Origin of the sequence: Emticicia fluvialis (assembly GCF_024793945.1) — a bacterium.
GTDB lineage: Bacteria > Bacteroidota > Bacteroidia > Cytophagales > Spirosomataceae > Emticicia > Emticicia fluvialis.
Genome location: NZ_JANUSD010000018.1, coordinates 1 through 57,671, shown reverse-complemented (window position 1 = coordinate 57,671; position 57,671 = coordinate 1). Strand labels below are relative to the sequence as shown.

The 57,671-nt window shown below is 39.6% G+C and carries 47 protein-coding genes, 2 tRNA genes and 3 pseudogenes (1 of these 52 running past the window's edge); 22 read left to right on the top strand and 30 right to left on the bottom strand.

What is annotated here, in order from left to right; genetic code table 11:
* From NZ848_RS18750 to NZ848_RS18695, 12 genes are all read right to left on the bottom strand, one after another.
* Nucleotides 1–307, bottom strand: partial view of a LytR/AlgR family response regulator transcription factor gene (locus NZ848_RS18750; RefSeq protein ID WP_253528258.1) — the 5' portion only. The gene continues 74 nt to the left of window position 1, outside the view; only the first 307 of its 381 coding nucleotides appear in the window; it begins with the start codon at nucleotides 305–307; the stop codon falls past the left edge of the window.
* 126 nt (nucleotides 308–433) lie between these two features.
* Nucleotides 434–1,084, bottom strand: coding sequence for a hypothetical protein (locus tag NZ848_RS18745; protein WP_259016820.1), 651 nt, complete (start codon nucleotides 1,082–1,084; stop codon nucleotides 434–436).
* A gap of 7 nt (nucleotides 1,085–1,091) precedes the next feature.
* Entirely contained in the window at nucleotides 1,092–1,571 is a 480-nt protein-coding gene (locus tag NZ848_RS18740) for a hypothetical protein (protein ID WP_101725902.1), read from the bottom strand.
* A gap of 100 nt (nucleotides 1,572–1,671) precedes the next feature.
* Nucleotides 1,672–2,625: a papain-like cysteine protease family protein gene (locus tag NZ848_RS18735; protein WP_253528278.1), complete on the bottom strand. Its 954-nt coding sequence runs from the start codon at nucleotides 2,623–2,625 to the stop codon at nucleotides 1,672–1,674.
* Nucleotides 2,626–2,704: 79 nt separating this feature from the next.
* A complete protein-coding gene (locus NZ848_RS18730) occupies nucleotides 2,705–3,340 on the bottom strand; it encodes a response regulator transcription factor (protein WP_101725904.1) in 636 nt (211 codons plus the stop codon).
* A 119-nt stretch (nucleotides 3,341–3,459) separates the two neighbouring features.
* A complete protein-coding gene (locus tag NZ848_RS18725) occupies nucleotides 3,460–4,536 on the bottom strand; it encodes a sensor histidine kinase (protein WP_253528281.1) in 1,077 nt (358 codons plus the stop codon).
* Nucleotides 4,537–4,678: 142 nt separating this feature from the next.
* Nucleotides 4,679–6,262: a 2-oxoglutarate dehydrogenase complex dihydrolipoyllysine-residue succinyltransferase gene (odhB, locus tag NZ848_RS18720; RefSeq protein WP_259016818.1), complete on the bottom strand. Its 1,584-nt coding sequence runs from the start codon at nucleotides 6,260–6,262 to the stop codon at nucleotides 4,679–4,681.
* A 55-nt stretch (nucleotides 6,263–6,317) separates the two neighbouring features.
* Entirely contained in the window at nucleotides 6,318–9,113 is a 2,796-nt protein-coding gene (locus NZ848_RS18715) for a 2-oxoglutarate dehydrogenase E1 component (protein ID WP_259016817.1), read from the bottom strand.
* Between the two features lie 323 nt (nucleotides 9,114–9,436).
* The gene (locus tag NZ848_RS18710) at nucleotides 9,437–10,330 is read right to left on the bottom strand and encodes a PorP/SprF family type IX secretion system membrane protein (RefSeq protein ID WP_259016816.1); all 894 of its coding nucleotides are present in this window, start codon (nucleotides 10,328–10,330) and stop codon (nucleotides 9,437–9,439) included.
* 50 nt (nucleotides 10,331–10,380) lie between these two features.
* Nucleotides 10,381–11,301 carry a ribokinase gene (gene rbsK, locus NZ848_RS18705; protein ID WP_259016815.1) on the bottom strand — a complete coding sequence of 307 codons (921 nt, stop codon included), beginning with the start codon at nucleotides 11,299–11,301 and terminating at the stop codon, nucleotides 10,381–10,383.
* A 20-nt stretch (nucleotides 11,302–11,321) separates the two neighbouring features.
* Entirely contained in the window at nucleotides 11,322–12,317 is a 996-nt protein-coding gene (locus NZ848_RS18700; protein ID WP_259016814.1) for a GRP family sugar transporter, read from the bottom strand.
* Between the two features lie 31 nt (nucleotides 12,318–12,348).
* Nucleotides 12,349–13,332 carry a nucleoside hydrolase gene (locus NZ848_RS18695; RefSeq protein WP_259016813.1) on the bottom strand — a complete coding sequence of 328 codons (984 nt, stop codon included), beginning with the start codon at nucleotides 13,330–13,332 and terminating at the stop codon, nucleotides 12,349–12,351.
* A gap of 184 nt (nucleotides 13,333–13,516) precedes the next feature.
* Between NZ848_RS18695 and NZ848_RS18690 the strand changes: the two genes are divergently transcribed.
* Nucleotides 13,517–14,893: a glycoside hydrolase family 30 protein gene (locus tag NZ848_RS18690; protein ID WP_259016812.1), complete on the top strand. Its 1,377-nt coding sequence runs from the start codon at nucleotides 13,517–13,519 to the stop codon at nucleotides 14,891–14,893.
* Nucleotides 14,894–14,923: 30 nt separating this feature from the next.
* On the opposite strand, the gene miaA is transcribed toward NZ848_RS18690, so the two are convergent.
* Both miaA and NZ848_RS18680 read right to left on the bottom strand, forming a co-directional pair.
* Nucleotides 14,924–15,883 (bottom strand): tRNA (adenosine(37)-N6)-dimethylallyltransferase MiaA, encoded by a 960-nt coding sequence (miaA, locus tag NZ848_RS18685; RefSeq protein WP_259016811.1) that lies wholly within the window; start codon nucleotides 15,881–15,883, stop codon nucleotides 14,924–14,926.
* Nucleotides 15,873–16,760, bottom strand: a complete 888-nt coding sequence (locus tag NZ848_RS18680) for a hypothetical protein (RefSeq protein ID WP_259016810.1) — start codon at nucleotides 16,758–16,760, stop codon at nucleotides 15,873–15,875. The genes miaA and NZ848_RS18680 overlap by 11 nt, the downstream gene beginning before the upstream one ends.
* 102 nt (nucleotides 16,761–16,862) lie before the next feature.
* On the opposite strand from NZ848_RS18680, the gene NZ848_RS18675 reads away from it, so the two are divergent.
* Together NZ848_RS18675 and NZ848_RS18670 are read left to right on the top strand one after the other, a co-directional pair.
* Nucleotides 16,863–17,558: a hypothetical protein gene (locus NZ848_RS18675; RefSeq protein WP_259016809.1), complete on the top strand. Its 696-nt coding sequence runs from the start codon at nucleotides 16,863–16,865 to the stop codon at nucleotides 17,556–17,558.
* A 182-nt stretch (nucleotides 17,559–17,740) separates the two neighbouring features.
* Entirely contained in the window at nucleotides 17,741–18,148 is a 408-nt protein-coding gene (locus NZ848_RS18670; protein WP_259016808.1) for a MaoC family dehydratase, read from the top strand.
* Nucleotides 18,149–18,210: 62 nt separating this feature from the next.
* Here NZ848_RS18670 and NZ848_RS18665 read toward each other — a convergent pair whose 3' ends face one another.
* Nucleotides 18,211–18,387, bottom strand: coding sequence for a histone H1 (locus NZ848_RS18665; RefSeq protein ID WP_101725917.1), 177 nt, complete (start codon nucleotides 18,385–18,387; stop codon nucleotides 18,211–18,213).
* A gap of 236 nt (nucleotides 18,388–18,623) precedes the next feature.
* Nucleotides 18,624–19,886, bottom strand: coding sequence for an aminotransferase class I/II-fold pyridoxal phosphate-dependent enzyme (locus tag NZ848_RS18660; protein WP_101725918.1), 1,263 nt, complete (start codon nucleotides 19,884–19,886; stop codon nucleotides 18,624–18,626).
* Nucleotides 19,887–20,150: 264 nt separating this feature from the next.
* On the opposite strand from NZ848_RS18660, the gene NZ848_RS18655 reads away from it, so the two are divergent.
* From NZ848_RS18655 to NZ848_RS18640, 4 genes are all read left to right on the top strand, one after another.
* Complete coding sequence (locus NZ848_RS18655) at nucleotides 20,151–21,659, top strand: acetyl-CoA carboxylase biotin carboxylase subunit (RefSeq protein WP_259016807.1); 1,509 nt, start codon at nucleotides 20,151–20,153, stop codon at nucleotides 21,657–21,659.
* A gap of 14 nt (nucleotides 21,660–21,673) precedes the next feature.
* Complete coding sequence (locus tag NZ848_RS18650) at nucleotides 21,674–22,420, top strand: energy transducer TonB (protein WP_259016806.1); 747 nt, start codon at nucleotides 21,674–21,676, stop codon at nucleotides 22,418–22,420.
* Between the two features lie 86 nt (nucleotides 22,421–22,506).
* Nucleotides 22,507–22,594, top strand: a tRNA-Ser gene (locus NZ848_RS18645).
* An 89-nt stretch (nucleotides 22,595–22,683) separates the two neighbouring features.
* Nucleotides 22,684–22,757: transfer RNA gene (locus NZ848_RS18640), tRNA-Pro, on the top strand.
* A gap of 616 nt (nucleotides 22,758–23,373) precedes the next feature.
* On the opposite strand, the pseudogene NZ848_RS21605 reads toward NZ848_RS18640, so the two are convergent.
* Nucleotides 23,374–24,273: pseudogene (locus NZ848_RS21605) on the bottom strand (recombinase family protein); the annotation flags it as partial.
* 431 nt (nucleotides 24,274–24,704) lie between these two features.
* Between NZ848_RS21605 and NZ848_RS18635 the strand changes: the two are divergent.
* Entirely contained in the window at nucleotides 24,705–25,421 is a 717-nt protein-coding gene (locus tag NZ848_RS18635) for a hypothetical protein (RefSeq protein ID WP_259016805.1), read from the top strand.
* A 167-nt stretch (nucleotides 25,422–25,588) separates the two neighbouring features.
* Here the strand turns inward: NZ848_RS18635 and NZ848_RS18630 are convergent, their stop codons facing one another.
* The 7 genes from NZ848_RS18630 to NZ848_RS18600 all read right to left on the bottom strand — a co-directional run bounded on the left by NZ848_RS18630 (nucleotide 25,589) and on the right by NZ848_RS18600 (nucleotide 35,381).
* Nucleotides 25,589–27,115 (bottom strand): class I SAM-dependent DNA methyltransferase, encoded by a 1,527-nt coding sequence (locus NZ848_RS18630; RefSeq protein WP_259016804.1) that lies wholly within the window; start codon nucleotides 27,113–27,115, stop codon nucleotides 25,589–25,591.
* A complete protein-coding gene (locus NZ848_RS18625; RefSeq protein WP_259016803.1) occupies nucleotides 27,105–27,872 on the bottom strand; it encodes a DUF3883 domain-containing protein in 768 nt (255 codons plus the stop codon). The genes NZ848_RS18630 and NZ848_RS18625 overlap by 11 nt, the downstream gene beginning before the upstream one ends.
* Nucleotides 27,860–28,552, bottom strand: a complete 693-nt coding sequence (locus NZ848_RS18620) for a hypothetical protein (RefSeq protein WP_259016802.1) — start codon at nucleotides 28,550–28,552, stop codon at nucleotides 27,860–27,862. Before NZ848_RS18620 ends, NZ848_RS18625 begins: the two co-directional genes overlap by 13 nt.
* A 61-nt stretch (nucleotides 28,553–28,613) precedes the next feature.
* Nucleotides 28,614–29,048 carry a hypothetical protein gene (locus NZ848_RS18615; protein ID WP_259016801.1) on the bottom strand — a complete coding sequence of 145 codons (435 nt, stop codon included), beginning with the start codon at nucleotides 29,046–29,048 and terminating at the stop codon, nucleotides 28,614–28,616.
* Nucleotides 29,049–29,212: 164 nt separating this feature from the next.
* Nucleotides 29,213–31,171 (bottom strand): restriction endonuclease subunit S, encoded by a 1,959-nt coding sequence (locus NZ848_RS18610; RefSeq protein WP_259016800.1) that lies wholly within the window; start codon nucleotides 31,169–31,171, stop codon nucleotides 29,213–29,215.
* On the bottom strand, nucleotides 31,171–33,948 hold the full coding sequence (locus NZ848_RS18605) for a type I restriction endonuclease subunit R (RefSeq protein ID WP_259016799.1): 2,778 nt from the start codon (nucleotides 33,946–33,948) through the stop codon (nucleotides 31,171–31,173). The genes NZ848_RS18610 and NZ848_RS18605 overlap by 1 nt, the downstream gene beginning before the upstream one ends.
* 575 nt (nucleotides 33,949–34,523) lie before the next feature.
* Nucleotides 34,524–35,381: a DUF3800 domain-containing protein gene (locus NZ848_RS18600; protein WP_259016798.1), complete on the bottom strand. Its 858-nt coding sequence runs from the start codon at nucleotides 35,379–35,381 to the stop codon at nucleotides 34,524–34,526.
* Between the two features lie 520 nt (nucleotides 35,382–35,901).
* On the opposite strand from NZ848_RS18600, the gene NZ848_RS18595 reads away from it, so the two are divergent.
* Together NZ848_RS18595 and NZ848_RS18590 are read left to right on the top strand one after the other, a co-directional pair.
* Nucleotides 35,902–37,659 carry a hypothetical protein gene (locus NZ848_RS18595; RefSeq protein ID WP_259016797.1) on the top strand — a complete coding sequence of 586 codons (1,758 nt, stop codon included), beginning with the start codon at nucleotides 35,902–35,904 and terminating at the stop codon, nucleotides 37,657–37,659.
* A gap of 484 nt (nucleotides 37,660–38,143) precedes the next feature.
* Nucleotides 38,144–40,819 carry an ATP-binding protein gene (locus tag NZ848_RS18590; RefSeq protein WP_259016796.1) on the top strand — a complete coding sequence of 892 codons (2,676 nt, stop codon included), beginning with the start codon at nucleotides 38,144–38,146 and terminating at the stop codon, nucleotides 40,817–40,819.
* Nucleotides 40,820–40,975: 156 nt separating this feature from the next.
* Here the strand turns inward: NZ848_RS18590 and NZ848_RS18585 are convergent, their stop codons facing one another.
* Nucleotides 40,976–41,497 (bottom strand): hypothetical protein, encoded by a 522-nt coding sequence (locus NZ848_RS18585; protein WP_259016795.1) that lies wholly within the window; start codon nucleotides 41,495–41,497, stop codon nucleotides 40,976–40,978.
* 504 nt (nucleotides 41,498–42,001) lie between these two features.
* Here NZ848_RS18585 and NZ848_RS18580 point away from each other — a divergent pair.
* From NZ848_RS18580 to NZ848_RS21595, 12 genes and pseudogenes are all read left to right on the top strand, one after another.
* Nucleotides 42,002–43,333, top strand: coding sequence for a TlpA family protein disulfide reductase (locus NZ848_RS18580; protein WP_259016794.1), 1,332 nt, complete (start codon nucleotides 42,002–42,004; stop codon nucleotides 43,331–43,333).
* A gap of 11 nt (nucleotides 43,334–43,344) precedes the next feature.
* On the top strand, nucleotides 43,345–46,533 hold the full coding sequence (locus NZ848_RS18575) for a SusC/RagA family TonB-linked outer membrane protein (RefSeq protein ID WP_259016793.1): 3,189 nt from the start codon (nucleotides 43,345–43,347) through the stop codon (nucleotides 46,531–46,533).
* A 12-nt stretch (nucleotides 46,534–46,545) separates the two neighbouring features.
* Nucleotides 46,546–47,913, top strand: coding sequence for a RagB/SusD family nutrient uptake outer membrane protein (locus tag NZ848_RS18570; protein WP_259016791.1), 1,368 nt, complete (start codon nucleotides 46,546–46,548; stop codon nucleotides 47,911–47,913).
* A gap of 565 nt (nucleotides 47,914–48,478) precedes the next feature.
* Nucleotides 48,479–49,105, top strand: coding sequence for a hypothetical protein (locus NZ848_RS18565; protein WP_259016789.1), 627 nt, complete (start codon nucleotides 48,479–48,481; stop codon nucleotides 49,103–49,105).
* A 207-nt stretch (nucleotides 49,106–49,312) separates the two neighbouring features.
* Entirely contained in the window at nucleotides 49,313–49,597 is a 285-nt protein-coding gene (locus tag NZ848_RS18560; RefSeq protein WP_259016788.1) for a hypothetical protein, read from the top strand.
* A gap of 201 nt (nucleotides 49,598–49,798) precedes the next feature.
* The gene (locus tag NZ848_RS18555) at nucleotides 49,799–50,323 is read left to right on the top strand and encodes a hypothetical protein (RefSeq protein ID WP_259016787.1); all 525 of its coding nucleotides are present in this window, start codon (nucleotides 49,799–49,801) and stop codon (nucleotides 50,321–50,323) included.
* A gap of 123 nt (nucleotides 50,324–50,446) precedes the next feature.
* Complete coding sequence (locus NZ848_RS18550) at nucleotides 50,447–50,581, top strand: hypothetical protein (RefSeq protein WP_259016785.1); 135 nt, start codon at nucleotides 50,447–50,449, stop codon at nucleotides 50,579–50,581.
* Nucleotides 50,582–50,853: 272 nt separating this feature from the next.
* A complete protein-coding gene (locus NZ848_RS18545) occupies nucleotides 50,854–51,510 on the top strand; it encodes a hypothetical protein (protein WP_259016783.1) in 657 nt (218 codons plus the stop codon).
* A 5-nt stretch (nucleotides 51,511–51,515) separates the two neighbouring features.
* Complete coding sequence (locus NZ848_RS18540; RefSeq protein ID WP_253528696.1) at nucleotides 51,516–51,812, top strand: hypothetical protein; 297 nt, start codon at nucleotides 51,516–51,518, stop codon at nucleotides 51,810–51,812.
* 361 nt (nucleotides 51,813–52,173) lie between these two features.
* On the top strand, nucleotides 52,174–52,308 hold the full coding sequence (locus NZ848_RS18535; protein ID WP_259016781.1) for a hypothetical protein: 135 nt from the start codon (nucleotides 52,174–52,176) through the stop codon (nucleotides 52,306–52,308).
* A gap of 158 nt (nucleotides 52,309–52,466) precedes the next feature.
* Nucleotides 52,467–52,916 (top strand): annotated as a pseudogene (locus NZ848_RS21600) (transposase).
* Nucleotides 52,917–52,936: 20 nt separating this feature from the next.
* Nucleotides 52,937–53,424 (top strand): annotated as a pseudogene (locus NZ848_RS21595) (transposase).
* A gap of 175 nt (nucleotides 53,425–53,599) precedes the next feature.
* Here NZ848_RS21595 and NZ848_RS18520 read toward each other — a convergent pair.
* From NZ848_RS18520 to NZ848_RS18500, 5 genes are all read right to left on the bottom strand, one after another.
* Nucleotides 53,600–54,610 (bottom strand): PDDEXK nuclease domain-containing protein, encoded by a 1,011-nt coding sequence (locus NZ848_RS18520; protein WP_259016779.1) that lies wholly within the window; start codon nucleotides 54,608–54,610, stop codon nucleotides 53,600–53,602.
* Between the two features lie 157 nt (nucleotides 54,611–54,767).
* The gene (locus tag NZ848_RS18515) at nucleotides 54,768–55,349 is read right to left on the bottom strand and encodes a hypothetical protein (RefSeq protein ID WP_253529681.1); all 582 of its coding nucleotides are present in this window, start codon (nucleotides 55,347–55,349) and stop codon (nucleotides 54,768–54,770) included.
* A 14-nt stretch (nucleotides 55,350–55,363) separates the two neighbouring features.
* A complete protein-coding gene (locus NZ848_RS18510) occupies nucleotides 55,364–56,377 on the bottom strand; it encodes a relaxase/mobilization nuclease domain-containing protein (protein ID WP_259016778.1) in 1,014 nt (337 codons plus the stop codon).
* A complete protein-coding gene (locus NZ848_RS18505; protein WP_259016777.1) occupies nucleotides 56,374–56,790 on the bottom strand; it encodes a plasmid mobilization protein in 417 nt (138 codons plus the stop codon). Before NZ848_RS18505 ends, NZ848_RS18510 begins: the two co-directional genes overlap by 4 nt.
* Nucleotides 56,791–57,060: 270 nt before the next feature.
* Entirely contained in the window at nucleotides 57,061–57,339 is a 279-nt protein-coding gene (locus tag NZ848_RS18500; protein WP_253528731.1) for a CHC2 zinc finger domain-containing protein, read from the bottom strand.
* Between the last annotated feature and the right edge of the window lie 332 nt (nucleotides 57,340–57,671).

The following is a 57,671-nucleotide window of genomic DNA, read 5'->3' as shown; positions in this document are numbered from 1 at the left end:
CGTCGGCCAGGCGCACTTCTTTGGTGTCTCTTTTCCAGTTCAGTGCTTCCAGATAATTCAGGTTTAGTATATAAGATTTATTGATTCTTACAAAGTAAGTGTGTTCTTTGAGCACCTCATCAAAAAACTTCAGATGGAAGGCAGACGTAAACTTATTGTTTCGTGTATGAAAGGTGGTATAGTTAATGCTGGCTTCCAGATAAATGATTTCTTCGGGTGATATACTTATCCGTATACCATTGATCATGATGTAGAGGTTCTGGGCAACATGCTGGGTTTTAGACAGAGCGGGTTTAAAGTGTTTCATAATTGTTGGTTTTATATGCCAAATTTCAGCAGATGTACAAAAACAAAAAATCCCCAATTCTGGGGATTTTTTGCTACATGGCTACAAAACAACTAAACTAAAAAAATTAAAACCCCGAAAAACAAGCTACTTAATTAACATTATTCCTTTTATATAAAATATAAGGAAAAAGCTCTTAATAAAATTCTGTACTATTAAAACTGCATACAGTATGGTATCGTTTTTATAGGGTACAGAAAGTGCATAAATATAATCAAAAATAATAATGCTTGAGTATATCAGAAAAACACCTAATACAAGCCAGCTTTCAGTAAGGCTGAAAAGCCTTTTGTTGATATACCTTTTGGCAAGCATAAAAAGGCCAAGCCCCGACAAAAAAGTAAGGTAAAGACTGTTTATGAGTGTGCCATAGCTATTATAGTTATTAAAACCCTGCCCCAGAAAAGAATTATAAACAGAAAACCCCACAAAGGCCAGGCATAAAATGTAAACAGTTACGTTTATCCATTTCAGCTTTATAACGCCTCTCAGATAAAAACTCAAAACCACAAACTCAAGGGCTATAAACCAATAATCCAGAAAAAGGTTGTTGCTCAGGGTAATGGCTGTTATAGCATAAACTATTTCGAAAAAGGCAGTAGACAGGGCATAGAGCAAAAAGAATATCTTATGCCCTGTCCAATAACCACCTTTCTTTAGCATCATCCAGCATATTAACAGCCAAATCACATCCTGTGACCATCCGGAAAACCGATATAATCCTAGTGTAAAATCCATGCTTTAATCAGGGAGTCCTTACTGATGGTGGTGGAACTTTCTGGTTGCCGCCGCCGCCGCCGCCCATTTCATTATCAAAAGGCTGCCCCGGAATAGTAAGAAAACCTACAACGTTATCAACCGTTAAAAACTCAGAATTACCATCTTTTTTAAACTGGAATGGCAAAATCTCAACTGTATATTCTTCTTCATTAACTCTTGGCTTAGCTCTTTCTTGCAGCGAGCGCCCCTCTTTTGAACTTAGTTTGCCAATCATAAAACTTACGTGATCAATATTCGGGTGGTTCTTCCTAAGATAGCTTATTAAGATCTCCATCTGGTCAAGGCTAAGGTATAGACCCTCCTGTCTTGTTTTTTCTGTACCATTTGGTCCTTCATCCAAATCAACGTAGGTGTGTCTTTTCACTCTTTTTAATGCGGCGGAATCTCTTTTTGCAGGATCTCCATTTTGTTCGGATAGGTCTTCTTTAGTGGTTAAATCTCCCATTTTAATTGATGTTTTAGGAATTGAATAAAATATTGCTTCTCAAAATTTGTAAGGTTTTTCAGGCTGTTTTCAAAATTACCCGGTTGCCAGGGTAAACGCACTACCAATTCATTTCATTACTGATTCTCTCAAGTATCGGGGCCATTGATTCAAACCTGTCGGCTCTTTCAATATGGTTGATGATCCAGTTATCGTTAAAACCAAATTGGTTGTGTGGATTCCTTACTTTTGCGGTCGTAATAATGGTGGTAATCTTGTTATTCTGGCCAAGAAAATATATATAGGTATCGGCATCCATCCCCAAAAGGGTTTCAATTTTCACACCCGAGTCTGCAAAAGTCCCTCGGGTACCTACATTCAGAACTCTGTAACCTTTAGAAACCCTGGTTGCTGCCGCCAAAGATTTATTAAAGTTTATTTCATTATAAAACGAATCGCCTTGTGCATCAGGCAAGGCTTCCACATGTTTTAGGAAAGCACGTATCAAATCATCAGAGGTCTCATTAAAAAAGACATTTGACAAATATATTTTATCGTCATTATTTAGGTTTGGCCTATTGTTCGTCAGTAATGTTATAGTGTATTTTCGTCTTGGTCCTGAATCCGAATCATCAATTTTACCTTGCCCGTAATATCTTTCATAGGTTATATAAAAACCATTTCCCTGATTAATTGGCCAAGGGTCGTTGATGTGAATCCAGGATATGTTACAATTATCTGGCAATAGTGCCGTTTTCTCTACTTTGTCCATCACCACCAGATGAGACTGTGTATTGCTGTTCAGCTTATAATCATAAATAACTGGTTTTGAGTCTTCAAGCAATTGCTTTATCTGATGCAAACCCAACGAACCCTCTGTAAAACTTGTGTAACCAGAAAGATGTTCTGCCGTGAAATAGGCCATATCGGCATCAGGTATGGTGGTTGCCCGATACGGATATTCATTCAGCCCGATAGCATTGTTTCTAAGTTTTATAAATTCTTCCTGGCTTTTGGGTTCATCATCAAGGGCTAAAGATACCATAGCCAAAGATGCCGCCCAGCAAGAATTCATATCAGTTTGTGGTATAAGTTTCACTTGTTTTCAATCAATAATCGTTAGTCAATAATAAGCCGGGGGCATCAGGCACCTTTTAAACCAGCCGCATTGAGAGCGCTTTTACAACTGCTTCAGGCGCCGAATTGACGTGCAATTTCTCGTAAATGTTTTTTATATGGGTATGTATGGTGTTAAAACTTACATTACAGGCATCGGCTATCATTTTATAACTCATGCCTTTCACCATCAGCTGCAAAACTTCTTTCTCGCGCGGTGTCAGCGAAACGTAGGTTTGCTCTTTCATCACAAACTGATTCTGAAACATGGCCAGCACCTTGGCAGCAATGCTGGGGGTTAAATGAGACCCACCGTTGTAAACGTCAAAAATAGCTTTTACATAATTTTCTGGCTTGGGAGTCTTTAAAATATATCCGTTGGCGCCTGCGCAAATAGCAGCAAACACTTTGTCGTCATTTTCAAATACCGTCTGAATCAACACTTTTACATCACTATTCACTTTTTTGATGGCTATCATCGCTTCTATGCCCGACACCTGCGGCATCTGAATATCCATCAGCACCACATCAGGCTGGTGCCGGCTCACTAATTTTACAGCATCAGTTGCTTCGGGGTAGGCACCTGCCAACCTTAGTCCGTCTGTACCCGAAAGGTACAGCGAAAGACTTTCTCTGAGGTTTTTATTGTCTTCAAAAAGTAGTACACTAATCATTATTAAAACACTTTAACCCCATAATTTTATAAATCAATTGATTTTATGGCTATAAATATTTCTGTAAAATTACGGGGTATTTTGTTTCGCGTAAATCCCCAATTATGGTGATACCACCCCTAAATTGTTATTTCAATCAGAACTTCTGTACCCGTTTGCGCACTTGATTGCACAGATACATTCAAGTCATACTCCTGGCTGCGGTGTTTAAAGTTTTTGAGTCCGTTACCTTCAAAAATCTCATTTACATTAAAGCCTTTGCCGTTGTCGCTTACTTGTATTTTTACCATCCCCTGGCCTCTGGTTACCTGGCACGACGCATGCGTGGCCTGCGAATGCTTTGAAATATTATTAATAGCCTCTTTGTAAATCAGGTAAATATTACGCCGTTGTTCCATCGGGAATATATCCCTTTTCCCGTCAATCAGCAACTCAAAGTTAAACGTTATACCGCGGGCTGTCAGCATCTCAACACCAAAAGAACGCATTCTTTCAAATAGTTTTTCGGTAGAATCATTTTCAGGATTTATGGCCCATACGGTATCTCGCATTAACAAAACTGTCTCTTCTGAATTATCAGTAATCTTATCCAGAATGGGCAGCAAGTCCGGATTCTGCTTGATAACCTTCTTGCGAAGCAACTCAATGAATATGGCAATTGAGTTAAGGTTAGAGCCGACCTCATCATGGAGGTCGGAGGCTATCTGGTTACGGATATGCTGTAGCTTGAGTTTCTGGCGAAGGTCATAGATAAAAAACAAATAGAAGCCCGCGCCGAAAATCAATAAAATGTAAATAACAATAGATGGCCAGAACCACCATTTTTGCCAGAAAGCCTGGTTTTTATTAATACTTACCTGCGCCGCAGCCACCACCCTCTGTTTGTTATCTACCGCCTTTATCTGCAAGTGATAATTACCACCCGGCAGGTTCTGATAATGAACCGACGGGTAGTTGCTCCAGAACCAACTTTCAGACATGGGCCTGATACGGTAGAAATACCTGATTGAATTGCCTTTTACCGGATTTAACTCAATGACCAGGTTCTCGTCAGGCGCAGAAATAGAAATACCAGAGCCCGGTTTATATGGATATACCTGCCCGTTTATCAGCACTTGTCTGATAGAAATCTGAGCATGAGTAGATATACTAAGTAGCAGTATAAAAAATGCTGAATATGTATATTTTTTAAACAAAACCGGATTAATAGGTAACCGAAATACTAAAAAAAAGACAATTAATCCAAATCATCCACAGAATTTCTTTAATAATTACAGAAACAAAAACGGCCATCGGGGAAAATCCTCAATGGCCGCTCTGGTATATAGGTAACAAGTGTTATACGCCTAACAAAATTCTGGTTGGGTCTTCTAACAATTGTTTTACTCTCACTAAGAAACTTACTGAATCTTTACCATCAATGGTGCGGTGGTCATAACTTAATGCCACGTACATAATTGGACGAACCACGATTTCGCCATTCACAACAACTGGTCTTTCAACAATATTGTGCATACCCAGAATAGCCGATTGCGGCGCGTTAATGATAGGCGTAGACAACATTGAGCCAAAAATACCACCATTGGTGATAGTAAAGGTACCACCTGTCATTTCTTCAATAGTCAGCTTGTTGTCTCTTGCTTTTACAGCCAGACGAACAACCTCTGATTCAACACCTGCAAAACTAAGTTGTTCGGCATTTCTGATTACCGGCACTACCAGGCCGCGTGGTGCAGAAACCGCAATGGCGATATCGGCGTAGTCGTTATACACAATTTCATCGCCATCTATGTAGGCATTCACTACCGGAAACTCTTTCAAGGCAATGGCACACGCTTTGGTAAAGAACGACATAAAGCCAAGACCAACACCGTGAATCTCTTTAAATTTATCTTTGTACTTGGCTCTCAGATCCATAATAGGTTTCATATCCACCTCATTGAAAGTCGTAAGCATGGCTGTTTCCTGTTTTACGGCCACCAGACGTTTCGCAATGGTTTTACGCAGGCTTGTCATTTTTTCTCTGCGCGATATTCTCCCTTCAATACCAGACGCCACCGGAGCAGGTGCAGCAGGCGCTTTAGCAGCCGGTGCGGCAGGAGCAGCACTTGGTTGCGGTGCAGGCGTTGCTTTCAATGCATCTTCTTTGGTAATACGGCCACCAACACCGGTACCTTGTACATTGGCAGGGTCAATACCCTTTTCGGCCAATACTTTGGCAGCAACCGGCGACGGATGCCCTGCCGCATAGCTATTACCGGCCTCAACAGGTGCTTGAGCTGCGGCAGCAGGTTGCTGAGCAGCAGCTGGTGCCGGTGCTGAGCTTGCCGCCGCGCCTACGGCTATTCTGGCAACTATGCCACCGATAGGCACTACGTCACCAGCTTGGGCAACTATGGTTAACACTCCGCTCTCTGGCGATGGCAGTTCAAAAGTGGCTTTATCTGATTCCAGCTCGCAAATCACCTCGTCCATTTTCACACTGTCGCCGTCTTTTTTGCTCCAGGAGGCTATGGTAACTTCAGAAATTGATTCACCTACTGCCGGTACTACCACATCAATGGTTTTTGATGCCGCAGCGGGTGCAGGTTCAGCAGCCGGTGCAGGAGCTTTCGCTTCTTCTTTTGGTGCTTCTGCCGGGGCAGGAGCCGCCGCAGCCGCAGGGGCGCTGTCTTTAGTATTGTTATTAGAATCTTCAATTTTGCAAATCAAAGCTCCGATTGGCAACGTTGTACCTTCGGCTGCTATAATTCTTAAAATACCGTCGGCTTCTGCGGGGAGTTCAAAAGTGGCTTTGTCAGACTCCAGCTCACAGATTACCTCGTCCATTTTTACAAAGTCACCATCTTTTTTTGTCCAAGAAGCGATAGTTACCTCGCTTACTGATTCGCCCACCGAAGGGACTTTCATTTCTATTGCCATAACTTGTTTATTGCTAAGTTATTGATATCGATATATTTATTTTTCTTACGGTTACTTACTTGTTAAACGCTTTCTCAACAATTTCGGACTGCTCTTTCGCATGTATTTTGGTGTATCCTGTGGCAGGTGATGCGCTCGACTTACGGGCAATTACATTACCTACACCAATTTGAGGAAACTCCCGCAACACAAAAGACCAGTAGCCCATGTTTTCAGGTTCTTCCTGTACCCATATTACCTCTGGCTTTTTGTATCTGGCCAGATGTGCTTCTATCTGTTTGGCAGGGAACGGGTGCAGTTGCTCAACACGGATAATGGCTACGTCGGTACGTTGTTCTTTTTGTTGCTTATCTAACAAATCGTAATAAACTTTACCGCTGCACAATAATACGCGTTTTACCTTTTTAGGGTCGGCAAAATCGTCACCGATAGTCTCCTGGAAGCGTGTACCCTCGCCAAAGTCTTCTATTTTAGAAATAGCCATTGGATGGCGTAACATAGACTTGGGCGACATGTGGATACATGGCTTACGGAATGGTAATGCTACCTGACGGCGCAACATGTGGAAGATATTGGCAGGCGTTGTACAGGCACATACATACATGTTGTACTCGGCAGCCAATTGCAGATAACGCTCAGGGCGGGCATTTGAGTGCTCAGGCCCCTGGCCTTCATAACCATGTGGCAGCAACAAAACAAGGCCGTTCATGCTGTTCCATTTTGATTCTGAAGCGGCAATAAACTGGTCAATCATAATCTGCGCACCATTCGAGAAATCACCAAACTGTGCTTCCCAGATAACAAGCGCGTTCGGGTTAGCCATTGAGTAGCCATACTCAAAGCCCATTACACCGTATTCAGCCAGAAGCGAATTGTATATTTCAAATTTACCCTGATTTTCGTCTATATGGGCCAGATTGGTATATAGCTGGTTGGTATCGGCATCATGCAACACTGCGTGGCGGTGCGTAAACGTACCACGTTGTACATCCTGGCCTGTAATACGCACTATTCTGCCTTCGTCAAGGATGGCGCCATAGGCCATTAACTCACCAACCGACCAGTTAAAGGGCTTCTCCTGTGCAAAAATGGCACGTCTTTCATCCAGTACTTTTTCAATCTGCTTCAAAGGTTTGAAACCATTCGGCACGTTTGATAAAGCCTTCCCGATTTTCTCAATAGTAGCCGTTGAAATACCTGTAACCGGCGATTGCTCAAAATCTTCAGGCACTGAGCGACGCAGTTTTTCCCAGTCTTCTTCCAGTTTTGGTTTCTGATAAGGCAGTTGCTTTTGTTTTACTTTGGCAAGTAAATCCTGCAATTCGCCTTCAAATTGTTTTTTCAGTTCTTCCGAGAATTTTGCATCTGCCTCTCCGCGTTCCATCAATTCCTGCAGATAAATCTCTCTGGTGTTCGGGTGGGTATCAATCACCTTATACATGGTTGGCTGGGTCATACGCGGTTCATCCGATTCGTTATGGCCGTATTTACGGTAACAAATCATGTTCACGAACACATCGCGGTTAAATTCCTGACGGAATTCGGTAGCCAGTTTCATGGTATAAACCACTGCCTCGGGGTCATCTCCGTTTACATGGAAGATAGGCGCATCGATAATTTTGGCGATGTCGGTACAATAGATAGACGAACGGGCGTCTTCAAAGTCGGTTGTAAAGCCAACCTGGTTATTAATTACAAAATGAAGCGTACCCCCGGTATAATAACCCGGCAGGTTAGACATCTGCGTTACTTCATATACAATGCCCTGACCGGCAACGGCCGCATCACCATGAATGATGATAGGCAGAATTTTGTCATAAATATCGTCACGGTCGTTTGGTTTCACGGCCGCTTTCTCGTAGTGTGCATCGGCTCTGGCACGTGCATAACCTGTTACCACCGGATTAACGGCCTCCAGGTGAGAAGGGTTAGCCATCAATTTAAGGCTCACTCTTTTTCCTTCCGGGGTTTCTACCTGGCTTGAATACCCCATGTGGTATTTCACGTCGCCGTCTGTATAGGCATCCAGCTGAATGTTTTCTTCAAACTCATTGAAAACCTGCTCGTAAGGCTTTTGCAGAATATTGGTCAATATATTCAAACGGCCACGGTGCGCCATACCAATTACCACTTCTTCTACTCCCAGTTCGGCGCCACGGTTAATGGCAATGTCTAATGCAGGAATGGTAGATTCACCACCTTCAAGCGAGAAACGTTTTTTACCCAGGAATTTGGTGTGAAGGAAATTTTCAAAATTTACGGCCTCGTTCAGTTTTTCAAAAATCCGTAGTTTCTGCTCACGGGTTGGCGTAAAGTTCAGGTACTCCTGTTCAATTTTCTTACGCAACCAGTTTTTAGCCTGGCGGTCGCGGATATATAAATATTCAAAACCAATTTTGCCCAGATATACTTTTTTAAGTGCATCAACAATTTTGCGCAAAGAGGCGGCTTCACCAAAAAGCTCTACTCCGGCCTCAAAAACTGTATCCAGATCTGCATCAGACAAATTAAAATCGGCCAGGTCAAGCATTGGCTTGCGGTCTTTCCGCGGCCCGATAGGGTTTATTTTAGATAGCAGGTGCCCGCGAGAGCGGTACCCTCTGATGAGGTGCACCACTTCCATTTCCTTGCGTGTGTGCTCTGCACTGGCAGATGTTATACCGGCAGGTTTGGCAGCTACTCCGTTAGTGCCGTTCGATTGTCCGTTTCCACTATAAGCCTGATGAAACTCAAAACCTTTGAAGAAATTCTGCCAGCTTTCGTCAACAGAAGTAGGATCTTGTTTGTATTGTTGGTAAATAGCGTCCAATGCGGCTACGTCAGCATTGGCGATGTACGAGAATTGGTCCATTGAGAATTTTAAAATTATTAAATGCTCGTTTCGGAGAACGATAATATTTAGTCGTAAAACCGCATAAAACCTGCTCTGGTGAGGGGAAAATCTTAAACTAACCGTGTCTTCAAACCCCCACTTGCCAAAACGCTACAAAGTTACAGTAAGGTATTCAATAAAATAACAATTTTTTTACTAAAATCATTGTCTTTCGGATGAAAGAAAACAGAATAGTTACATTTGATATGAAAACAATTTTCAGTTCCTGACTTTCAGTGTTTCAAAGGCTCAACAAAGCCCATGAAATAAATAAAAATCCCTCCGGAAAGAGGGATTTCATATTAATAGTATTTCATGCGACTGGAGCTGCCGTATTCGCCCAAAAACTCATAGCGGATATACAGCTGAAAAATACCTCTCTGCTGGAAAATCTCCTGCGATGCCGAACCTGAATAAGCCAGCGGTCTAAAATCATAAGACCCGCCCAGACGGAAACTCTCACCCAGTTGAAATTCTGCCATTGGTATTATTTTATTTACCTTTCTACCCATGTGTGTTTCTGCTCTGTATAATAGGCCCAGGCCTATCTGCTCGTTCATCCATACCTTCGCTGTCAGAAAAACACCTGGTTTTTCACCTTTGCTGGTTTCCAGCGTACCGCTAATGTTGAGCATTACGTTTTCTGGTTCTCCTACCGACGCCCCAATCATGGTATAAACCGGTTGTTTGCTATTATACAGGCCATCGCTTATCAGTAAAACAGGTTTAGAAAGGCCTACAAAAAACTGTTTGGTAGAAAGCATACCTCCTAAACCCAGATACGGGAACATTTGTTTGACACCCGTGCCGGATAATATAACGGGCTGATAGATGAATCCGGCGTTGGCGCCTACAGAAACCGTAAGCCCGTTTCTGAACTGCTCGCGATAGGCATAAGACAACTTGGCGCCGGCGTTATCAAAACCACTTACATTACTGTTATACGCCTGCAAACCAAGGCCCCCTTTACCTTGCTGTATAACGCCATCCATAGAAAAAAGCTGATAAACCTGCTGAGGGCGCAACGTACCATTAAACTGGTTACCAAACATACCATTGAGGCTGAAAGTCTCCCGGGCTCCAGTCATGGCAGGGTTTAAAGCAAGAAAATTAAACTGAAACTGCTCTTCAAGTATAGATTGCGCCCTAACCATAGTAGCCATGGGTAAGAGCATTAAAAAGAGGTATTTTCTCATGAATTGCCTTTTGGTCAATTAATTGTCAAAACAACAAAAATAAACGCAATTTAGAAATAGAAATTAGAAGAAGATGAAATTTCGTTCAGATAGGGAGCCGAAGCCTGCGCGCCCATACGCGTTACTGAAAGCGAAGCGGCCTTGCAGGCCAGCTCAACGGCAGACCGCCAGTCTTTTTTATAAGCCAGTGCAACAGCCAGTGTGCCATTAAACACATCACCTGCGGCGGTGGTGTCTATGGCTTCAACCATTGGCGCGTCCATAAAAAACGAAAGGTATTCGTTTCTGAAATACGCCCCCCTATCACCCAAAGTAATAATTACATTTCGTACGCCCTTATCAAGCAATACCTGTGCGGCTTCTTCAACAGCGGCATCATCAGTTACCTCAATGCCGGTCAGTATGCCTGCCTCTGTTTCATTGGGGGTTATCAGATATAATAACGGATAAAGCTCTTGCGGCAGTTGCTGTGCCGGAGCAGGGTTAAGAATTACCTTACTTTCGGTTTTAACCCCCAGTTGAGCAGCAAAAAATACAGTTGCCAGTGGTGTCTCCAGTTGTATCAGTACCACTTCGGCTCCTTCAATTTCTGATTCTGCCTTCAGAATATCTTCTGCCGACAACGTATCATTAGAGCCGGGAGCCACCACAATATTGTTTTCTCCGGCTTCATTCACAATAATTAAAGCTGTACCCGAGGCTTTTTCGGCATCAGTAATGATATAGTCTGTATTGATTTTTTCATTCCGGAAACCCTCAACGGCCTGCTTGCCGAAAATGTCGTCTCCTACTTTGGCAATAAACACCACGTCTCCTCCCATACGGGCAGCCGATACAGCCTGGTTCGCTCCTTTCCCACCGGCAAACATAAAAAATGTGCCTCCCAATATAGTTTCCCCGGGTTTGGGGAAACGGCTCGTTTTCACCACCATATCGGTGTTCGAACTGCCTATCACTACTATTTTTGACATATCTAAAAATTTTGTGGATGTTATCTTGCTGCTATTATCAAGCCCAACCCCGTTAAGTAAAGCAGCAGCATTACATTAAGTATAGTTGATGTACCCCGGGGTGCATTTCTGAACTCTTTCCAGATAAAAATACCCCAGATGGCTGCTACCACAGTAGCCCCCTGCCCTAATCCGTATGAAATGGCTGTTCCGGCTTTATCAGATGCGATAATGCTAAAGGCCATACCCATACACCAGATTACCCCACCTAACACACCCGTCAGGTGATTTTTCATGCTCCCTCTAAAATAACTGCCGTAGCTAACGGGTGTTCCCACAAAAGGCTTCCACATCAGCAATGAATTAAACAAAATATTGCTTAAGAAGATGCCTATCGAAAAAAAGAACACAGCTGTGTAAGGGCTTAGCTTTCCGGCTTCTGGTACTTCAAAGTTCTGGAACATGGCCTGCGCCACATATTTGTAGAAATAGCCCATCAGCACCCCGGCCACTACCGAGAGAATCAATCCTTTTGAAGAAACACCCTTTGCCTGTGCAACTGCGCGCCTGTAAGCATAGGCATTAATCAATATGGCAGCAGCAATAAGCCCTACACCAAGAAAAATAAGTGATGAATTACCAACCGGGTTATCCAGGTAGTTCACAATCACGCCAATCACCAGCGCCAGACCAATACCAACCGGAAAAGCCACTGCCATACCTGCAATAGATATAGCCGCACCCAAAAGAATATTAGCTGCGTTGAAAACCACCCCGCCCAGCATGGCCGAGCTTACATTGCTGGCATCAGCCTGTTGCACATCAGCAATAAAGCTTCGCCCTTCGGTGCCGTTGCTGCCCAGTGTAAATGCCAGAAAAGTAGCTAGCAGTACGATACCGGTTACGTAGTCCCAATAAAATAATTCAAAACGCCAGGTAGCCGCCGCCAGTTTTTGGGTATTGGCCCATGAACCCCAGCACAACATGGTAATAATACAGAACAGTACGGCAAGCGGATATGTTTCTATGATAAACATTTGGCCTGATGATTAGAGGTGAAATGATTGACTATTTCTTTTTAGGCTGGTGCATCATGTAATCTTCAATGATGGTTGCTACTTCTGCAGGGGGCATTTTCTCTGTCAGGTACATCAGTTTCTCACCGGGTATCAGCACATTTGTGCCATCCTCCTTAATCTCCAGATTCAACTTTCTGTAAGAGAAATAGGGTTCAATACCTCTAATGGCTACCAGAACGGCGGTCTGGTCCCAGCTGTTACGCCCCTGGGTGTTCTTATCTTTTGCCAAAGCTACCTGATACGCATCTTTCACGGGGCTGTTCTGGATATCATCATTGTTTATCAGTCGAATACCTGTTCTTATTTTCTCGCCGATCTCAAAACCACTGAGCAGCATTGGTGTATTCCATTCAGTAAATACCTTTTGCGATGCTCTGGCATCAATATGCACATTAAATTCACGGAAACGCTGGTTTTTATCCAGCCCGGCAGCCATAGATACCAACGATTTTACTTTTTTTCTGATGAGGTCTTTTCCTGAAAGTTTTGAAAACTCATCTGGCCGGGAATCAAGCAAATCGGCCAGATTGGTAAAAAAGCCAACCGTTATAATAGTTACAGACTGGTCTGGCTGTTTTGCCAGAATCCTGCGGTAAAGTTTCACCGCCTCAGTGGCTTCGGCATTTGCTTTTAAGTTATGAGGATATTTATCTATTATAAAATCTGCCCACTTTTGCGAACAGTTCATGTTGGGTTTTTCTCTTTTGGTAATACCAACCGGGATATCCGGACGACCGAAATATGTATTCAGTACGCTGATGGTAGGTGCGGTGGTTTCAAAGGAATTGCATGAAATAGTGGCCAGAATCTTCGCTTCGCCAGCATCGGCCAGGGCATGCAGCAGGGCCATCGCGCCTACGTCGTCATAATCAGGTGCGATGTCGGTATCAAAAATAACTGAAACTGGCTTACTTTTCTGAGCAGAAAGACACAGGCTTAGCATGCAAAGTACGATGGCAAGAAACTTTGGCATTGATATAAAGAGGTTAAAGGCTGAACTTGTTCTCAAAAATAAAAAATAAAAGTAGAAACTGAAACAGAAACGGCTGATAATAAATGCTCACAGGGTCATTTAAAAATTGAATCTAATCAAGTAAACAATGGGTTTATTTTATATTTCTATCTAACTTGCCTGCCGAAAACCTCATTCCCAATCTATGAAATACCTTCTTTTACCAGCTTTTATTTTTGCGGTTTCATTTACTTATGCACAACGGGTTGACGTATGGCTTACCAATGCCGATAAATCTGCCCTGTTTCAAAAACAGGCCCAGGCCTTACAGTTTGTGGATGATAAAACTGACTGCCCCACCATTTTTGTAGATGATACAAAGAAATTTCAGACCATGGATGGCTTTGGCTTTACGCTTACAGGGGGTAGTGCCACATTGATTAATAAACTGGGCGAAACCGAAAAGGCCAATTTACTGAAAGAACTTTTTGCTACCAATGGTAACAATATAGGCATCAGTTACCTGCGTATCAGCATCGGCGCATCTGATTTAAGCGACCATGTGTTTACTTATAACGACCTGCCTGCCGGAGAAACCGATGTGACTATGAATAAATTCAGTCTGGCTGAAGAGCAAAAAGACCTTATTCCTGTTTTGAAGCAAATACTGAAAATTAATCCGACAATTAAGATACTGGGTTCGCCCTGGACGCCCCCGGTTTGGATGAAAACCAACGGCAACTCAAAAGGAGGCAGCCTGAACCCCGAATACTACCAGGCTTATGCCAGATACCTTACCCGCTACATACAGGCCATGCAAAAAGAAGGCATCAGAATTGACGCCATAACCATTCAAAACGAACCTTTGCACCCCGGCAACAACCCAAGTTTATTGATGCTGCCAGATGAACAGGCCACTTTTATCAAAAAAAATCTGGGTCCGACGTTTAAAACCAGTGGTATTAAAACCAAAATTGTACTGTATGACCACAATGCCGACCGCCCGGATTACCCCATCAGTATTCTGAACGACCCCGAAGCACGTAAATATATTGATGGCTCGGCTTTCCACCTGTACGGCGGCGCAATTGAAGCCCTGAAAGATGTTCATGAAGCACATCCTGACAAAAACCTGTACTTTACCGAACAATGGATTGGTGCCCCGGGCAATTTTGCGGGAGACCTGAAATGGCATATAAAAAACCTGATTATTGGCGCACCCAGAAACTGGTGCAGAAATGTGCTGGAATGGAATCTAGCTGCAGACCCGAAACAAAACCCACATACTGACGGCGGTTGCACCGAGTGCCTGGGAGCCTTAACTATTGGCAAGTCTATCATCAGAAACCCGGCTTATTATATTGTGGCACATGCCTCTAAATTTGTACGCCCGGGTTCAGTGCGGGTAGCTTCAAACATTACCTTGTCTCTGGCCAATGTGGCCTTTAAAACCTCAGGTGGCAAAACAGTACTGTTAGTACTGAATGAATCTGACAAACCGCAATCTTTCACAATTTCTTTTAAAGGCAAAACGCTGAGCCAGGCCCTTAATGGTGGGTCTGTGGCTACTTATGTTTGGTAAAGAGGAATGAAACCCCATCCTTACCCTTCCCTACTTGGGTCGCCCCAACATGGGGAAGGGTTTAATTTCTGCAAGCCCCATCATCTCCTCAGTAAGATTCACCAGGCTATCCATCCCATCCAGCCAGTGAATAGCTAATCCTTTTTTTTCCATGCTTCTGAAGAACGTCATCTGTCGCTTGGCAAACTGGTGTATGGCTACTTCCAGTTTTTTTACCATATCATCATAGGCCGTATGCCCAAGCAAATATTCCGTAATGAATTTATATTCAAGCCCATAAAATACCAGTTTCTCAGGGCTTACACCCGCATTCAGTAAGCCTTGCACTTCTTCTATCATTCCACTGGCCAGTCTGCTATATAATCGCGCGGTTATTCTTTCCCGGCGTATCTCGGTCGGTATCTTTATCCCGAAAATAATTGCATCAGATATACTTTCATTATCTTTCTTTACGGCATTATTGCTACTGTTGAATTTTGCCACCTCAAAAGCCCTGATTAGTCTTTTTTTAGTAGAGACATCGGCATCAGGGTAAAACACCTGGTAATCTTGCCTAAAAAGACACAATAAATCTTCATAGGTTCGGGTGTCCAGTTCATTTCTCCATTCTTCATTAACAGGTACCTGTGTGTGCTGATAGCTTTTCAAAACTGCCTCTATATACATACCTGTTCCACCGCAAAGAATGGGTACTTTGCCCCTTGCCGTAATATCCTGATATGCCTGTATGCAATCTTTTTGGAATCTTGCTACGTGGTAATCGTTACCGGCCTCAACTATATCTATCAGATGATACGGAATTACCTTTCCGGAGCTATGCGTATAATCTTCATAGTCTTTGCCAGTACCTATGTTCATTCCTTTGTACACTTGTCGGCTATCTGCACTGATAATTTCACCATCAATCATTACAGCCAGCTCAACAGCAAGCCGGGTTTTGCCCGATGCCGTTGGCCCTAAAAGCACTATCAGTCTCGGTTTATTGCTCATTTACCGGTTCTTTTAATTTTAGTAAATATTTCCAGCTTCCGGCGTTCCAGACTTTCCGGTTATTGTTTCCAACCTTTGGGTTCCATCGTCTGTTCAGGTTTTCATCCAACTCAAAGGCTTTGGGCGGTAATAATTGCAACCTTTCAAAACCCAGTTTTTCATAACTGGCACCGTCTGACCAATCAGCATCTGCGTATGTCATAATATCATCAGGCTTTTGTTCTTTTATAAACGTCTGCAATAGTTTATCAAAACCACCTACTACCGTAAACCCTTTCAGATTGGCAAAGCGTATCAGCTCAAAACTACGGTAAGAAATGCCCTCTCTCACAAAAGTTCTGGCTGTGCTGAACGAGGCAACCGCAACCAGGATTTCTTCAGTTATATCAGAATTTTTCAGGAGTATCCGGCTAAAAATATTCTTCTCGGTATCAATTACCCTAAAGTAACGTTTGGGTAAATACAAGCCATATTTAAACTTGGCTGAGGTAGAAATCTGCAGGTGGTGTTCGTTCAGGAAACCGTCAAGCGTTGCTTTATCAATGCGCCTGCTCAGGCACAACCGCGCCGGAATAGTAGCCGATTGGCCAAGAATAGACAACAACCTTGATTGTATGACCAATTTGCGGGTAAGCCAGAGGTCTTCCCAAAGATGCACAATTTTAATGCCCGATTCAGCAAATTGCAAGGTCAGGCTTTTAAAGAAATCCCCATCCTCTGCCTGCGGTTCTAAATTAATACAATGAATAACGGTTTGTTTGTCTGAAAGATACAAAAACGTATATGGCGAAAAAGGGAATGCATCAGGATTAATCAGCAACGGTGCAGAACTGTTTTGTTGAATAAAGGCGGCTATTTCGGTACTGAATGATTCCAAATTTATTTAATTTTTAAGTGCTGCTTCAATTTTTAATATCTGTTATACGTTTAAATAACAAAATAGCTAAAAAACTTCCGGAAATAATAAATCTGTTTTCTAATGAAGACCCTGCGTTTTTTTGCCTTGATGCTGGCAATTGCAACTATATCCATTACGGCTTTCGGGCAATCAACACGTACCTATCTATTACAGGAGGCTGATGATTACTTTAAAGCAGGCCGTTATTGGGACGCCTTTTTTCTGTACCGCGAGTGCGCCAAATTACCTGAATTTCAGTCGGAAAGCAAAGTATCAGACCAGATTAGCTATTCGTCGCGGGCGCTTTTTCTTACCAGGAAATTTCAGGACTTTGCAGCGATACGGAGGTATGAACCTGCCAAAAGTAATCTGATTGAACTCATTAACATAAACCCCAATGACCCGAACCGCGGGCAGTTACCCAGAATTACACTGGCACAAGGCGCTGAGTTGCACCGCCTGGCTTGGCGGCAGCCCACACCACAGGCCACGGCAGATATGCTGAAAAGAGCCATAGCTTATTATCATCAGGCCATCAGAGAGGGATTAATTGACGCATCAATTGCCACTTCTATCAAACAAGCCGAAGCGTCAATTAAAGATACTGGTGTAAAAGATGCTGAACCGGCAATTAATGCAGACCCTGTACTTAAAACAAATACAACGCCCGCACAGAATACGGCTCCGGTTGCCAGCCCCAGAAAAGCCGGAAATGCCCCTCCGGAAGTAATTATTTTGCCAGGCACACAAAGTACGTCTCAACCCAAAAAGAACTAAAAGTTTATTTAATAGCAAAAACAGGCAGGCAAATAATAGGTATTGCCTGCCTGTTTTAGTTTTGCAGGCATTAAATATGCGTTTGGTTTTAATCTGCTCATTGTCTTTGGTTAATTTTTGATGGCCATCAGCAAGTAATTGATATATTTGTGCTTTTAATTTCTTACAAAAAAATCAGTATTATGCCATTAGAAATCGGAGATACCTACAAACACGAATTTCGTTTTTCGCAGGATGACGTCATTAAATTTGCAGAAGTAACCGGCGATAAAAACCCCTTGCACCTGGACGCCGATTATGCAGCCCAAACACGCTTCAAACGCCCCATTATTCATGGCCATTTAAGCAGTAGTGTTTTTACAAGGGTATTGGGTATGGAGTTTCCGGGCGAAGGTTCAGTGTATATGAAACAGGAAACGGAGTATTTGTTTCCGATGTTTGTAGATACAGACTACGAAGTAATTTTTACGGTAATGACTGTTGACAAAGAAAAGCATATTGCTGAAATAGCCGGAGAGGTTTTTATTAAAGGAACATCTCGCCGAACCATCAGAGGGCTGGCTACGCTAATGCATACCGAAAAAATATAAAAAGGTAAGCTCATGACTGAGCTCACCTTCTTCTTTAATCTCTTTCACAATAAATGTGGTTTTCATTGGGCATTTTTTATTGATTGTACTTCGGCCCTTGTGGCTTTCGCCCAGGCAGCCAATTGCGCCATACCGGCTCTTACTCTTGTGCCGGCAGCTTTATTGCCTTTGTCGTAAAATTTGTCAAAATCCCCTTGCAGAGAAGCAACTAGGTCACTAAGTTCTTTGTACTTATTCATGGTAATTGTAACAGATTTGGTTAAAAAATAGAATTACTTACTCAAACTATGAATTATTAGCACTTGCAAGTTAGAGATATTGATAAATATTACAAATTTTTCTAAAGAAAATACTATAAAAAACAGCATATTTTTGTACCAGAAAGTAAAAAAGTCAGGTTGTGGCCTGACTTTTTTACTTTCTATATTAAAATAGCCTACAAAAACCATTCTTAAAGACCCTTTCTGCCTGTTTATCAGGCTACTGTAAGTGATGCATATTCACCGGCTTTAAGCTTGGCCTGAACTTTTTCAAAGCACTCCATGGTATATTCAACGTCCTCAAGTGTATGAGATGAAGTAGGAATAATACGAAGCATAATTACCCCTTTAGGAACCACCGGATAAATGATAACAGAACAGAAAATACCCATGTTTTCTCTCAGGTCACGTATCAGATTGGTAACGGTAGGTAAATCATAATTACCATGCAGGAAAACCGGGGTAACCGGCGACGAGGTATCACCAATATCAAAACCACGTTTACGGAAACCATCCTGAAGTGCATTAACAATTGTCCAGAGGTTTTCTTTGTATTCAGGGTGTTTCTTTATAAGTTCAAGCCGTTTCATACCACCCAGAACATAAGGCATAGGTAATGCCTTGGCATAAGTTTGCGAGCGCATATTGTATTTCAGAAACATCACCACATCCGGGTCGGCAGCAATAAACGCTCCTATAGCCGCCATTGACTTGGCAAACGTACAGAAGTGCAGGTCTACTTCATCCTGAACCCCAAAATGCTCGGGTACTCCCGCTCCGGTGGCACCCATTGTTCCGAAACCATGCGCGTCGTCAACCAATAAACGGAAACTGTATTTTTTCTTCAGCTCAACAATTTTATCAAGACTGCCCACTTTACCCGACATCCCGAAAACCCCTTCTGTTATCACCAGAACTCCACCGCCTCTTTCATCAGCCAATTTGGTAGCCCTTATCAGGTTTTTTTCAAGGCTCTCCATATCATTGTGCACATATTTGTAATATTCGCCACCTTTGGCTTTGTGCAGGCGTATACCGTCTATCAGGCAGGCGTGGCTTTCGGCATCATACACAATCACGTCCCGGCGGTCAACAATACACTCAATAACCGACATAACCCCCTGATAACCATAGTTAAGCAAAAATGAGTCTTTTTTACCTACAAAGGCCGCCAGCTCTTTCTCAAACGCCTCGTGCAGTTCTGTGTTTCCGGTCATCATACGCGCTCCCATAGGGTACGCCAGACCATATTTTTCTGCCGCCTCTGTATCGGCTTTACGTACTTCCGGATGATTGGCCAAACCCAGATAATTGTTTAGCGACCAGTTCAAAACTCGTTTGCCGTTAAACTCCATATAGGGCCCCAGTTCGCCGGTTAGCCTTGGAAATGAATAATAGTGGTGAGAATTAAGCAGTTTTGCCTGTGTGCCGATATGACCTAAATCGCTAATTGTTTTGTCAAAAATATCTTTTGCCATTATGTTAAGTATGAATGAAGGAACGTAACATTGCGTTGCCTGATTGAATTAACAATAAAATGATGAAGAAGTCTCCATTTTTTAACAAAAGTATCATTTTTTAGAATTGATAACAAACCCATCACGGAGGCTCCGGTTTTTTTTACGGAAATATCCAAGATTTTTGCTCTAAATTTCAAAAACAAACAGAATTTTACTGTTAATTAGTAGTAAAAAACAGGCTGCCCAGCAACGAATGCGGGCAAAGCTGCCATTAAATTGACTATGCCAGACATCAGAAAAATTCTTGTAGCCAACAGAGGTGAAATAGCGCTGCGTGTTATGCGTACCGCACGGGAAATGGGTATCAGAACGGTTGCCGTTTTTTCAGAAGCAGACAGAAACGCCCCTCATGTTAAATATGCCGACGAGGCCGTATGTATCGGTCCTCCGCCTTCTAAAGAATCATATCTGCTCGGTGATAAAATCATTGCAGTAGCCCGGGAGACCGGCGCCGATGCCATTCATCCGGGATACGGTTTCTTATCAGAAAACGCCGGGTTTTCAAAAGCAGTAAAAGAGGCGGGCTTAATTTTTATCGGCCCATCGGCAGAGTCTATTGAAATCATGGGCGATAAGCTCTCCTCCAAACATGCCGTTGCCAGCTATAACATACCCATGGTGCCAGGCACCCCTGATGCCATTACAGACCGCGATGCCGCCAAAGCCAAAGCCGCCGAAATTGGGTATCCGGTTCTGATAAAGGCCAGTGCCGGTGGCGGTGGCAAGGGCATGCGTGTAGTAGAAAGCGAAGCAGATTTTGATGAACAAATGGACCGCGCCGTTGGAGAAGCCATATCAGCTTTTGGTAATGGCTCATGCTTTATTGAAAAATACATAACCAAGCCCAAGCATATTGAAATACAGATAATGGGCGACCAACACGGTAACGTTGTCTATTTGTTTGAGCGTGAATGCTCTATTCAGCGCCGCCATCAGAAAGTGATAGAAGAGGCGCCATCGGCAGTGCTTACACCGGCCATCAGAGAAGGAATGGGTATATGCGCCGTTAACGTAGCCAAAGCCTGTAATTATTATGGAGCAGGTACGGTAGAATTTATTGTAGATGAAAATCTGGATTTCTATTTTCTGGAAATGAATACCCGCCTGCAGGTTGAGCACCCGGTTACAGAGCTGATTACAGGTATAGACCTGGTAAAAGAAATGATTCATGTGGCAGAAGGCAAACCGCTTAGTTTCCGCCAGGAAGATTTACAGATAAAAGGTCATTCGATAGAGGTGCGGGTCTGCGCTGAAGACCCTGCCAACAATTTTCTGCCTAACGTGGGTACCTTACAGACCTACGTTCGTCCGCAAGGGAACGGTGTACGGGTAGATGACGGCATAGAAGAAGGCATGGAAATTCCTATCTATTATGACCCCATGATAGCCAAACTTATTACCTATGGCAACGACCGCACCGAGGCTATTGAAAAAATGATACGAGCCATAGACGAATACAAAATTACAGGAGTTGCCACTACCCTGCCATTCTGCAAATTTGCTTTACAGCACGAAGCATTTGTGAGTGGTCAATTCGATACCCGATTTGTCAGCCTCTACTTCACGCCTGAGGTGCTTCAACAACCAGCCGACAAAACAGAACTGGAAATTGTTGCAGCCCTGGCTGCCGAATTACTAACGAACAAAGGCAAACTTAAATCGCAGAATAACCTGGCGGTGTCTGTTGACAATATAAGCCCATGGCGCCAGAACCGGGCAAAATTAAGGTAAACAATAAATAAAACATGAAAACGCTCACTTTACTTTTGCTGTCTTTAACTATACTGACCACCGCTGCCCAGGAGCTGAAACTGGTAAGGAATAGCTCGCAGCCGAATCCGTTTACTAATTATAAGGAAGAATACTATGTACTGAAAAACGACAAAAAAATCAGGCAAGGCTCGTATAAAAAATGGGTAAATGGAAAGATTTCGCTGGAAGGCTTTTACAAGAACGATAAAATGGATAGTACCTGGACAACCTTTAGCTCACTTGGCTATATCATTTCTTCCGGTAATTATGCTAATGATACTAAGGTTGGTATATGGAAATTTAATGATAAAGATGGGTTGGAACAGGAGTATAATTACAGCACCAATATGCTGGTTTATTTCAGGCCTGAAAAAACACCAACCAATTATGCCATTATAAAAGGTACCGACACCACCTATAGCGTGGTAAGCCGTCCACCGTTGACAATTGGTGGCAGCTATGCCCTTTATGAAACTATTGCCAAAAATTTGAGGTACCCTGTAGCAGCCCACAAAAAGAACGCAACCGGCAAGGTATATGTTAGCTTTACCATTGACGAAACCGGAAACGCAGCTGGCCATAAAGTACTTAAGAACGGCAATAAAGACCTGGACAATGAGGCATTAAGAGTAGTAAAATTACCCGACAAATGGATACCTGCGCTGAAAGACGGCATACCTGTAAAAGTAGTTCATGTTATTCCTGTAACCTTTCAAAATGCAGGTATGATAAACCCCTGAATATTTTAAGAAAAAAAATACAAAAAATGGCGTTGCGTTTTGTTAAAACAAAATGACCCTGTATATTTGCAATCCCAAACGGGAAAGGAGAGGTGCCTGAGTGGCCGAAAGGAGCAGTTTGCTAAACTGTCGTACGTCTAAAGCGTACCGCGGGTTCGAATCCCGCCCTCTCCGCGAGAATGTGTAGAAATATTTTAAAATTAATTTTTGATTTATTAATAAAGTTTTCTACCTTTGCACTCTCAATTTTTAGATACCGCCCTCGGGGTGTAGCGTAGCCCGGTATCGCGTCTGCTTTGGGAGCAGAAGGTCGTCAGTTCGAATCTGGCCACCCCGACTTTACAGGACAAGTCAAATTTATTTTTGATTTGTCCTTTTTTGTTTCCACCTAAATCGCTGTCTATCAGGTAAATAAAACTAACAGCTTCATTTATTCTACTAGTTCGAAGTGAATTATTTTCAAAATGCAATTTTTCAGGAAACATCGAACTAATCACTTCCCGTTTCTTGTCTATATCTGCGGTTTCATAGATATAATCCAGTTTTAAAAGATTGTCAATCCCTTTATCAAGCAGGTTTTTAATATTCATATTATTATCAGAAAGTCCTCTGAGTTTGGCTTCCAACTTTTCAACTTTACTGCTGTAATCGGACTTCATTACTCTAAAATCTTCCGGCTCAATCTGTTTAGAGGATAATAAGTCTCGGGCATACGATAACTTATCTTCCAGTTCCTTAATCTGTTTCAGCAGTTGCCCCTTATCATCTAATAAATGAGCAGTTTGGCTATGCCAGGCTTCCTGCAATACGATCTTGTATAACTCGGCCATTTCAGGACGTGGGATATACTTTTTCAGTTCGTAAACAAACTGCTGGTTAATTGCATCAGCCCTGTGTCTGAATTTGCAGCCCGCAAAACAATGATAATACGAATAACGCTTGGTAAGACCCTTAGATGCACTTCCGGTCAGTATTTTACCACATTTTGGGCAAATCAAGAATCCTCTAAGGGGCAAAGTCGAATTGGAAACTACCGTTAGCCTGTATTGGTTTCGTTTCCTACCATCTAGTACGTCCTGCACTTGATAAAATAAATCTTCCTGTATTAATGGCTGATGCAAGCCTTTGACGAAGCGGCTTTCATCATCCTTGTATTTGGGGATAAATATCTTTCCGCAATAAACCGGATTTCGAATAGCAAACCAGAAAAGACTCTTAGTTCCTCTAAATCCCATTGCTTTTGCCATTTTGAAAATCTGCTCGGTATTATATACACCTTTAGCTACTTCCTCAAAAGACCAGCGCAAAATACCTGCTTGCGGTTCATGGATTGCAATGTACTTCCTCCCTGCTTCATCAGTCTTGTTGACATAACCAATCGGAGCCAGCCCCATATAACGCCCTTCTTTTCTTGCTCTACGCATTCCGTGAATAACATTTAAAGCCCTTCGATCATTCTCAACCTCGGGTGCTGCCAGATAAAAGGCCAACATCATCTTGTTCTCAGGAATAGATAAATCCAACGGCTGTTCTATTGCCTGAGGTTCTACGCCCAATTTGCGCAGGATGTTAATCATCTGATAGGCATCTCCGGCATTGCGGCTAAACCTGTCCCATTTAAGGAATAATACCACATCTGCCTTTCCTTTGTGCTTTTTCAGCTCTAACAAATACGCCTTCCATTCCGGACGGGCAAAGGTCTTTGCAGAATGGTCTTCAAACATTACCCTACGGACGGTAATGTTGTTAATATCGCAATACTTGCGCAACAGTTCCTCCTGGCTACGTTGCGAATAGCCTTTATCGGCTTGTTCGTCCGTACTTACCCGTATGTACAAATCAGCTACTTTCATACTCACCTTCAATTAAATTCAATAATCACTTTCCTATGAGATATAACCCTAATGCTTTTTCAGATATTGTGCGATTAGGATATTCGCCAATAAATGTAGGAATTCAAGAGTAGCTATAGCCTGTTCTATTGATATTTCAATTCCTTTTTTTCGCAGCAGTTCCACTGCCTGTTCTGGTTTTAGTTTTTCCATTTTGCACCTCCTCATTAAATCATTCACACAAACCTTCGTGCAGAAGGACATATTTCAGAAAGCTAATATAGCCATTTGTTTTGATATTCCAAATTTTATCATAACGTTTTTACTATCTTTGTGAAGTCTCTGGAGGAAATCTAAAGTACTGCCATCTTGTTTGGGGAAATCTGACGTCCTTTATTATATAGAAATATGCTGTAGTGTAAGTAAGCTAAAAACGAGTAAACAACGACAAAATGAGTAAAGTATACAAAGTTACCTACAAAACTTACCTGAACAACCGATTAAAACAAGTTTTTCTACATGGCAAGCTAACCTATCCTTTGTATGTTCAGGTCACCTATGAACGCAAGACCATCTTCTTTAAGAGCTACTATTTTGAACTCTTTTCAAAACCCAGGTATTTCCTCTCTGCAGCCGGATTGAGCCGTGGCCCCTCTATTGATGAAATAACAGCCAAAGAAAATGAGGTTATTGATTTTATCATCAATAAACATCTAGAAAATTTTTCATTAGAGCTCTTCAAACAGGAATATGCCTTTTACAGTAAAGATTTGTGTGACATTATGGAAGAAGACTTTATTAATTATATGTACACCTTCTTTCAGGACAAAGGTATGCCTGCATTTGCTCTAATGGTGAGAGAGGGTTGCAGACATTGTATTGCCTATGATGTCTTCCGAGATATGAAACCGGCTTTTATTAAACCTTTCTATGAGGAACTAGTTGAGAATTCTCTGTATCACTCACCGCCATACCTTCCTTTATATGGCTTTATGCTGGAGACAAAGAAATGGCCTATGCTAAGCCTCACGGTTATGGAATGGGAAACCAGCAATACACAAACAGAGTTTACAGAATATTTAAAAAAGTATTATCCTAAAAACGATGCTGGTGAAATAAAGAAACAGGTTGAAAAGTGGTTAAATTCTTTAAGAAAGATTGGTTGTTAAATACCCACTTATGCGCGCTTTATAAAATATAATATTAACGTTAAGATACTATGAAAGCTTAGCTCTTCTTTATTTTAAAATAGTCCCCATTTAGTCTCCACTATTATTATCAAGAATTTTCTTGCATAATAAAAAAGGGTTTGTCACACAACCTTTTTAAATTCTAATTATTTCTCTCCCAAAGCCAACATAATACTCCTAAAATTTTCTAAACCTGTTTCTAAGTTTTCTATGATTTCACTGGCTATTACGTCTGGGTCTGGTAAGTCGTCGAGGTCAGCTAATGATTTATCTTTGAGCCATGTAATGTCTAAACTTGTTTTATCTCTTGCTATTATCTCTTCATAGGTAAATTTACGCCAACGGCCTTCGGGATTAGTTTCAGGATTATAAGTCTCTTGCCTAATATGTCTATTGGTGGGATTATAGCACTCAATAAAATCTCTTAAATCGTCTATTTTAAGAGGATTTTTCTTAAGTGTATGATGAATATTAGTTCTGTAATCATATACCCAGATTTCATTTGTCCAGGGGTCTCTGCTGGCTGGTTTGTTATCAAAGAAAACAACGTTTGCTTTTACACCATGTGCATAAAATATACCTGTAGGTAATCTCAGAATTGTATGTAAGTCTGTAGTCTCAAGTAGTTTTTTTCTTACTGTCTCACCTGCCCCTCCTTCAAAAAGAACATTATCCGGCAATACTACAGCGGCCAATCCTGTAGTTTTTAGCATTGAGCGTATATGCTGTACAAAATTCAACTGTTTATTGCTGGTAGTTGCCCAGAAATCCTGACGATTATAAGTTAAATCTTCCTTCTCCTGTTCCCCGTTTTCATTGGTGAATGTCTGACTACTTTTCTTACCAAATGGTGGATTAGCCAACACATAATCATAGGTATCACTCGAAGCCGCAATTAAAGCATCTGCCGGAGAAATAAAGTTTTCACTGTCAATGTCACCTATATTATGCAGAAATAAATTCATCAGTGCTGTTCTACGGGTAGAAGCTACAATCTCATTGCCATAGAAAGTGGAGTTTTTCAGAAATGCCTTTTTCTCTTTGTCTAATTCATAATGGTCAACTATATAATCATAAGCCCCTAAAAAAAAGCCCCCAGTGCCACACGCAGGATCAGCAATGGTCCGCATAGGCTGAGGCCGTATACACTCCACCATCGCCTTAATCAGTGGCCTTGGCGTAAAGTATTGCCCTGCTCCACTTTTTACGTCCTGTGCATTCTGCTCTAAGAGTCCTTCATAAATATCTCCCTTTACATCAGCTCCCATAATCAGCCATTGCTCTTTATTAATCATATCTATGATTCGGGCAAGCATTGCAGGGTCTTGTATTTTATTCTGACTCTTGGTAAATATCTGGCCTATCATTCCTCTTTCGGTAGATAGAGACCTTAAAAGCGAAGAATAAAAAAATTCTAACTCTGCTCCTTTTTTATTGACAAGGTTTTCCCATGTGCAGGTTTCAGCGTCTTCTATTTCCTCATTTTTTTCATCTTTGATTTTAGGGAAGTTAAAGGCTCTGTTATAAGGTGGCTTGCTATATTCGTCAGCCATTTTCAGAAACAATAGATAAGTCAATTGCTCTAGATAATCTCCATATCCTACCCCTACATCTCTTAAAGGGTTACAAAAACTCCATACTTTACTTACTATACTGGCTGTGCTATTGCTCATTACTATCTTTCTTTAAATATACTTGATATTGTGTTGGTTGAAATAGAAGACTATTTATTGGGTTTTCAATTATAAAAAAATCTGCATGGTTTTTTTCATAATCATAGTTGTAAAGTCTATAAATGACATATTTGCCTTGATTGCGTTCTGCAAATAAATATTCATTTAAACTTAAATAAAAAGACGTTTTTTCATCTTTTTCAGTCGTCTTTACTTCAATATATAGTGGGTTGCACTTTTCATCAAAACTTAGAATGTCATATCCGTCACCGTCTTTTACAATTTGTACTTGCTCAACAAGATTCAATAATCCTTTTTCTTTCAATTTCTTTTTTTCAAATTCTCTTACAAGCTCTTCTCCATTATCACCTAATTGTTTGTCTTCGATATTTTTTTGGATAAAATCAGTATTATACCCTTTAAAAGTTGGTTTTCTGTCTGGCAATAAAGTTAATCCCCAGTTAGGGTAGCTCCGCTTACTTAGTGAATCATTAAAAGTCTCTTGGGATGTAACATTACCCCATACCTTTTTTTCAAGCTGCTCATAATGATGTGTATTTGAGCTAATAAACTCTACTACCTCACTGATTAATCTTTCCCAATCGTAGTGTATTAAAGCAGAAGCGCTAATCTCCATCCAACCAATTTCAGAAGGGATAATGCTTTTACATATTTGTTTTTGTTCCTCAGAGAGTTTAGAAGCATTTTCTCTAAAAAAATCTAATTTATAAATCAACGCATTTTTTAAAGCATCCACACCAATAGTAAAAAAATATCCTTTGAGCTATCTCCTTTCTTATAGATTTTCGCCCAAGTGTACTCTTTAAAAATTGCAGACGCCTTTCCACGTTTACTCCAAATTCTCTTACTTGATTCCTCATATTCAGGTAAGCGCTTTGCAACCTCCTCTGCCCAGAATTTAGTTTTCGTCCATACCGTGTCTAATAAATAATTTTTAGCATTTACATGGTCAGAATTTTCTGGGTTATAGACTTTTTCACTCCAGCTTCTGAAAAACTCAATTTCCATAACATTAAAAAAAGCAAGAGAATTGTTTTCATTGTAAATAGGAGTATTTAGTTTATAAAAACTCTGGTAATTGAAGTCCTTCTTCCAAAATTCTTTACACTTTTGTATTTCGGAGAATCCGTAGTATTGCTCTTTCAATTGTTTTTTCTTTCCGATGCCTAAGTCTTCACAAAGCTGATAAAAACCATCTCCATGGTCATTAGCTTGTTTATATATTGCTATCGAACTTATAAGAGGTCTTCCGTTTTTAAATTCATACTCTGAAATTTCTCCTAAAGTCCTACTTAAAATATCTCTATCTCTTTCTAATGCTAAATTCAGATTAAGTTTTACAGAAACATCTTCATAATTGACTGGAATGCCTTTAATACATTGGTCTATTAAGTATTGTCTTATTTGTTGATTCATAACTTGATTATATTTTGCAGTTAAATTTTAAATAAATAGTCATGATAAATTACGTTTACATTCAATCATTTATACGTATTTTATATCTATCTTCAACCAAAGTAGCTATCCCCTTTTCTACCTGTCTATTCCAAAATCTAATGGCATCAAATGTAATAAAGCAGTCATCATCAATTCGTTCTAAACTTGTAGAATAAATATTCTTAATATACGAGAAATGAACTGAATAATGAATTAGAAAATTATGTGTTAAAGAACCGTAACTAATTTGAGAGGGAGTAAGCACCATCATTTCTCTCGACATCATATGCTGATAATAATCTCCCCTATTAAAATTTAAACCTTCTTTTATCCATAGTCCCCTCAACTCCAATTCAAAGGCAGAGTGATCTGCTGGCAATAGAGGGTCAAAAACTCTAATGTAAATTGAATTTTTGTCATCGTGTTCTATTTCAATATCAAATGTATAGCCACTCCAGTTAATTTGTTCATTCATAATATTTATTCATTTATCAACATCCCCTCAAAAGCTTTCTTTAAAATACTCTGCTTTAAAGTTGGGGCATTAATCAGGCATTAACTAATTGTTTCTTCTAACTTATCAGAGACATAGTCTTTCCCAATACAATTTTGAATACTTACTTAATAGAGTTTAAATCATTAAGCCCCTTTATTAATATTCTTTTTAGAAGTTTTCTTTTTAGCGGTAACTTTCTCACTCTTCAAAACCATTTTACCCCTTCCTTCTGGTATATAGTTATGCTCTTTCATCCATTGCAATGCCTTAAAAAATCTCTCTCTTTCAATTTTCAGTTTTCTTTCAGACCAATTTTCCCTTGATTCGTATACTATTTCTTCGTCTGTTGGTAACTTGCCTTCCAAAAGCAAGTTATTCCAGCCTGCAAAAAGCGTGGCCACAATCTCTGCCTGTTCCATTGTAAAAGGTAGAAAAGTTGCTATCAGATTATTTATATCAGTCAACTCGTCTTTAGAAACATTCTCCTTAACCTTTTTGATAAGTTTGGCTGCTCCAGGTTTTGAGAAATAAGTATAACCAATATCTAATTTTTTAACCCCAAACCAGTTTGCCTTATCAGCTCTATGCTCTATAGCTTTTAAATGACTATAATCATCAGGGCCGGCAGCATCTTTTACAGGAGTTCTCCCAAGAGAAATACCTAATTTATACTCAACCAAATGGGCTATTTTTTCTCCTTTCACGTGATTCAGTTTAGCAAAATGTTGAGGAGTTTTTTCATGCGCATCTATTACCATAGCGATTATACCTGCATGCAAATCGGTAACTGAAATACCATTGATTACTTTAGATGTGTTTATTAAAACAGGTTTGATTATGTTGCTTTCAACTTCCTGAGATGTGACTAGTTTACCCTCAAAAGCCATCTTTAAAATACTCTGCTTTAAAGTTTCGGCCTGAAGTAGGCTTTGGCTGATTGTTTCTTCTAACTTATTACAAACTGTTAGTTTACTTTCTAATTCTGATACGATATATTCTTGTTTATCTTTACTACAAACAAGAACTTTTAATTTTTTAATCGGACCTAAAAATAAATTAGCTTGAGCAGTTGCTTTTTTACTTTCTTCAATCTGCTTTTGTAGAAAAGGAGATTGAAATAAGTATTCATAAAACTTTGAAGAGTATTTTTCCCAATCAATCTTTATAAGTGCAACACTTCTAACAAGCACAAATTTTATATCTTTGGGAACTCTACAAACTCTTCCTATTGATCCAGAACAAGAAATTAGAATATCTCCATATTCAGGATTACATCTTTTTAAGATTCTTTCATATTCATTTAAGGGGACAAAATCAACATCATCTAAGGACAGATAGCCATTTTGAATATTTCGTGCAGATAATAAATAATATCCTTCGGGTGTTCTTTTAGGGGTAATATGCTCTCCATCTGTTATTTTTACCGCAATTTCTTCTAAATTCACCCACTTCCAACCCTCCGGCAGTTCGCCTTCTTTTACATCTTTATTAGTTAGTTTACCTTCAAAAGCCCATTTTAAAAGGCTTTGCCGATATACTTTTAATTGTGCTTGTGCGGTTAAGAGTTGTTGTTTGCCATTTTCTAAATCACTTAATAATTCTTCTATTTTAGCTACTATGGCTTGTTGTTCTGCAAATGGAGGAAGAACTATTTCCATTTGTTCAATTTTACTTGAAGAGATATTCGGTTGAGCACCTCCATAAGCATCCTTCTCAATATTCTTTTTTAATGAGTTTATTAAATAGAAAAGAAAATTATTATCTAAATTTTCGTTATCTAATATTAAAAATTTGCCTACACGTTGATTTTGATATGCTTTTTCGCTACTTCTATAAATTCCAAACTTACCTGTAGTAGCTCCTGACATAGCCACTAAAATATCATTATTTTGTATAGTATAATTTTCATATTCATCACCAGCTTCTACTCTTACAGCTTTTTGACTCGATACAAGTCCTCCATTTATATCAGAAATTCTAATTATGGGCACACCGTTATCTTGATAATTATCACTTTTAAAAGCAAATCCATTCTTTAGTTTGCATACCTCTCCTAATTCTTTCACTTCCCAATGGTCAGGTATTTTATTTCTATCTATCATTATGCCGCCAATACTTCGTTTAGTTCGTTGATAATTAGTTGGTAATCATTCTTAAATAGTTGATAAAATTTGCCTAAGCCGCCATTCCGGTTGAATGGGTCGAGGTCAAAATCATCCTGTTCGATATGAAAACTATTGGCTATATAGTCTTTTATCATGCGTAGCCAGTACATTTGGTCTTCGTTAAATTTGGTGGCTCCGGCCTGTTTTTTAAATACCCATTCCTGAAAATTCCGGTCAACAGTTTTATCGTAGGCCGCCAGAGTATCGTCAATCCCACTCAGATGCCTGATGAGCGCTACAATGGCTGTCAGTTCGTTTTTAGGTGAGCCATTCGTTTTTTCTAAAGCGGCATAGGCATTCCAAATACCCATAGGTGCTAATGTTGGTTTATCTGTCTGCAATTTTTCCAATACCTCCTTAATCATTGTATAGGTCAATTCCCTTCTACGGTAGGGCTGGTTATAAAAAATCTGCAAAGCTACCAATTCATCTTTATTTTCGAGCATCCACTCCTCAAAGTTTCTCACAAGTGCACTGGCTTTATCCTGCGTATCCTGATGCCAGCCTGCATTTAATACTTCATCAATATTTAGTGTATCGATTTTCTGTTCCAGGGCTTTTCTTACATTCTCAATAAATCCGTTCAATTCACCTGTAAAAACCTTAGCAGCCCGATTTTGCAAATGCTCAATCCTATTACTGATTTCTTGTTCTATATCTTTAGGTGCATGGCCTTGCATACCTTTTCTTACTTCGTTTCCTATCGCCTCCAATGTATCCGGATTAATGGCATCAAGCAAACGGTGAATCACGTCGGTAATAGCTATGCCTCCGGCTTTTTCTTTAAATTTTTCCCGGTCTTTGTCAGTTATTTGTCTGTTCAATCTCGCTAACCTTCCGGCCAGTGTAGAAAATAACTCTTCGTCTCTTGCTCCAATGCCCACAGCGCTCAATATATCTTTTAATGCCACAGATGGTTTCTTCTCTAAAGGCTGGCTATCTGTTTTTAGGCTATGATCAACCCCGATGGCATCCACAATTACAAAGTGGTCTTTTGCATATTTAGCACTTGGCGAAACCTGAATAAGTCGGTCATAATCAAGGGTTCTGGTACCTCTGCCTTTCATCTGTTCATAGTAGTTCCGGCTCTTTACATCTCTCATAAACAGCAGGCATTCTAATGGTTTTACGTCGGTACCCGTGGCTATCATGTCAACCGTTACTGCAATACGAGGATGATAGGAGCCTCTGAAATCAGCCAGTTCTTTTTGAGGGTTTTCTGTGTTATAGGTTATCTTCCTGCAAAACTTATTCTCTTCATTAAATTCCTCTCTGACAATTCTGATAATGTCGTCGGCATGGCTATCGTTTTTAGCAAAAATTAAAGTTTTGGGCACTTCAAATTCCTTTGCTTGATTATATCTGTCCGGAAACATCTCTGGCAGATGCTCACGGAATGTTTTGATAATGGTACGTATCTGGCTAGGATTCACGATATCTTTATCCAGTTGCTTTGCAGCGTATTGTTCGTCTATATCCTGTAACTCCCATCTTCTTTTCCGGGTCAGTCGCTCTCTATGCTCAATATCTTCTCCCTGCCAGATGGTAGCTCCCTGTTGGGTAATTTTTGTATTGATATTAAAAATACTAAAGCCCACATTTACGCCATCGGCAACGGCTTTCTCATGGTTATATTCACTGACAACATTCTGATTGAAATACCCGATAGTTCTGTTATCTGGTGTAGCGGTTAAGCCTACTTCAAAAGCATCGAAATACTCCAAAACCTGTTTCCAGAGATTATAGATACTTCTATGGCATTCATCTATGACAATGAAATCAAAAAATTCAATCGGTAATTTCGCATCATAGGCAATGGGTGGAATATTTTTGGCTAAAGCGTTATGTCTTTCATTTGGATTTTCCTGCTCTAATGCTTCATCTAGTTCCGTGCCTTTCAATATAGCGTAAAGCCTTTGGATAGTACTGATACAAACCTGACTATCGGTTGCCACATAGCTTGACTTTAATCGTTGCACATTATACAACTCTGTAAACTTCCGGTTATCGTCGTTTGGCAGGTACGTCATAAATTCCTGCTCGGCCTGCTCTCCCAAGTTTTTAGTATCAACCAGAAATAAAATACGTTTAGCTTTGGCATACTTCAATAGGCGATAGATGAATGTAATAGCTGTAAAAGTCTTGCCAGAGCCGGTAGCCATCTGAATCAGGGCTTTGGGTCTGTTTTGCTTGAAAGATGTTTCCAGATTATTGATGGCGGTTATCTGGCAATCTCTTAATCTGTCTGTAGGAAGGGATGGCAAATCCAGTAGCCGGGTTCTTAACGATTTACCAATTCTTCTCCATTCGCGCAGTGTTTCCGGCCTGTGAAAGCTGAATACTTCTCTGGCTCTTGGTTTGGGGTCGGTATAGTCGGTAAAAAGGGTTATTTCGCCAGTACTTAAATAAACATACGGTAGAGGGTCGTTTTTCAGGTATTTCAGTTTGGCTCTCGCATAATCTTCACTTTGAATCTCATGCACGTTCAATCTATGTCCTTCTTCCTCTCTTTTAGCTTCTATGATTCCGCAGGGTTTACCATCTACAAAAAGCAAATAGTCCGCAGGGCCAACATTAGTCTGATATTCTTTGATAGCAACGCCGGGTCCGGCAGAAAGATTAGTTTCTTTTATATGCTGAATAATCCAGCCACAGTTTGTAAGGGCAGCGTCAATAGTATCTCTGGCGATTTGCTCCGGATTCTGATTTGCCATTTTGATAATGAAAACATGGGTAATGAATAGGAATGGCAATATAAAAATAAAAAAGAAGTATAAGAAGAAATTTATTAAAAGGCATCAGACATCTGAATTTTGAAATTTTGGGTACACCAATAACTTTTGACTAAAGTTAATCAATCTTTAATCTGTAAAACGCGCTAAAATCATTCACGATTTGGCTCACTACCTGCCCAGTTCTGAGAGTTAGGATATAATTAAAATCTCTTTCAGTATCCCTATGAAACACAATTATGGACCAAGGCCGAACTTCCTTCTACAGTTTCTCCCACAGTCTTCGCCTTTGAATAAAGTGGATTCAAAATCTATCCAGAATCTCGCAGAACCTGCGAAAGGATCTAATACACAAAGGGCTTACATTTTATATTAGAAATTTCTTCTAAATGCTTGACCTTCCATATGATAAGCTATATTCCTCTTTATTACTACTTTATAGAAGTCTCTTTTAATTATAATATTAATTAAAGCTTGTTAAATCTTACAAATATTTGTAATTTTGTAATGAAAAGAACTCTGTAGCTATCCGAAGCCCCACGTTCCACGTAGGAGATTCATGTAGGTAGAACGGAGTTCTTTTTTTTGGATTTTAGTTGTGATGTATCCAATTCATATTCGCTTGACTTAAAATTCCAATGCCTGTAAGCGTCTTTCCAATGGTCTTCTGGTCCTGTTTGCTTCCCTGTCGATACGCCGATGTTAAAGCCTTTATGCAATTTGTTCACTCTAGCGTATATATGTTTATAGAGTTTTTCTTTAGCAATGGTTCTTTTTCCTCTTCTTTTTTTACCAAGTGGTTTCTCTTTGTGCATATCGTTTAATCTGAAAGCCATGGCTCCCAATACAACATCCATCATTTGAAGTGGCAAGTGTTTATGTGAATCTACTTCCGTAATGGCGTCTTTGCGAAACTTTAAACGAGCTAACTGAAATTGACGATTATTTTCAAGATTCTTAATATACTCTTTGAACCTGTTATTCTTTTCAATTTTATCTGGCAGGGCATCAAAATACGCTCTTAAATGAATCGTTTTCAAAGTATCATTACTGTAGGCAAGACCAAAAGCATGCTTAAAAAATTGATAATACAATATGAAAAACTCATCCTGAATTTGGTCTTCCGAAAGGTTTAGAGGTTTGTTTGAATTTTGAGTAAACATTACTCTCATCTTAATCTTACCCTCGGCCATTAAGTCAAAAAAAGCATCCATTACAGTCTTATACTTTTCTAAGTACTGCTCCGTTACTTTTTGCCATTTTATTTCATTTCCGAAACCAACGTCTTCGCAAACTTTTGTGAGTTTTCTTTGTACATAAGATAAATCTTTGGACTTAATTAAAACACCTCCATAAAAGTTAGAAAAGTAGCGTCCCCTTTTTACAGATTCGTCACACCAGATAAAATACTCCATCGCTCTACGTTCATTATTGTTTCTACAAAAATACAAATTTTTGTAGTAGAAGCTTATTGAGTTTTTCAGTATAAGGAACTACTATGACTGTAAATTGAAAGTTTATTACAGTAAATGGGAAGTATTTCGCAGTAAACAGCACCTATTTTACGTCAAGTGTCAAATTATCTAGGAAACAAGGCTGTCTTCTATTAAGCGCCTAAAATCTCATTTTTTACGTGGATATTCCTAAACGCTCCCCAATCTGGATAGATTAATTAACGGTTAAGGATAAATGTAAAAGCTACATTAAGAAGCAGGTAAAAGATAACAATTCAATAGAAGTTTAAAGCTGTACCGAAAAATATATAATTATTACAAACTTTCGTATATTTGATACCGTATAGTGATTGTATATTAGGAACCAATTTAGCCCATAAAAGTAAAAATAGGGATTCAATCCGTTTTTGAAAGCATTTATCTCTAATGAGTAGTATTTATAATAAATAAAAGAGAACTATAAACCCAGTTTAGTTTATTCATGCTAAAAGTTATTGAAATAGAAAACATAAAAGGAATTAGTCATAGACGGTTTGAGCTTGACATTAAGCCAAACATACCAAGTCTGTTGGTGGCACCAAATGGTTTTGGGAAAAGTTCTTTTGCGACAGCTTTCAATTCAATGAATGAAAGGAGAATAAATTTAGCAGAAGAGAATTATCATGCTGAGAATAGTGTGCTACAGCCAAGAATCCTTATTGAATATGAAAAGCCAGACCACTCATTTATTACACTTGAAGCAACAAATTCAACAAATACAATAAGCAGTGAGTTTGATTATTTTGTAATAAACAATCTCACAAAACCAAAAGGAAATGCTTCAACTTATGGTGGTTTTGCAAACTCCAAAGCATCATTGATAATTGAAGATATTGTATTGGTTGACAGTATTCCTGCTAATGTTTCATTTAATTATTCGTTACAAAATAACATAACGCGCTTTGGTCAAAATTCAAAAGTATTACCTAATGCAACCTCTTTGCTTTCGAATTTGAAATTAGTTGAAGAGCTAAGTAATTGCTATCAGGCATTGCAAAGAGGGAATAGACCAAGAATTCAAGGAAAAATCAATGCAATTATTGCAGACATAAATGCGCAATCAGGTACGGCAGAAACGTTAACTAATTGGGTGACAGCAAACCGTCTAAATGATTTAAGACAGATTGATTACTTGAATAGGATAGCCAATATCATAAATAGGTTTGATATTGGCTCTAATTCTGAAACAAAAGGCTATTTAGCAGCAATACAATTGATTTGGCTTTACAATCAAGATAGTAATAATTTCAAGAAGGCTTGCACTTATAATAATTACCAATTAGATAAACAGCGCTTTGATACTACCCTTGCAACATTTAATTGTACTTGGAAAGGAATTCGTGCCAGTCAAACAGGAGGACAATTAGTTGTGAAGTTTCCTAAAGCCATTCACATTTCTAATGGACAACGTGATATACTAACCTTCATTTCAATGCTATTTAGGGCAAGGCGACACTTAAAAAAGGATGCCAACATTTTAATAATTGACGAGGTGTTTGACTACCTTGATGATGCTAACCTCATAGCTGCTCAGTATTATATAACATCATTTATAAAAGAATTTAATGCTGAAGGCAAACAATTGTATCCCCTCATTCTGACACATCTAAACCCAAATTATTTTAAGAATTTTACATTCAGTAATCAAAGAGTCTACTATTTAGAAAAATCAAATATCCAAGTGAATCAGCATTTGGCTAGAATGCTTCGGATAAGGGAAGACAAGACGCGTGATGAGCTATTAAGAAACGATATATCAAAGCACTTGGTACATTACGAACCTTCTTATCTAAATAGGCGAAACGATTTTAAAAACTTAAATATGCCAGAATTATGGGGAGAATCAGATAACTTTTATAAATTTTTGTTTGATGAAGTTGATAACTACCTGAATAATCGGGCATTTTGTCCATTTGCGGTTTGCGGAGGTGTAAGAATTAAGATTGAAGAAATTGCATATAGCCAATTGCACAACTCAACGCATAAAGCTGAATTTTTGATAACAAAAAAGACAAGACCGAAATTGGAATATGCAGAACAAAATGAAAGTGTTCCCGTACCTGAATCACATTTTCTTTTAGGAATAATTTATAATGAAGGAATGCATTGGAAGGACAATTTTGACAATGTTTCACCTATAGCTTCAAAACTTGAAAACCTGATAATCAAGAAACTGATTAGGGATGTCTTTACCTCTTAAGTTACAGAGATATTTATCCATCATTTTGGACTGGTTTAAGTGGTTAGACATTAATATCTGAGGGAGTATTTTTTCTCACTATAAATAATAATTTTTATACTTGAAATGGCTTATTAAAAATCCAATAATTCATCCATACTTGCTATCAAAACATTAGTATGTTGCTTAAAATTTGGGCTGTTTGTTTTCAACCTCTGTCTAATGATTATGATTAGATTCAAATTGATATCGCTTTTGCCAAAGTCGACTTTAAACAGTGCGGGTTTCAAGGCGTATTCAAGTCAGTAGGTAAAATCTATTATCTTAAAAAACTTAAATTGGATAGTTTTAAAGTATTGTATGAATATTTTGCTAAAGAGCATATTAGGCTAATTATTAATAAATTAAGGGTTCATATATTTTTATTTTATATATTCTAATATGATATTGTTGTAGTTACGTTTATGAAATTGAATTATTAAATTAAACTAAGTTTTTATATTTTATGAAAAGTGAGTTGAAAATAATTCTAGAAAAAACAAGTTCTAATAAAGCTAAAGGCAACTGTTTTGAAGATTTAATTAGAAGTTTACTTTCTATACATCAATATGAAATTCGAGGAAATATAAATTTCTCAGGAATGGAGATTGATTTAATATGCTCTCATAAACACAAATCAGAAGTCTTATATGTAGAATGTAAAGCAAAAGAAAAAGTAACCTCCGATGAACTTGGTAAGTTTTGGTTCAATGTGCAGCATAAAAATGCTGATAGTGGTTATTTTTTTAGAACTAATGAACTTGAATACCAAGCAGGAGCATTACTTTCAGAAATGAAATCTCAAGAAAGGTATAAAAATTTGACCTTTTTTGAGCCGCATGAAATAATTAAAATGCTAACTGACGCAAATATGGTATTTGAGCCTTTGCCCAATTTAGCCACTTACATAATTTCGAAAAAGATTCTTGCAGTTACCCATTTTGGAGATTTTTTTATTTATCTAATAAATGAATCAAATGCAATCCCAACAAAATTTATTATCGTTAATGCTAAGAATAATGAAAAGCATCTATCACAGGAAACAATAGACGAGTTAAAGGGTGCAATTGATGAAATAAAGAACTTAGAGATTATCAGTAATTTTACAAATAATGGTGGAAAAAATTTAATATCAGCTATTGATACTAGTATAGAAGCAATATCTGAAGTTCAAGAAAGTGATAATTGGTATGATTATTTACCAGCTTCTGCCCAAAAAAAGCACTTTGTTGGAAGAGACGCAATTAGAACAAGTATACTTAATTTTTTTAAAGATATTCAAAATAGTACGACAAAAAAGAGAATCTTTTATTTAAATGGTAAGTCTGGATGGGGCAAAAGTTCTTTAGTTCTAGAAATCAAAGATAGATGCCGAAATAAACATTATAAAAATAAATACTATGCTTTAGCAATTGATACTCGAAGTGCTATATCTGATAACTTTGTTGCTTTATCTTTAGAAAAGTTAATACAAAAGGCAATTACAGAAGATTTTCTAACAACAGATATCTTTTTTAAAGAGATAAAATTTGACTCAAATATAGACTTACTTTCTTCTGAGTCAATGAAAAGCTTACTTAAAAAACTTAAAGAAGAAGACAAATTTTTGGTACTGATTTTTGACCAATTTGAAGATGTTTTTAGAAAAAAGAATTTCTTTAAATCATTCTATAAATTTCTTACAGATGTAACCGATAAACAGCCTAACCTAATTGTTGGTTTCTCATGGAAATCTGATTTCTTAGTGCAAAGTGATGACCCTGCTTATCATATTTGGCAACAAGCAAAAGAACATGCAAGAGAATTTACAATTAATGAATTTGGAGAAAAAGAGATTGATGGAATTATTAGACAGTTAGAGGATTCAGTAGGTGAATTAGATAAAAGTATAAAGGATAGGATTAAAGAAAGTTCTCAAGGATTACCATGGTTAACAAAAAAATTATGTATTCATATATTTGACCAGATTCAATCTGGTTTAATAAAAGAGAATTTGATAGAGTCAAATTTAAATATCGTTGAACTTTTTAAAAAAGATGAAGAACGTATAGAGTCAAATGAGCTTAAAGCTCTACACATTATAGCTAAAAGAGCATACGATGGTACATTTTTCGATGAAACAGATGTTGGAGATTTAATTGAAAGTCAAACAATCGCATCCTTGTTACATAAACGTTTAATAATTCGTTCAGGTGCTAATTATAATATTTACTGGGATATTTTTAGAGATTATCTTGTTACTGGCGTAATCCCTCCGATAGGAGAAAGTTATCTACTTAGAATTATGGTAAATTCATGTCTTGATGTTTTCTTACTATTTGAAGATGAAAATAAAAAAGAAACAATAACTTCTTTAGCATTAAAATACCCTAAAGGAATTGGAGAAGAAGCACTTTACAATATTATGATTGAATTAAGAAATATTGGCTTAATTCAAAAAGAACTTGAATATTATGGAATATCTAAAGGTATAGAAATTTCTAGAGAAGGCTTTATAAAATATATAACCAAAAAATTCCAAAATTATACTCCTTATCTAATCTTGAAAAAATTAGATAACACAAGGATCAATAAAGATATTATTATACAGGTTCTAAAAAATACCTTTAAACAGGATTTTCAAGATAATACTTGGGATGCTTATGCAAAGAATTTAATAAGCTGGTTTTTACTTTCTAATTTGGATATAAAGTCAAAATTAGTTGAACCTACGAGAGGCGGTAGAGGGAAAGGGAAAACGAAAAGAAAGTCAAATTTATTAATTAATGAGTTAGAGAATAGTATAATAAGAAGCTCAATTAAAGAAATACATTCTATTTTACCGTTATTCTCTTCTGAAGATACAACAATACCTCCTAAATTTTATAGAGATTTATTACTAATTGGTATAACAGATAATGAAGGACAACTAACAGATTATGGTCAACAACTTATTAGTCAAAATAAAGTGGAACAATTAAAATCTTTAAAATTGCAAGCAGAATTACTTCCTAAAATGGTTAAATTGAAAGAAGAACTTTTAGCTAATCCAAAGATTAAGGCAAAAGATTTATTAAATGCTATGCCTGAAAATTTTTTTCAAGGTAAAGAATTATCTTCAAAAATTCTCTATATTACTAAAGCTACCAGTTGGTTAAAGTAATGAAGTTTGCTAGGAAAAGTTTTATTTTATTACTTAAAAAAGATAAATTCTATTTATTGTCAGTGCTGTTTACTTAACTGTCCTTAGTCTGTATCATTTATTCACAAGGTATGACGCTCTTGTCTTCAAGTTCGTTAACAAAAGCATTTTTATCACTTAATTCTGAACGGCTTTAAAATACAAATTTATACCCTTCTTTTGAGGATGAGGTTTCGATAAGATAAGACTGCTCATATTCTTCAATTCTTTTGAAACAGAAGGGCTTCTATAATTCCACCCATATTTTCTAAAAACCTGGAGAATCTGTTTTACCTCAAATTCCGAATTTTTAAATTCTGGGTCAAAAACTAGTATAAATTCTATCGCATATGGTATTGAAGGGCGATCTTCCAATATTTTACGATACTCAACATTTTTTCGATGAATACTAAGAAGTTCATTCCTGAAATTCCGATTAACTTCAACTTTCTTCGTTGTAATTTCAGCAAAACTCTTATCAAAGAATAGTGCAATTTTATTAACATCTGCTATCGTAAATTCAGACTCTCTTTTTTTAACATATTTCAATTTGCGCAAGGATATTTCTAGAATATTAGCAAATTGTTCATCAGTAATACCTGAAAAATGAAGAAGATTGAAAACGTTTTCTTGTAATATTTCTTTACTGTAATTAGCCATGGGGCTAATTTGAACAAGTAAATGATTTCAAAAAGTGCAAATATTTGCATATAATGAAATTATTTATTATATTTGAATTACGTTTTCTCGTTATTAATGAGAAAATAGGTGTCGAACTAAAAGTCTCGTTAGCAAATTCCGACAATTTGATCTAGGACGAGAGAGGTAGTTTTGACGCCCAGAATGATATTTTGTCTATTTTTGTAGGCATTGTAGCATCTGGGCGGCTACCCTCAACTGCTCCTAGAAGGCGTCGGAACCTTGCTAAGCGGTGGGTAGTAACCCGGTGCTACATTGCTTTTTATAGCCCACCGAACGAGACTCGTAAAATAGATACGAGTTATGCAGCATTTTTCATTTTATCGCAACCTTTGCAGGGCTTTGTCTGGCCTCAAGGCCGGCGTATGCCCTAAGCAGCTCTTCAAGAACATCATCAAGTCTCCGGTGTAAGGGAGGGTAGTGCCAAGTCTCTTCTTTAACTCATTAATCTAAGCAATTAAAACTATGAACGTACAAAAATGCGTAGGGGCATTGCTATGCCTTTACTTTTGCCAATCTATACATTATCACCTACCCGCCCAGGCGCTCAAGGTGGGAGACGCTCTCCCACCGGCGCTCTGGCACCGGCCTTTACAGGTGATTAATCATCCCGAAGGTAAAGCAACCCTCACCCTGCAAGAGTATAAAGACCAACTCATCATCCTGGATTTCTGGGCTACCTGGTGCAGTCCGTGTATTGCCATGATGCCCCGCCTGGATAGCCTGCAAAAGCAATTTGATGGCCGTGTCCGGATCATCCCCGTTACCTATCAGTCCCGACAGGAAGTCACTTCCTTTATGGAGAAGTTAAGCAGACGGACCGGCAGACCTGTCAACCGGCCTGAAGTAGTAGAAGATGAGGTGCTGCAAAAAGCATTCCCCCGCGATGCCATCCCTTATTATGTATGGATAGGCCCCGATCAGCTTGTCAAAGCCATCACTACCAGCGAGCAGATGACGGCTAAGCATATTTCAGATTTCTTACAGAACCATACCACTCCCCAAACCAGAGAAAGGCCGCCGACAATACATTATGATGCACGCTACCCGCTTCTGGTAAAAGCGTCTGTCGACCAGCATCCGGTCACTCCGTATTACCAGTCAGTACTCGCCGCTTATATGCCGGGTTTGGGTGGCGGATACCAGCGCCAACCGGCAGGTAAGGGATTTACCCGCATCACCATGATGAACCAGACCATCCCCAAACTGGCTGCTCAGGCCTATGGAGAAGCACGCATCTGGTTCGGGAAAAATCGCATCCTGATAGAAACCCCCGATACACTGCAACTTATACCTCAGGGTGACCGGCAGGAATGGCTGCAAAAGAATGCCTTCTGTTATGAAATCATCGTTCCCACTGCTGATACCTCAAGAATTTTCCAATTTATGCAATCAGATTTAGGACGGTATTTTCCTCAATACCAGTTTTCCATTCAGGAACGAGACACCCGGTGCTACGCCTTGACCGTGACCGACCGAACCGCACTTCCTTTCAACCAATCAGGACAAGCCCCTCTTTTTGAAGCGCAGATGCTGGGTCTGAAAATGATTAATTGCCATCCGACCGTACTAGTCAACCGTTTGAATTTTCTCTACCAGCAAAACTCACCTTTCCCGCTGGTGGACGAAACCGGCATTACGAAGGGAATAGACCTGCCCATCGAGGCGGCTTTATCAGACCTGAACGCATTGAACAAGGCTTTAGAAAAATATGGTCTGGCCTTCAGGGAAAAAACTGTCCCGTTGAAACTACTGATTATCAATAGTGCCTCAGACCGATTATCTCCTCACCCCTAAATTCCTGACCCATGAACATAAAACCATACATTCTGTGGCTCCTGCTCTTCCTGTTTCATAGTAACCTGTGGGCACAAATCCAGGTAAGAGGGAAAATAGTATCTGCGGGCGAAAAGCAGCCCCTGGTGGGGGCTTCCATACAAATCCCTGGTAGCATTCGTGGTACGATTGCTGATGCAGAAGGCAATTTTTCCATCCAATCATCCGCCCCTGCGGAGAGTCTGGTGGTCAGCTTTATCGGATACAAGCGTCAGCTGGTGTCGCTGAAAACCTATACAGGCGAACTGCTTACTATTTATCTGGAACCTGAGTCTTCCCAGTTTGATGAAGTGGTGGTGGTTTCTACCGGTTACGAGCAGATACCCCGCGAGCGGGCAACCGGTTCCTTCGCCTTTCTTAATGCGGAGTTGATTAACCGGAGTCCCGGCACCAATATCCTCAACCGCCTGGAAGACCTGGCCAGCGGACTGACTTTTAACCGGGATGGTTCCACGCAGGGCAACAACATCAGTATCCGAAGTCTGGGTACGATTTATGCCAATGACCAGCCTTTGATTGTGATTGATAATTTCCCTTATGAAGGGGACATCCGTAACCTCAATCCTTCCGATGTAGCCTCTATTACTCTACTCAAGGATGCGGCTGCGGCTTCCATCTGGGGAGCCCGGGCAGGTAATGGGGTGATTGTCATCACTACTAAAAAAGGAAAGGCAGGCAAGCAGCAGATTACTGTGAAAAGTGATGTGGTTTGGGGAAGCAGACCCAACCTGTTTTACAAACCCCGGATGTCTACGGCGGAGTACATGGGTATGGAAAAGCTGCTTTTCGAACGGGGATACTACACGGCAGCAGAAACTTCTTTGGGGAATACACCTCTGACACCGGTTGTGGAGCTGCTCATTGCCCGACGAGACGGAACAATCAGCGCTGAGGCAGCGCAGGCTGAAATCAGCCGACTGGAATCGCTTGACCTTAGAAATGATTATAGCAGGTATCTCTACCGGAACAGCCTGTTACAGCAATATGCTATGAATCTCAGTGGCGGAACCACCGCTCACCGGTATTATTGGTCTGCGGGGTATGACCGCAACCTGTCTGCCTCTGTGGGCGACCAGTTCAACAGACTGACACTGAACGCAGCCAATCATTTCAGCTTTCTCCAGCAAAAGCTGGAACTAGGAACAGGTATCTATTTTACCCGGACGACGGATCAGCAGAACAGTTTGGGGACGCTTAATCTGGAGACCTTACGACCGCTGTATCCATACGCCCGGTTGGCCGACGAATCAGGGAATGCTTTGGCGATTGTAAAGGATTACCGGACTTCTTTCGTTCAGAATGCAGCCTTGCGGGGCTTGTACGACTGGACTTACCGGCCATTGGAGGAATTAAACCGCAATGACAACACCACTCTTGCCAACGATTTGCGTCTGAACCTGAATATGAAATACCTGCTTATCCGCGGCTTGCAGGCCGAAGTACAGTACCAGGCAGGTTTGGGAAATGCCTTGCAAAAGCAATATTACAGCCCTGAAAGCTATTTTACCCGTGATTTGATCAATAACTATACCCAGGTAGGTACTAACGGAACCTTGACTTACCCTATCCCTAAAGGTGGCATCCTGGATCAGTCGCAGGGATACACTGTCACGCATCATCTGAGAGGCCAGTTGTCCTATAAAAACATCAGCAATGACGCTGAACCTAATCCTAACAGAATTTCGCTGCTGGCCGGGGCGGAGGTGTATGACCGCAGCAGATGGAGTAGCCGGAACCGGTTTTATGGATACGATGACCGGCATGCCACTCTGCAACCAGTTGATTACATAGGTATATTCACTCAATACAGTTACCCGACTACCAGTAAGACGATTCCCTTCCGGGATGGGCGTACCGAGCAATCCGACCGCGGCATCTCGTATTACCTGAATGGGGCTTACACCTATCTGGGACGTTATACCTTCTCGGCAAGTGCCCGGCTGGATCAATCCAATCTGTTTGGGGTAAAAACCAATCAGCGGGGCGTACCGCTTTATTCTACAGGTCTCAGCTGGGATTTAGCTCAGGAGCGGTTTTATCATTGGCCAGCACTTCCTTATCTCCGGCTGCGGGCCACCTATGGCTATAACGGTAACATCGACAAAACAACCAGTGCGTATACGACCGCCTATTATTTTTCTTCTGCCGCACAAACCAGACTACCCTATGCACAGATTATTAATCCGCCCAATCCCCAACTCAGATGGGAACGGGTGGGCATCTTTAATGGGGGGTTAGACTGGGAAACACGAAACTCCCGCTGGAAAGGAAGCCTTGAATTCTATGCCAAAAAAAGTACGGATTTAATCGGAGACACACCTTATGCCCCCTCTTCCGGTATTACCAGTTTTAGAGGGAATATCGCCAATATGACCGGTAAGGGTATGGATCTGGAAGTTTCCCGCCAGCATACCACCCGGGGTGTCCGCTGGCAGTCGGTACTCTTATTGAGTTATGCGGCAGATAAAATTACTAATTATCAGGTGCAGTCCTCCACTATCAACTATCTGCAATCCATCCGCTTACCCATGAACAACCAGTCCTTGTATACCTTGTATGCTTTGGAATGGGGTGGATTGAATCCCTTGGATGGCTCTCCCACCGGCTTGCTTGAGGGAAAGTCCAGCACGGATTATACCCGGATCATCCAGACCACTCCGACGACCGGTTTACTTTCCTATGCGGCAAGACCCCGGCTGTTTGGAAGTATCCGCAATAACCTGGTCTACAAAAAACTAAGTCTGTCCTTTAACATTGCCTACCGGCTGGGCTATTTCTTCAGAAGGGAATCGGTGGTCTATTCCGATGTCCTGGCAGGCAATGGGGGACATGGCGATTTTTCCAAAAGGTGGATGCAGCCGGGTGACGAATTAAAAACCCAGGTGCCCTCGCTTCCCCTAACCGCATCGGCCAATCGCGATAATATGTACCGATATTCAACACAGCTCATAGAAAATGGTAATCATATCCGCTTGAGAGATGTTCGTTTGCAATATGATTTGTCTGCTAAGCACATAGCGCTGTTCAAATCTGCTCAGCTGTACTTTTATGCCAATAACCTTGGATTGCTCTACCGGGCTAACAAGCAGGGCATAGACCCGGATTACCCGGATATACCGCCTGCACCTTCTGTCAGTTTTGGATTCAATCTCCAGTTTTAAACTCCTCATGCAATGAAACCTCATCATTTATTCTGTCTGTTAACCCTTTGCCTTTTGACCGGATGTAATCCTGAATTTCTGGACAAAAAGCCGGACAAAGCATTGTTGATACCCCAAACCCTTGCGGACTTCCAGGCGCTGCTGGACAATAACAGCTACATGAACCTGGCTCCCTATTTACCTTTGATCAGCAGTGATGATCTTTACATCAGCGATCAGGGACTCCCCAGCCGCTCTCTTCTGGAAATCAACAGTTATGTATGGAAAAAGGATTTGTACGAAAACTCCAATGTCGGAGATTGGAATAACCAGTATCGCATTATCCTGTATGCGAACATTGTCCTGGAAGGACTTGAAAAAACAGAACCTTCTGAACAGAAAAAGCATCTGCAGGGTACGGCACTATTTTTCAGGGCATGGGCGCATTTGCAGCTGGCGCAACAATTTTCCCTACCCTATGATCCGGCCAAAGCCGGTCAGACACCGGGCATCCCTCTTCGATTGGAATCTGATGTCAATGCTTTAAGCAGCAGAGGCACCCTCTCAGGAACGTTTCAGCAAATCATGACTGACCTCAAAGAATCGCTTGAATTATTGCCTGACCTGGTGCCGGTTCTCACCCGACCCAGTAAAAATGCAGCCCGGGCATTGCTGGCCCGGGCCTGTCTATTGATGCAGGAATATGCCCTGGCCGAACACTTTGCCGCGGAAGCACTGAAACGAAATAATCTATTGCTGGATTATAATCAATTGACAGGTGACCTCAGTTCGGCTACCCGCCCTTTCCCTGCCTTGTTAACGGAAGGAAACCCTGAGGTGATTTTCTATGCGCCGCTGGCTTCATCAGGTTATCAAAGCGCGACTACAACGATGGTTGATTCAAGCCTTTTCAATGCCTACGACTCACGAGATCTGAGAAGAAATCTGTTCTATGTCAGGCGGGCAGACAGGGCGGTTAATTTTAAAGGATCGTATAGCGGCCGGTCTCCGGTGACCCATTTTGCCGGACTGGCCAACGATGAGCTCTATCTGATTCTGGCAGAATGTCAGGCGCGCCGGAATGCCTTGGAAGAAGCGGCACAAACCATCAACACCTTGCTGAGTAAACGATGGAGAACGGGAACCTTCCCGGGAGCGTCATTCACAGATGCCATAACAGCGCTTCGCTTCATCTTAGAGGAAAGAAGAAAAGAGTTGGCCTTTAGAGGATTGCGGTGGTCAGACCTGCGCAGATTGAATCTGGAACCGGGCTTGAGCAAAGATTTGTCCCGGAAAGTGAATGGAGAACTTATCCAACTACAAGCAAATGACCCCAGATATACTTTCCCTATTCCTGAACTGGAGGTAAGGCTGAATCAAATTGAACAGAATCCCAGGTAAAAAAACACCCCTGATGGTAGATCAATTCACCATCAGGGGTAGACTACAATAAGTTTATTGGATGTAAGAACATATTGATATCGAATAAAAGCAATTGACCTTAACATTCTTTAGTTAATCAGACTTTATAGACTTGAAGTTTGCATAATATCCGTCTATGTTAGAAGTCTCCAGATAATCAACCAATAAAAAACCAAAAAAATTGACAGATAAAGTCATCTTACCACTGAATTCCCCATTTTCGAAGTCAATACTAAATATTCCATTATTAAAAATTTTTCCAAGTATTAACACTTGCACAAGTATTAACACTTGAAATAGACAAACCTCACTAACAAATAACCCCTAAAAGGATTTCTTCTTTGGCAAAACTTGAAACCAAACGTGTAGCTGCATTTCAGATGGCCTATACCTTACTGTAAAAGATTTAGGGCAAGTTACCTACTCTGCGGCACAATTTTTTGGATGCTTGGATCCCACTCTTGGAGTTAACAAGTTTCTTATTGATGCAGACTGTCTTAAGATGGTGACTGATGGGTGGGAAACTATCAAACTAATCTATGGTATGGCCAAAGGTATTACTTTAGATGGGACATTCAAAAAACTTAAATCAACAGTCTTACAATTTGTTGAGGATTATGTTGGATATACTCCCATCAACAAGTATCATCATGGGCGGTTAGTATTCGATGTTGGTTCTATGTTTGTTGGAGTTGGCGAGGCATCAGCTATGCTGAAAGGCATGAGTCTTGTAAAAGCTGCTGTGTTTTTAGAAAGAGCAGCAGCATTAGCAGAGCGATTCAATGTTTTAAGTAAAATGCTGAGTAAAGTTGGAGTAACTGTCTCCAAATTGGGAAGCAAAGGCGTTGAATTTGTCATTAGAAGGGCAGACGGAAGTATTGCTAAAGTTATAGGAAAATATGTAGACAATGTACTTAAAGGTGTAAAGCAAAAGACAGCAGCTTATACCAAATATTTAGGTATTCATACAGGTGATATTGAATTTGCAGATGGTACTAAAAGGAAAGGCACTTATAAAATTTGGGGTAAATGTGGTAGTGTCAGTACTTTGCGTGTAAATACTGATGGAGCCAATGGATGTGGTAATCTTAGCGAAGCTGCGGCTGAAGCCGCTAAGGGGGGGCGAATGTTTACAAGTATAGTTATAAATATGATGAGAGGGTTAGGATGAGAGGGGTTGAAGACCCTGTTAGTCACAATTTTCCGTACTCATTTGATGATGCCATATTAGCTACTAAGCCAATTCTTAAAAATAATGGATATAGAATCTTCCAGCTACAGGGTAAAATGAATGGAAAGAATGGCGTTTTTGAAATTGGAGTAAATAAAGATGGTATAATTGATCACAGGTTTTTTAGACCAAAATAAACTGATAATAATGAAGTATTTAGTTATAGATGCTGCCTTAGGTGGTACAGGAATTAGAGATAAGTATCAAGGAGGATATATAGATCCCGATGACTTAGATTTAAGCATAATAATTAAACAAAGATTAAAAGAGTGGTTATTAAAATATGAGAATGAACACTATAATGGCTTTGCTGATGGCACACTTATAGAAGACCTTGACCAAGAAGGTAGAGAAATAGCCTTAATTATTAAAAATGAATTAAAGCAAGTAAAGATAGAATACTTTTCTGATGCACGAATGACAAATGATTAGCGAATTATGGCCGAAAGATGCAAATTGCTCTGAGTGTGATGCTGTAAATCAGGCATTGTATGACGGTGCAATATGGGATGATATACAAATCCATACCATTAAAATCGACTTTAAAGGTAATAAAATGATAAATTTTACAAGATGTAATGAGTGCAGAGATATTTTTAAAGATTTGCATGTCACTAGTGATAAATAAATTATATGAAAGCGATGGATTTTAAACGGATATCAATTCGGGGAAGAGTTGCATTTTCAATAGTATGTCTTGAAAACTCAATCAAACACTTTCAACTTTCAGAATTGGAATGGGATTTTTTATTGAAGCTATTATGGAATTATACTAGTATTAATATGGGGACTTGGCACTATCAGGTGGCAGAATGTATTCCAAGAGGGGTATTAAATGATACTGATGATTTGAGTGATTTAGATTTTTTGAGCGAAACCCAATTCTGGTCTTTAAATCAATTATATAAAAAGTGTAATAATGAATTATTGGAAATTATAGACCTTATTTTTTTCATAGGAATATCAGATCTTTATTCTTCTATTGAAAATTACTCTCCTCAGACTATTGAATATTTGCAAGAAATTTTACTTATTATGAATAAGCATAAAATTCCGTTACCACCTGTTAATATGTTTTATCAATTCTCCATAACTGAGTATAATGGTTGGGGAAGGGAGTTTACAAGAGAAGATGTTTTTAGAAATATTTCAAATTAGTGCTATAGTAAAGAAGCAATTTAGAATTGTAAAGCTTAAAGTGCCCCAACCAATAAATACTAAACACATACCCATTACCAATCATACCACCCATTATAATTTATAAAGAGAAAAACCTATAAAATGAAGCAATTCTACAAACCTTTACGTAAAATCTGGGCTTTGCTGTTGTTAGTATGCGGCTTTACGTTGGCGGCTCATGCCAGCGATGACGTGCCGGGTACTAATAAAAAGGAATATAAAGTAAAGATAGTTTAAAATAAAAATTGAGTACTTCTGCTGATATTGGCAATCAGAGAAGCAAGGATTTCAATAACCCATTTAGTTCATTGATTTATAGGTTAATTTCTCAATATCGTTGGCATAACCGATATGTTACCGGCCAACGGCTGGACGGCTATATTGAAAGACCAATGTTACCAGCTTGAATCAGGTACACTCCAATAAACAGATACTATAACGGGCGCACTGCTTTTGAGATAGCATCTATGTTTGTGGGTATGGGGGCTATAACGGGCGGCCTAAAAGCCATGAAAGCTGCTAAACTGGCCGAAGTAGTACAAACAGTAGCTAAAATATCTGACAAGCTTGATGTTACCTCAAAAATAATGAGCAAGGCAGGCGTTGCCTTTAAGAAAGGAGCTGGTAAAACAGGTAAGTTTGTAATTCGTAATGCAGCAGGGGGTATCGTTGGCGAGGAGATGGAGTATGTAAACGGAGTTTACAAAAAAGTTAAAAAGAAGACTTCTGCACATAACCAGTTTCTGGGTACAATAGAGGGTGATGTAGAATTTGCAGACGGTACCAAAGGAAAGGGAGCTTATGACCTTTGGGGAAAATGTGGAAGTGTTAGTAATTTGCGTGTTGATTCTGATACGCCTAAGAAACCTGATTTATGTAATAATCTTAGCGACGTTGGAGCAATAGCCGGTAAGGAGGAGAAAGAATTATTTAAATTTGGCGGAAGTGCGGGCAGGCATATGGGAGATCCGGGCAGAGCCGTACCAATTCAAATATTAGAGCAAGCAATCAAAGGATCCACTGGAGTGCCAGACCCTAAAGGCTCACGAGCTCTAATGTACAGTATTGAAATGCTAAAAAACGGAAAGACTTACAAATTAGATGTTCTTTACGATAAGGCAACAAATACTATTTGGCATTTTCAATATAAACTTGTAAAACCATAAGCAATATGTATAAAAAGAATGATAAGAGAAGACTGTATTGGCTTATTGACCAATTTTTATCAGGCAAAATAAATGAAATAACATTTTGTGATGATTTCCACGATACCTTTGTTAACGAAATGAATTATAAAGGTCTAACAGATATTGAATATAAGGCTTTTGTTGATTTAAGTGATGTATCACAACGGTATTCAGAATATGAAGAGGACTTTAAATTTTGGGCAGGATTTGTTACTGCAGAAGAGTTAAAGCAAAAAATAATAGAGACAAAAGAGGAATTATCAGAGGAAAGCCCGCATTAGTATATTTTGATATTATTTGAGAATATGTTTTAGAAGTTGAATCACTACTTTGCTGATAATATTTTCACAACTACTTTTCAAATTTACTGTAAATGGAATTAAGAAAATTTTTAATTGTGAATTCCTTTGGAGAACTATTGAATAAAATTCAATCAAAGTAATAGTGAAACTTTAGAGTTTCATTAACGAATAAGAGGAGTAATTATTAGTTAAATAAAATCAAACTTCTAATAATAGAATTGGGATACTGTTGAAGAGCATCTGTTTTAGAATATTAAGCACCTGATTAAGAAAACACTAAACACATACCCATTACCAAACACCACCCCCACTGTGATATTTAAAGAGAAAAACCTATAAAATGAAGCAATTCTACAAACCTATATGTAAAATCTGGGCTTTGCTGTTATTAGTATGCGGCTTTACGTTGGCGGCGCATGCCAGCGATGACGGGCCGGGTACCAAGAAAAAGGAATATAAAGTAAAGATAGTTTAAAATAAAAATTGAGTACTCTCGCTGATTCAGGCAATCAGAGAAGCCGGGGTTTCCATAACATGTAATAGACAAGACTTAATCTGACAGAAAGGTATTAAAATTAACTGTCAGATAACATATTAATATCGTTCCAGTTAAATTCTGAATTAGATGACTGAATTGACACCTCAGTCATTGGGAGTTTTGAGCCAATCATTTTACCTAAACGTCAGGTAATTATTACCGAAGAACTGGAAGATAAAGTCACTGCCTTGTACGGTCGTGGGGTGAGTACAAAAGATATTTCCACCCATATTAAGGAGCCTTATCAGATTGAAATTTTGGCTTCTCAGTTGTCTGCCATTACTGATAAGGACTAGGCATCCCCGTAATTCCGGCTATGAATGAGTGGAAAACCCGCTCTCTTCAATCAGTCTATGCTTTTGTTTATCTGGATTATATGCACCGCAGCGGCGGACCGCTACAAGGTACGAGAAAGTGGACGAGTTACTACACGAGCAGTTTATAACATTTTAAGAATTGACTTGACAGGTAAGAAAGATTTAATTGGCATGTATGTCTCTGAAACAGAGGGAGCCAAATTCTGGATATCAGTTATTACTGATTAAAGAATCGAAGTGTTGAGGATATTCTGATTGCCTGTGTCGATGGGCTAAACGGGTTCCCCGTTGCTATTGAACTGTTTTTCCTCAAACTTAGGTACAAACCATGTGTAGTTCATCAAATTCGTGCTTCTCTTCGGTATGTGGCTGAAAAAGACAAAAAAGAGTTTATTAATGACTTGAAACCTGTCTATCAATCCCTTACAAAAGATGAAGGCTTTGAGAATCTGATTGCTTTAGATAATAAATGGGCTAAAAAATATCCAGCACCTATTCAATCCTGGTACAACAATTGGGAGAATCTTTCAACTTTTTTTCAATACCTAATGCCATTAGAAAGGTCATTTATACCGCAGCGGCGGCCGCAACTAACACCATCGAGGGTTTCCACAGACAAGTTAGAAAAATTACGAAAACAAAAGGGGCTTTTACTTCTGACAATGCCTTTTTAAAATTAGTCTATTTAGTAGTACAAAATATTGCTGACAAGTGGACAATGCCGCTCCATAACTAGAGCTTGGCACTATCACAAGTTTATGTTTTTTTTGGGGATAGGTTGAAACTTCATTTAATGACCTGAAAAATCAAACCTGACACAGTTCAGTTTACACTCCCTTCTACGTTAACTACTAACTTGTCAATTTCTGTTACAAATTTATAATACTGGGGAGTGATTGCCTCTTGTGTAGTTAAACTCTGGTGTCATTTTCTCTTTTTTCAATCTCTTTTTTGATTTCTTCGATCAGTTGCTGTTCTGTTGGTAAGTACAATTTGTATTCGCTTGCAAATATCGTTTTATTGTCTTCTGGCAACGATATTTTAACCACTGCATTATTTTTCTCGGCACAAAGTAAGATACCTATGGTGGGGTTTTCAAACTCTCTCTTTTCATAACGGTCGTAATAATTGACGTACATCTGCAATTGCCCAATGTCCTGGTGTGTAAACTTGGTAGTCTTTATCTCAATGATTACAAAGCATTGTAGAAGCCGGTTGTAAAATACAAGATCTATAAAGAACTCATCCCCTTCAATGTGTAGCCGTTTTTGCCTGGCTACGAATGCAAATCCATTACCTAATTCCAGCAAAAAGTCGTGCAAGTGTGTAATAATCGCTTGTTCTAAGTCTTTTTCGTAGTAGGAGGCTTCGCGATGTAATCCTAAAAATTCAAGATACATGGGGTCTTTGATGATTTCCTTCGCATCTGAGGGTTGTTTTTCATTTCTTGCCACGGCTAGTACACTTTCCCTGTCATTGCTCATTAACAGACGCTCCCATAAACTACTATGAATTTGCCGCTCTAACTGTCGTACAGTCCAGTTGTTTTTAATAGTTTCTGCAATATAAAAAGCTATTTTATCTTGATTATCAAGCCTTATAAGTAATTTATATTGGCTCCAACTCAATTGCGAATACAGTGTATTCGCAATTGGAAATGTGCGATAAAACTGCCGAAAAAGCTCTATCTGACGTTTGGAAAAGCCGCTTCCGTACTCCGGTTCCAATTGTTCAGCTACAAATTTGGTCAGATAGTTGCCGTAATCTGCCCGGTCTTTCCCTTGCTGTTCTTCTTCAAAAATACGCTGTCCGATCAACCAATACATCATAGTACGTTCGTGATCCACTGAACGAATGGCTTTTTCTTGAGCATTAAGAATGATGGCCTTGATGTCTGTTATGACAGATTGACTTATAATCATGTGTCCTACGTTTAATTTTCCAAAATTACAAAAAGTTATAGGGTGTCCCTTTAATAAGAATATCAATATTCCGCTTGCTCGTGAATACTGTTTGTTTCATTCATTACTTCTAGTAGCTGAATAGTCAGCTTAAACCTGACTATTCAGCTATAAAATATCATTTGGAAATGATTTGATTATTTCCTTCAGCCAGTTCTTTTTCTGAATTGATATAGGCCTTCTCCATCAGCTTTTTCACTTCTTTGCCGTTATTGTTATATAGATAGTCCCAAGACTTTTTTATTCTATCATTTTCAATCATCTGCATTTTAATTTCTTTTTGATTGTCGCTGTAATGGATACCCCACTTATAAAGATTGGTCAGGAACAGCATAATAACCAGCCACAAAAACCAACGGCCGAAAATAACCTTGTAGAATAGTTTGGCATCCTGTTCAGGAAATAGCAGTATCTGAAATTTTCTGACAATACTTTTCGGCTGTGTGCCGATCATCAGTTTTACATCGGTTAATCCCTTATATATCATTTGCTGAATAGGTTCAGTATCGACTGTTACCGAAACGGCTTTGGGGTTGTCCAGTTCTCTCTTAAAATCATCAAGCTTGCTGCCAATGGTGTTGACAGCAGCAATCAGATCGTTCATGGTTTGGTTAGTGGTTTTCTGTTCCTGGGTAAATTCTTCCAGCACCAATCCCAATATTTCTTTTTCGATCGCTTCGTATTTATCTGCAGTATTCATAATCATGCATTTTACTAATTACTTATTTGTACTCTTCTCCTTCTACCTTTTTTCCTAGCTTCTTTGATAAGCTCAGGATTGATATAATCCACTCCTTCCTCTGGTTTCAGCAATTGATACAATATACTGGAAAGCTGCTTTTCAATCATTTCAAAAGATTCTTGTATCTTCCACTTATAATCTTGTGCTGGTGCCTTCGCGTAGGCGATGGATGATCTATTACCTCCCGGCTGTCTATGCTTCTTGGCTTTGTTCATTTCCAATTGTTGCCTAATTCCTAAAATCCTGTCGATTTTCTCCAGCGAAAAGCCAACCTCGCTACCTTTTATTTTTACCTTTTTATCATCTATAAAGGAAATGCCCCTGCCTTTGATAACCTTATAGCCCAATGCCTGCATCTGCTTTTCAAATGCGGAATAGTGAATTACTTTCTCTAAGGTCTGTCGGATGTCTGCCTTTAATCGTTCTTTGCGTTGGTCTTGGCGTGGTAATAGTCTGTCCTTCTGTGACAGGAAAGCCCGGGGGCTTAATACTGCTTGTAGGTTATATTGCTTCTCCAAACTCCGGCAGAGGCTGGCCATACGCTTATAACTGTTACTATCGCTGGCGACCTTACCATTCAATCCTACACGGTTAGCGGCAATATGAATATGCTGCTCTTTAGTGTCCTTGTGTAGTACACAGATATATTGGTTTTCTGCCACGCCAAATGCTACGGCGCAAGCTCTGCCCATCTCAATAAGCTGGTCTTTGGTCAGCGTTTCTCCGGGTGCCAGCCGCAGGGATAAATGCAATACCGGTTTCTCAACCCGCTTGCTTAGTTTCTGAACGTCTTTAAACTGTTGTGTCAGTTCATGTTTGTTGCCAAAGCACTTATTGTATTCCAATACCTCTGCACGTTCTCTGTGCTGCAAATGATCCTGCACGGAAAGCTCCTTTTTCTGCTGCTCGGACAGTTCCTTTTTATCTTCCAGACAATAGCTGATACAGTGATAAAAAGATGAGCCGATTGATACATGCCCTATCATTGTAAATAGCTTTTAATCTGTACTGCGATCTCTTTTAAATACCCTGACTGCACTTTTAATTCTGCACGCTCCAATGGGCTTAATTCATCTGATCCATTCCGCTTTTTAGCAATCTGGTTCAGGTTGGCACCCATGTGATTGAGCGCAGCAGTAAGGCTCAAAACTTCTTTTGGCAACGCTTTATTTCGTTTGTCAATTTTTCCGGTAAGCCCGATTTCCCGCAGGTATTCCGAAACGGAAAGATTAGCACTCTTGGCCTTGGCTTCAATTACTTTACGTTCGTATTGCGTGCATTTGATGGCCATAAGCTGGTCTCTTTTAACGGCTTTTTTAGGCCTGCCGCCCTTGTTTTTTGTAATTACATTCTGCTCCTCCATCATCTTTATCCTCTTTCTTTTTGAATGCAATAGCATGAAAAAAATCTTTCACCGAATGCGGTAGCATGAGGTGAGCCAGCGTTTTGGTTTTACCAAAACATAGCTGGCTACATCGCTCCAGACATAATATATCTCTTCAGACACAAAAATTTCATAAAGCCTTTCCATGTTTATAAGATTGACGTATCTCGGGTTGACTGCTTTTAAGCCAATCGTTCAAGTCCTGAAAGCCACTATAAAAATTACTGCAGTCGATAAATTTATCCCGTCTTCCATTTTCCCATTCCAGCACTTTTAGTGTCGCCTCTACCCCAGCCTTGTCACTATCCCAAAACAAGTCAATGTGTTCATGGTTGATAGTAGATAAATTTCAAGCAGTTCACTAATTGTACATCTGAAATAAGCCTTACCTAAATCAATCAGGTCACCTCCTTTTCCGGTTCCATGGTCATAGTAAACATTTAATTTCCTGTTAACTTTAAAGGAAGCTGTATGCTCTTCCCGAAGGGGTGAGCGATACCAATAATCGCTTCCATTGGTTACCTGCTGGGGCAGGTGTCCAATGGAAGCTAAGTAGTCTACCAAATCAATTTTTTTAGCTGTCGCACAGGTTAGCTTTCCCATTTAATTATTCTATATGAAGTTTAAGAGAAAAGCGGTGACAAGCTTAGGGTTTTAAACCGCTATGCTTGCCAACCGCTTTAAATCATCTATAAATAAGTTCGAAAATTGTACAGGTAGGACGACTTTACAGGACAATTCAAATTTATTTTTGATTTGTCCTTTTTTGTTTCGGATCAAACCTAAAAGTTGTGGGGCGATAAAATAATTGTGACCTTTGCATTTTACCAGAAGAACAGATGCAAGAAAGTTATAAGGATATTTTGAAGTTATTACTGCCTGCCATTATTATTGAA

Excerpts from the sequence above, each read along its gene's own strand:
- NZ848_RS18505 (WP_259016777.1), bottom strand. The coding sequence starts at position 56,790 with ATGCTATTGCATTCAAAAAGAAAGAGGATAAAGATGATGGAGGAGCAG.
- NZ848_RS18695 (WP_259016813.1), bottom strand. The coding sequence starts at position 13,332 with ATGCCAAAGTTTCTTGCCATCGTACTTTGCATGCTAAGCCTGTGTCTT.
- NZ848_RS18650 (WP_259016806.1), top strand. The coding sequence starts at position 21,674 with ATGAAAACGCTCACTTTACTTTTGCTGTCTTTAACTATACTGACCACC.
- rbsK (WP_259016815.1), bottom strand. The coding sequence starts at position 11,301 with ATGTCAAAAATAGTAGTGATAGGCAGTTCGAACACCGATATGGTGGTG.
- NZ848_RS18575 (WP_259016793.1), top strand. The coding sequence starts at position 43,345 with ATGAACATAAAACCATACATTCTGTGGCTCCTGCTCTTCCTGTTTCAT.
- NZ848_RS18605 (WP_259016799.1), bottom strand. The coding sequence starts at position 33,948 with ATGGCAAATCAGAATCCGGAGCAAATCGCCAGAGATACTATTGACGCT.
- NZ848_RS18660 (WP_101725918.1), bottom strand. The coding sequence starts at position 19,886 with ATGGCAAAAGATATTTTTGACAAAACAATTAGCGATTTAGGTCATATC.
- NZ848_RS18540 (WP_253528696.1), top strand. The coding sequence starts at position 51,516 with ATGTATAAAAAGAATGATAAGAGAAGACTGTATTGGCTTATTGACCAA.
- NZ848_RS18615 (WP_259016801.1), bottom strand. The coding sequence starts at position 29,048 with ATGAATGAACAAATTAACTGGAGTGGCTATACATTTGATATTGAAATA.
- NZ848_RS18560 (WP_259016788.1), top strand. The coding sequence starts at position 49,313 with ATGAAGTATTTAGTTATAGATGCTGCCTTAGGTGGTACAGGAATTAGA.
- NZ848_RS18555 (WP_259016787.1), top strand. The coding sequence starts at position 49,799 with ATGAAAGCGATGGATTTTAAACGGATATCAATTCGGGGAAGAGTTGCA.
- NZ848_RS18665 (WP_101725917.1), bottom strand. The coding sequence starts at position 18,387 with ATGAATAAGTACAAAGAACTTAGTGACCTAGTTGCTTCTCTGCAAGGG.
- NZ848_RS18565 (WP_259016789.1), top strand. The coding sequence starts at position 48,479 with ATGGCCAAAGGTATTACTTTAGATGGGACATTCAAAAAACTTAAATCA.
- NZ848_RS18635 (WP_259016805.1), top strand. The coding sequence starts at position 24,705 with ATGAGTAAAGTATACAAAGTTACCTACAAAACTTACCTGAACAACCGA.
- NZ848_RS18675 (WP_259016809.1), top strand. The coding sequence starts at position 16,863 with ATGAAGACCCTGCGTTTTTTTGCCTTGATGCTGGCAATTGCAACTATA.
- NZ848_RS18700 (WP_259016814.1), bottom strand. The coding sequence starts at position 12,317 with ATGTTTATCATAGAAACATATCCGCTTGCCGTACTGTTCTGTATTATT.
- NZ848_RS18740 (WP_101725902.1), bottom strand. The coding sequence starts at position 1,571 with ATGGGAGATTTAACCACTAAAGAAGACCTATCCGAACAAAATGGAGAT.
- NZ848_RS18655 (WP_259016807.1), top strand. The coding sequence starts at position 20,151 with ATGCCAGACATCAGAAAAATTCTTGTAGCCAACAGAGGTGAAATAGCG.
- NZ848_RS18590 (WP_259016796.1), top strand. The coding sequence starts at position 38,144 with ATGAAAAGTGAGTTGAAAATAATTCTAGAAAAAACAAGTTCTAATAAA.
- NZ848_RS18620 (WP_259016802.1), bottom strand. The coding sequence starts at position 28,552 with ATGAATCAACAAATAAGACAATACTTAATAGACCAATGTATTAAAGGC.
- NZ848_RS18735 (WP_253528278.1), bottom strand. The coding sequence starts at position 2,625 with ATGAATTCTTGCTGGGCGGCATCTTTGGCTATGGTATCTTTAGCCCTT.
- NZ848_RS18510 (WP_259016778.1), bottom strand. The coding sequence starts at position 56,377 with ATGATAGGGCATGTATCAATCGGCTCATCTTTTTATCACTGTATCAGC.
- NZ848_RS18715 (WP_259016817.1), bottom strand. The coding sequence starts at position 9,113 with ATGGACCAATTCTCGTACATCGCCAATGCTGACGTAGCCGCATTGGAC.
- miaA (WP_259016811.1), bottom strand. The coding sequence starts at position 15,883 with ATGAGCAATAAACCGAGACTGATAGTGCTTTTAGGGCCAACGGCATCG.
- NZ848_RS18690 (WP_259016812.1), top strand. The coding sequence starts at position 13,517 with ATGAAATACCTTCTTTTACCAGCTTTTATTTTTGCGGTTTCATTTACT.
- NZ848_RS18550 (WP_259016785.1), top strand. The coding sequence starts at position 50,447 with ATGAAGCAATTCTACAAACCTTTACGTAAAATCTGGGCTTTGCTGTTG.
- NZ848_RS18600 (WP_259016798.1), bottom strand. The coding sequence starts at position 35,381 with ATGGAGTATTTTATCTGGTGTGACGAATCTGTAAAAAGGGGACGCTAC.
- NZ848_RS18515 (WP_253529681.1), bottom strand. The coding sequence starts at position 55,349 with ATGAATACTGCAGATAAATACGAAGCGATCGAAAAAGAAATATTGGGA.
- odhB (WP_259016818.1), bottom strand. The coding sequence starts at position 6,262 with ATGGCAATAGAAATGAAAGTCCCTTCGGTGGGCGAATCAGTAAGCGAG.
- NZ848_RS18570 (WP_259016791.1), top strand. The coding sequence starts at position 46,546 with ATGAAACCTCATCATTTATTCTGTCTGTTAACCCTTTGCCTTTTGACC.
- NZ848_RS18670 (WP_259016808.1), top strand. The coding sequence starts at position 17,741 with ATGCCATTAGAAATCGGAGATACCTACAAACACGAATTTCGTTTTTCG.
- NZ848_RS18580 (WP_259016794.1), top strand. The coding sequence starts at position 42,002 with ATGAACGTACAAAAATGCGTAGGGGCATTGCTATGCCTTTACTTTTGC.
- NZ848_RS18595 (WP_259016797.1), top strand. The coding sequence starts at position 35,902 with ATGCTAAAAGTTATTGAAATAGAAAACATAAAAGGAATTAGTCATAGA.
- NZ848_RS18745 (WP_259016820.1), bottom strand. The coding sequence starts at position 1,084 with ATGGATTTTACACTAGGATTATATCGGTTTTCCGGATGGTCACAGGAT.
- NZ848_RS18610 (WP_259016800.1), bottom strand. The coding sequence starts at position 31,171 with ATGATAGATAGAAATAAAATACCTGACCATTGGGAAGTGAAAGAATTA.
- NZ848_RS18585 (WP_259016795.1), bottom strand. The coding sequence starts at position 41,497 with ATGGCTAATTACAGTAAAGAAATATTACAAGAAAACGTTTTCAATCTT.
- NZ848_RS18710 (WP_259016816.1), bottom strand. The coding sequence starts at position 10,330 with ATGAGAAAATACCTCTTTTTAATGCTCTTACCCATGGCTACTATGGTT.
- NZ848_RS18730 (WP_101725904.1), bottom strand. The coding sequence starts at position 3,340 with ATGATTAGTGTACTACTTTTTGAAGACAATAAAAACCTCAGAGAAAGT.
- NZ848_RS18630 (WP_259016804.1), bottom strand. The coding sequence starts at position 27,115 with ATGAGCAATAGCACAGCCAGTATAGTAAGTAAAGTATGGAGTTTTTGT.
- NZ848_RS18545 (WP_259016783.1), top strand. The coding sequence starts at position 50,854 with ATGAAAGCTGCTAAACTGGCCGAAGTAGTACAAACAGTAGCTAAAATA.
- NZ848_RS18520 (WP_259016779.1), bottom strand. The coding sequence starts at position 54,610 with ATGATTATAAGTCAATCTGTCATAACAGACATCAAGGCCATCATTCTT.
- NZ848_RS18535 (WP_259016781.1), top strand. The coding sequence starts at position 52,174 with ATGAAGCAATTCTACAAACCTATATGTAAAATCTGGGCTTTGCTGTTA.